Genomic DNA, 57,671 nt, shown 5'->3' with positions numbered 1-57,671 from the left:
CGGGGCCGCGCTGGCGGCGGTACCGCCACCCAGCGCCATCGTCATCATGACGAGCACGCCGCCGAACGCGATTGGGATCCGGAATCTCACGGTGACTTCCTCCTGCTGAAAAGTGTGGATGATTGCTGCTGTTGCCGTGAACGAACTCTGACAGCGGCCGCTGTTGCGCGGCTGACGTGGCGCTGGAATGCCGGTACCGTCCGGTGTCCGACTGAGCCGTCCCGGGCGCTTGTTCCGTCGATAGCCTGAGTCGAATCCTGTGGTTGAGGCGGGGGCGGACCAATGCGAGTCAGGCTTCTCGGACCGGTCGACGTGACCGCGGGCACCACGGCCGGTACGGTTTCCGGAATCCGGCGCAAAGGCGTACTCGCGGTGCTCGCCCTGCACCCGGGCGTGATCGTCAGCACCGACCGCCTGATCGACGTGATCTGGGGAGACCAGGCTCCCGCGACCGCGCCGAACAGCCTGCAGAGCCACGTTTCCTACCTGCGGCGCATCATCGGCGCCCGGAGCGCGATCGTGGGTCGCTCTCCGGGGTACGTGCTGGATCTGCCGGGTGAGGCCACCGACGTCGAGGTGGCCGAGCGGCTCATCCGTGAAGGCACCCGGTCGACCGACCACGGGCACGCCCGCACGGTGCTGGCCAGCGCCCTTGAGCTGTGGCGGGGTCGATCGTTGGTCGACGTCGCCAGCCTCGGCTGGCTGCACGAGCAGGCCGAACGCCTGGAACACCTGCGGCTGGTCGCGGTCCGGGCACTGGTCGACAGCCGCCTGGCGCTCGGCGAGCACGCGCAGCTCGTACCGGAGCTGGAGCTGCTGACCCAGGAACATCCCCTCGACGAGCACATCCACGAGCAACTCATGGTGGCGCTCTACCGGGCCGGCCGGCAGTCCGACGCACTCGCGACGTACCGGCGGTTGCGCCGCACGCTCCGCGACGACCTGGGCATCGAGCCGAGCCCGGCGTTGCGCAACCGGGAGAGCGCCATCCTGTCGCAGGACCCGGCGCTCGCCTGGTCCGCGCCGGCCGGCGCGGTGGTCGCGGTCGCGGCCCGGGCGTCCGCGCCGGCCCAACTACCCCCGGCGGTACGCGCCTTCGCCGGTCGTGGCGACGAACTGCGCTGGCTCGACGAACGACTCGGCCGGCCGGGTGAGCCCGATCCGCCGGCGGTGGTCATCTCGGCGCTCTCCGGCACGCCGGGAGTGGGCAAGACCACGCTGGCCGTGCACTGGGCTCACCAGGTCGCCGACCGCTTTCCGGACGGCCAGCTCTATGTCAACCTGCGCGGCTTCGACGCCGGTGGGGTGCTGGAACCCGCCGACGCGATCCGCGGATTCCTGGACGCCTTCGGCGTACCGGTGGAGCGCATTCCGGCTGGCCTGTCCGCCCAGTCCGCGCTGTACCGCAGCTTGCTGACCGGCCGGCGGGTTCTCGTCCTGATCGACAATGCCCGCGACGCTGCGCAGGTCCGCCCACTGCTACCCGGTGCGGCCGGCTGCCTTGTCGTGGTGACCAGCCGCAACCAGCTCACCTCCCTGGTCGCCGGCGAGGGCGCCCAGCCGCTCGCTCTCGACCTGCTGCCCGAGGCCGAGGCCCGGGACCTGCTGGCCCGCCGGCTGGGCAGTGACCGGGTGGCCGGCGAGCCGGCCGCCGTCGACCAGATCATCGCGAGCTGCGCCCGGCTGCCCCTCGCGTTGGCCGTCGCCACCTCGCGTGCCGCCATCCGCCCCGGTTTCTCGCTGGCGGCACTGGCCAGCGAGCTACGCGACGCGGCCGACGCGTTGGACGCCTTCGACGGCGGCGACCCGGCCACCGACGTACGCGCCGTCTTCTCCTGGTCCTACCAGGCACTGAGCCCGGCGGCCGGTAGGTTGTTCCGGCTGCTGGGGTTGCACCCCGGGCCGGACATCGCGGTACCTGCGGCGGCCAGCCTGGCCGGCGTTGCGCTGCGCCAGGCCCGGATGCTGCTGGCCGAGTTGGCCCGCGCTCACCTGCTCGTCGAGCACGCGCCCGGCCGGTACGGGATCCACGACCTGTTACGCGTCTACGCGAACGAGCTGACCCACGACCTCGACAGCGACAGCGAGCGTCAGGTTGCCGTGCGCCGGGTGCTCGACTCCTACCTGCACGTCGCGTATGCCGGTGCCCGGCTACTCCAACCGTTCCGCGACCCGATCGACCTGGAGCCCGCCCGCCGTGGCGTGGCAGTGGTGGCGCCGGTCGATGCCGAGCAGGCGATGGCCTGGTTCATCGCGGAGCATCCGGTGCTGCTCAACGCCGTCACCCGGGCGGCCGACGACGGGCTGTACGCGCACGCCTGGCGGCTGGCCTGGACCATGGCCGACTTCTTCGACCGCAAGGGTCACTGGCAGGACTGGGCGGCGACTCACGAGACCGCGCTGACCGCCGCCGACCTGCTGGCCGACCGTCGGGCCGCCGCGAGCGTACGCCTTGGCCTCGGCCGTGCCCGCGCCCAACTGGGCGAGTTCGCCGAGGCGTACGCCCAGCTCCGGCAGGCGGCCCACCTGTACGCCCTGCTGGGCGACGTGACCGGCCAGACGCGCGCCGCCCGGAGCCTCGCCTGGGTCTGTTCCCGGCAGGGACGTCACCGGCAAGGGCTGGCCCACGCGAGGCGCGCACTGGAGCTGATCGAAGCCGTCGGCGACCGCGCCCTGCAGGCCCGCGCCCTCAACTCGGTCGGCTGGCAGTACGCCCAGCTCAGCGACCACGGTGCGGCCCTGCACTACTGTCGGCGGGCGCTGCAGTTGGTGCGCGAGGTGGGCGACCGGTTCGGCGAGGCCAACACCTGGGACAGCCTCGGCTACGCCCACCACCACCTCGGCGACTACCAGCAGGCCACCTCCTGTTACCAGCGGGCGGTGGAGCTGTTCCGTGACCTCGGTGACCGCTACTACGAGGCCGACACGCTCACCCACGTCGGGGAGAGCCACCAGGCGGCGGGCGACCCGGAGGCCGCCCGGTTCGCCTGGCTGCGGGCGTTGGACATCCTCGGTGCGTTGGGCCATCCCGACGCCGACCGGCTCCGCGCCATCCTCCGTCGCCGCCCCACCCACCCCCTCGGACGCCCCACAACCCCGTCACCCTGCGCCTGACCCGCCGATTGCGCAGACGAAAGACCCCGCGTCTATGGTGGACCGATGGCGTCGGTCAAGCAGATTCAAGTCACCTTCGACTGCGCAGAACCTGAGCGTGTCGCTCGTTTCTGGTGCGAGGTGTTGGGTTACGTCGTACCGCCGCCACCGGAGGGGTTTGCTTCTTGGGGCGATTTCGATCGCGCGTTGCCGCCTGAGCGGCAGGGTGCGGCGTTCGCATGCAACGATCCATCAGGCGCGGGCCCGCGACTGTTCTTCCAGCGCGTTCCCGAAGGCAAGGTCGTCAAGAATCGGCTGCATCTTGACGTGCGGGTCGGCACCGGGCTCGTGGGTGAAGAGCGCCTGGCCGCACTTGAGGCCGAATGCGCACGACTGGTCGCGCTCGGCGCGGTACGCGTGCGACTACTGCGTGCCGATGGATACAACGAGTCGTGCCTCGTGATGCAGGACATCGAGGGCAACGAGTTCTGTCTCGACTGAGCGAACCCTTCCGGGCAAGTGTTCGTGACCCTGCGTAGCCCAGGTCGGCCAGGGTGGGCAGCTCGGCGACCACGCCGGCGAGGGTGACCGGCATGTCGTGGCGGCGGCTCGGCGGCGAACGCCACGGTGTCGCGGCGGCACGGGAGTACCGCCATGGCATGTCACACTGTTGTCCACGTGAGACCGCAGGAGGAGGAAGGTGAGCCCGATGTCAAGCTCGATGGTGAACTTCATCGCGTTCATCGTCCGTCGCTCCGGTGCGTTGAGTGTGAAGCCATGCTGATCATTTCGATGAGCGTCTCGGTGGACGGCTTTATCGCCGACCGCGAGGGCGGTTTCGGGTGGACGGCCCCCAGCGAGGAGCTGTTTCGTTTCCACCTCGCGCAGATACGCGAGCTCGGCGGCTATCTGTTGGGCCGCAGGCTTTACGAGGCCATGCTGGTGTGGGAGACGGATCCGTCGCTGCGCGACGACGAGCTCGGGGCCGCGTTCGCCGACGTCTGGTGCGCTCTGCCGAAGGTCGTCTTCAGCCGCACGCTCGACAGCGTTCAGGGCAACGCCCGGCTCGCCGCGGCGTCGGTGGCCGAGGAGGTCGCTGCGACGCTCGACGCGACTGACAGGGACGTCTCGATCGGCGGCGCCGGCCTGGCCGCGGCAGCGATCGAGCTCGGCCTCGTCGACGAGCTGCGCATGTTCCGCTATCCGATCGTTGTCGGTGGCGGCACGCCCTTTCTGCCGCCGGTCACCGAAGACGTTCGGCTGGACCTGGTCGAGACCAGGACGTTCGGCTCGCGCGTGATCTACGAGCGCTACGGCCGCGCCCGCGATGGGTCGGACTGACACCGCCGTCCGAGTCATCACGCCTCGCCGGACCGGGTATTCGCCGCGCTGACCGGCGGCCGAGGCCGCAGCGGCGTGGGCCCGGAGCGCGGGTGGCGCGCCGGACCCCGGCCGGGCGGTGTTGAGATTGCCTGACTAAAGTCAGGCATGTGGACGTGGACTCTGTTGCCGCGGTGCGGCGGTTCAACCGGACGGTGACCCAGCGGGTGGGGGCGCTCGACGACCGGTACATGGCGCGCGGGCGGCCCCTCGCGCAGGCACGCCTGCTGTGGGAGATCGGCCCCGGCGGGGCGGAGGTGGCGGAGTTGCGGGCCCGACTCGGGCTGGACTCGGGGTACCTCAGCCGGCTCCTGCGCACGCTGGAGGGCGACGGGTTGGTCACCGTGGGGCCGGCTGGTCGGGCCGGCGGCGACGGGCGGGTGCGGGTCGCCGCGCTCACCGACGCCGGCCGGGCCGAGTGGGCCGAACTCGACGGGCGCTCCGACGACTTCGCCCGGTCGCTCCTCGCCCCGCTTCCCGGGCGGCGACAGGAACGGCTGGTCGCGGCGATGGCCGAGGTCGAGCGGCTGCTCGTCGCGTCGCTGGTGGTCATCGAGCCGTGTCCTCCGGGCGACCCGCGGGCCCGGGTCTGCGTGCGGTCCTACGCCCGGGACGTGAGCCGGCGGTTCGACGGGGGCTTCGACCCGGCGCTGAGCAGGCCCGTCCACGACGAGGAACTGGTTCCGCCCGCCGGGGTGTTCCTGCTGGCGTCCCTCAACGGCGAGCCCGTCGGCTGCGGCGCGGTCAAGCTGCACCCCGACGCCCCCGCCGAGATCAAGCGTGTCTGGGTCTCCGACACCGTGCGCGGCCTCGGGGTCGGGCGGCGGGTGCTGGACGAGCTGGAGAAGTACGCTGCCGAGCGCGGCTGGACCGCCGTCCGGCTGGACACCAACCGCGCGCTCACCGAGGCCATCGCGATGTACCGCTCGGCCGGCTACCGCGAGATCGAGCCCTTCAACACCGAGCCCTACGCCCACCACTGGTTCGAGAAGCGCCTCGCCCAGTGACCGGCGCGGCGGGGCGCCGGCCGGGAGGGCCGTCGCCGCCGCCGCGCCGGGCGCCGGAGCCGTGGCGTGGGGCCCACGGCCCCACGCCACGCGCCGATCAGTGGATCAACACCGGGGCGCGGTCGCCGCCCTGCTCGTCGTCGAGCAGGTGGGACTCCTGCCGCCTGCGGGGCAGGAAGTAGGCCGGGACGAACGTCAGCAGCATCAGCGCGAAGCCGACCCAGAACGTGATGCTGAACGAGTCGGCCACGAACTCCAGGCCCCGCTGGAGGATTCCGGGTTCGACCGGGAACTGCTGGGCCAGGTCCGGGTTCTGCTTGACGGCGATCGCGAGGCCGGCCTCGGTGATCGGTGCGCCGGTGTTCGGGTCGACCGCCCCCGGGATGGCCGGCGAGCTGTTCAGCTCCTTGGTCAGGATCACCGACATCACCGCCGATCCGACCGAGCCGGCGATCTGCTGGAGGATGTTCAGCAGCGTCGAGCCACGGGCCACCTCGTGGTTCGTCAGCGTCTTCAACGCGGACGTCATGATGGGCATCATCGTTCCGCCCATGCCCAGACCCATGACGAAGAGCGAACCGCACAGCAGCCAGTACGAGGTGTCGGTGCCGACCTGCGTGAACGCGAAGAAGCCGCCCGCGATCAGCACCAGCGCGAACGGCACCGTCCGGCCGACCGGGAACTTGTCGGCCAGCATGCCGGCGATCGGCATGGTGATCATCGCCCCGATGCCCTGCGGCGCCATCAGCAGGCCGGCGTCGAGCGTCGACTCGCCGCGTACCTGCAGGAAGTAGCTCGGGAACAGCAGGCCGGCCCCCATGAACGCGACCGTGAACACGGCCAGCGTCACGGTCGCGACCGTGAGGTTGCGGTCGCGCAGCAGGCGCAGGTCGAGCAGCGGGTGCTTCGGCTTGAACGAGTAGAGGATGAAGCTGATGACCAGCAGGCCGCCCACCAGCATCGGCAGCCACACCTTGCTGTCGGCGAACGTGCCGGTCTCGGGCAGCGACGACACCCCGTACAGGAAGAGGGCCAGACCCGGCGAGAGCATCAGCATGCCGACGATGTCGAACGACTCGGACGGCTCGGGGTTGTCCTTCGGCAGCGCCCACTGCGCGTAGGCCAGGGCGATGGCGCCGATCGGCAGGTTGATCAGGAAGATCCAGTGCCAGCTGGCCACGTCGATCAGCCAGCCACCCAGGATCGGCCCGCCGATCGGTCCGAGCAGCATCGGGATGCCCAGCACGGCCATCAGCCGGCCGATCCGCTCCGGGCCGGCCGCCCGCGTCATGATCGTCATGCCGAGCGGCATCAGCATGCCGCCGCCGAGACCCTGCAGCACCCGGTAGCCGATGAGCTGGCCGATCGAGTCGGCGGTGGCGCACAGGCCGGAGCCGAGCGTGAACAGCAGGAGCGCGGCCATGTAGAGCCGCTTCGTGCCGAACCGGTCGGCGGCCCAGCCGGTCAACGGGATCACCGTGGCCAGCGCCAGCGTGTAGCCGGTCATCGTCCAGGCGACCCGGGCGTACGACGCGTCGAATTCGGTCTGGAAGGTGGGCAGCGCGACGCTGACCACCGTCACGTCGAGGATCGACATGATCGCACCGAGGACCACGACCCCGGCGATCTTCAAAACGGCGGCGTCGAGCTTGGCCGGCGCCGCGGACTGACTACTCAAAGCGAATCTCCTGGTGACACTTGCGAATGACGCCGGTCGGCCGCGCGCCACGCCGCGCGCGGCCCCACGTCTGAGTCAGAGGTCAGGCGGGGAGGTCGCAGGCGACCACCCCTGCGCCCCGGGCCCGCACGCCGTCTCCCCCCTCGCGTGCCTGGTCCGCCTGCGGACGCACGTCGCGACGGTAACAAGGCAGACGCCCACCTCACCGCCCTTTATCGGTTCATCCGGCTGTGGTCACGGTCACTGGTGCCGGCGGTCGCGGGCCGCCGCCGGTGCGCGGGCGCCCGCCGGCCGGACCCGCGCCGTCACAGGTTGCGGCGGCGCCACTCCGACTGGTCGTGTTCGGCGGCTAGTTGCTCCTCCAGAGCCGTCTGGCGCACCTGGCGGCGAAGCGGATCACCGCTGCGTATTCCATCGAGCACCAGCGCGACGCAGATCAGCGCCAGGAGCGCCAAGCCGATGTTCGCGGGCCACCCGCTCACGGCCGGCACCGCGACAACGAGCGCCACGAGCGTGACGACCGGAGCCGGCCGCACCCGCCGGACGGCACGCCACTCCAGGGCGAGCAGCGCCGTGAGGTAGATGATCACCCCGCCGAAGAGGGCCACGTCGTCCAGCCCGGCCGGCCGGGCGAGCCAGGCGTCGCCCCGTGTTTCGGCGATGGTGGTCAGGTACCGCTTGAGGCCCAGCGCGAACAGGATGACCCCCGCGACCAGGGGAAGGTGCAGGTAGGTGTAGGCGGTCCGGGCCAGGACGGCCCGCTGCGCGGCGTCCCGGGTGCGGTGCATCGTCTGCTCCAGAGCCGGGGCCAGGACATCGAAGTACATCCACCACAGCGCGGCGATGACGGCGACGCCGAGGACCGCCGCCACCACCACCGGCCAGGTCAACGGCAGGCCGACGGTCAACTGCGCCCCCGTGCCCAGCGCGATGATGGACTCGCCGAGCGCGATGAGCAGGATGAGCGCGTACCGCTCCGCCCAGTGACCGGCGGAGACCACCGTGAGGCCCGAGCCGCGTGCCCTCGGCCCCAGGATGAACTCGACCCCCACCGCGGCCAGCCACAGCGCGAGCCGCAGCCAGCCCACCCACGACCAGCTTTCCGCCCTGGGCGGCAGCAGCGCGGCGGCGAGGATCAGGGCCATGCTGACGATCACCGGCAGGCTCAGCCGCCACAGCGCGCCGCGCCGCTCCCGGCTGCGCGTCACCAGAACGAACACCTGCAGCCCCCGGATGACCAGATAGCAGCCGGCGAAGACCAACGGCCCCGGTGGCCCGCCCGGCCGGTCGTCGAACGCCTCGGGGAGCGACAGCACCAGCACCAGCAGCGCGGCCACCGTCACCGCGCCGATCAGCGGGACCACTCCCTGGTCGGCCCGCAGGTAGTTGCCCATCGCGGCGAAGCTGACCCAGCACCACCACAGCAGCGCCAACACCACCGCCCCGCCGAGCAGCGTGACCGGCTTCAGGTTCTCCGACAGCAGGGTGGTGACGTTGAGGAACGCGAACACGAACACCAGGTCGTAGAACAGTTCCAGGCGGGTGACCCGCGACCCGGGCGCGGCAGGCAGGAACCGGCCGGGCTGGCGGACGGCGCTCATCCTGCCGAGTGTGGCAGCCGCCCCGATGGCCACGGGGAGGAACGAGGAATCCTGCCCCGGCCCCCTCACTACTACCGACTGCGGGGCACCGGCCGCACCGCGAGCGCCTCGTCGTGGCGGCCGTGGTCGAGTAGCAGAAGGGCCTTCTGCAACGCCGACCCCCGCTGCTCACCGGCCGGGTGGGTTGCAACGGTGCGCGCCCATTTCGGAGCTGCCCGCTGACCTGCCCGCTTTTGCCCCGGGATCAGGCAACGCAATCAACTGTCCGATAGCCGACATCACCGCGACCGCTGCGGGCGTTTCGGCCGGTAGGCGGCGCGGGCGCCGTGGGCGATCTCAGTGGGCGGCCCTCCGTCCACCTGGCGATCTATGCCCGTTGATGGAAACCGCCTACGTTGCCTCCCAGAACGTACCGTCCTGGGAGGCAGCATGTCGGGACCGCTCGGCCCCCGCACCATCCGATCGAGGGTCTGGGCCGGTGCCCGACTGCGGTTCGGCGCGGCCCTCGCCGCACTCGTCCTGCTGCCGGCGCTCGCCGTCCGGGCGGACCTGCCGGACATGGTCCCGGCCTCGGTCTCCTGCGACTCGGTCGGCTACGCGTACGACGCCGCCGGGCAGCTGGCCGGCGTGCAGGACCAGGCCGGCCGGACGGCCCGGTACCGGTACGACCCGGCGGGCAACATCACCTCCGTCACCGGAGAGGGCAGCACCGCGCTCGCCCTGCTGTCGGTGGTGCCGGCCCGGGCGGCCGTCGGCGCCGAGGTCACCCTGGAGGGCGGCTGCTTCTCCACCGTGCCGGCCGAGAACACCGTCACCTTCAACGGCGTACCGGCCACGGTCACCTCGGCCGCCGGCCGGCGGCTGGTCGCCCGGGTTCCCGCCGGGGCGACCACCGGCCTGGTCACCGTCACCGTCGGCGGGGCCACCGCGAGCAGCCCGCAGTCCTTCGTGGTCGTCGGGCCGGACGAGTCCGCGCCGACCGTCACCGGCGTCTCCCCGACCGTCGTCGCCCCCGGCGGCACGGTCACCGTCACCGGCACCGGCTTCGCCGCCGAGGCGGCCGACAACGCCGTCACCCTCAACCGCACCCGGGCCTTCCCCTCGGCGGTCGCCGCCGGCAGCCTGACCGTCCAGGTGCCCACCGGCGCCGGCTCCGGCCGGATCGGGGTCCGCACCCGGCACGGCAGCGGCGACGCCGCCGCCGACGTCTTCGTCGCCCCCGCCCCGTACACCGTCGCCGACGTGGTGCACACCTCCCGGGTCGCGCTCGGCGGCACCGGGTCCGTGTCGATCCCGAGCGCGGGGGACGTCGCGCTGGTCGTGTTCGACCTGACCGAGGGGCAGCGGGCGAGCGTGCAGTTCGCCGACGGCACCTTCGGCTCCTGCGGCATCTCCACCGCGAAGGTCCTCGACCCGTTCGGGCGCACCGCGGCGTCGTCCGGGTGCGTGGGCGCCACCGGCTTCATCGACACGGTGACAGCCCGCACGGCGGGCACGTACACGCTGCTGCTGGCCGCGTCGAGCACTGCCACCGGCTCGGTCTCCGCGACCGTGCGGGAGGTGCCCGCCGACGCGGCGGCGGCCGCCACGCCGGGCGGGGACCCGGTCACCGTCACCACCACCGTGCCCGGCCAGAACGCCGCCGTCACCTTCGCCGGCAGCACCGGCCAGCGGGTCTCGGTCAAGCTCAGCGGCGGCACGTACGGCACCTACAACGCCGCTGTCACACTGCGCAAGCCGGGCGGCGGCACCGTCACCTCCAACGGATCCTGCGGCACCGCCTGCTTCCTCGACACCGCCGTGCTGCCCACCGACGGCACGTACACCGTCGCGGTGGACCCGCAGTCCACCACCACCGGGGCGATCACCGTCCAGGTGTACGACGTGCCGGCCGACGCCGCCGTGGCGACCACTCCCGGCGGCCCCCAGGTCACCGCCACCACGACAGTGCCCGGCCAGAACAGCGTCGTCTCGTTCCCCGGCACGGCGGGCCAGCGGGTCCTGGTCCACCTCACCGGCGGCACGTACGGGATGTACAACGCCTCGGGGGTGGTGCGCAAGCCGGACGGGTCGAGCCTGACCGGCAGCGCGTACTGCGGCAGCTCGTGCCTGTTCGACACCGTGGTGCTGCCGGTCGACGGGACGTACACCATCCTGATCAACCCCGACACCAGCTACGTCGGCGCGGTCACCGCGCAGGTCCACGACGTGCCGGCGGACGCGACGGCGAGCACCACACCCGGCTCCGCCCCGGTCACCGTGGCCACGGTCGTCGGGCAGAACGCGGTGGTCTCCTTCCCCGGCACCGCCGGGCAGCGGGTGTCGGTGCAGCTCAGCGGCGGCACGTACGGGACGTACAACGCCTCGGGGGTGGTGCGCAAGCCGGACGGGTCGAGCCTGACGGGCAGCGCGTACTGCGGTGCGTCGTGCTTCTTCGACACGGTGGTGCTGCCCGTCGACGGCACGTACACGCTGCTGCTGAACCCCGACGGCGCCTACGTCGGTCAGGTCGCGGCGCAGGTCCACCTGGTGCCGTCGGACGCCACGGCCAGCGCGACCCCGGGCGGTGCCGCGGTCACCGTGACCACCACGACGCCGGGGCAGAACGCGGTGGTCTCGTTCGCCGGCACGGCCGGGCAGCGGGTGTCGGTGCAGCTCAGCGGCGGCACGTACGGGACGTACAACGCCTCGGGGGTGGTGCGCAAGCCGGACGGGTCGAGCCTGACGGGCAGCGCGTACTGCGGTGCGTCGTGCTTCTTCGACACGGTCGTGCTGCCCGTCGACGGCACGTACACGCTGCTGCTGAACCCCGACACCACCTACATCGGGCAGGTCACCGCGCAGGTCAACGCCGTGCCCGCGGACGCCTCGGCGACCACCACGCCCGGCGGGGCCGCGGTCACCGTGACCACCACCGTGCCCGGCCAGAACGCCGTCGTCTCCTTCCCCGGCACCGCCGGGCAGGTCGTCTCGGTGACCCTGGCCAACGGCACCTTCGGCACCTACAACGCCGCCGTGACGGTGCGCGCCCCCGACGGCTCCACCGTGGTCAGCGAGAGCTACTGCGGCACGAGCTGCGCGTTCAACGCGGTCACCCTCCCGGCCACCGGCACGTACACGGTGTTCGTCAACCCGACCGGGACCACCCTCGGCGCCGTCACCGCCCGGGTCTACGACCTGCCCAACGACGCGGTCGCCAACACCACCCCGGGCGGCGCTGCGGTGTCGGTGACCACCACCGTGCCCGGCCAGAACGCGGTGGTCTCCTTCCCCGCCACGGCCGGCCAGCGGGTCGCGGTGCAGCTCAGCGGCGGCACGTTCGGCGCCGCCGAGGCGACGGTGACGCTGCGCCGCCCCGACGGCACCACGATCGTGTCCAACACGACCTGCGGCACCTCCTGCCTCCTCGACACCCAGGCGCTGACCGTGGCCGGCACGTACACCGTCCTCGTCGACCCGAAGGGCACGGTCGTCGGCAGCATCACCGCGAAGGTGCACGACGTGCCCGCCGACGCGGTCGCCAACACCACCCCGGGCGGCGCGGCGGTGTCGGTGACCACCACCGTGCCCGGCCAGAACGCGGTGGTCTCCTTCCCCGGCACCACCGGGCAGCGGGTCGCGGTGCAGCTCAGCGGCGGCACGTTCGGCGCCGCCGAGGCGACGGTGACGCTGCGCCGCCCCGACGGCACCACGGTCACGTCAAACACGGCCTGCGGGGCCTCGTGCTTCCTGGACAGCACGCTCCTGCCGGCGGACGGCACGTACACCCTGCTGGTCGACCCGAAGACCACCGCCGTCGGCGCGCTCACCGTGAAGGTGCACGACGTGCCCGCCGACGCCACGGCGGCCACCACCCCGGGCGGCGCTGCGGTGTCGGTGACCACCACCGTGCCCGGCCAGAACGCGGTGGTGTCGTTCCCCGGCACCGCCGGGCAGGTCGTCACCGTCAGCCTCTCCGCCGGCGCGTTCGGCGGCGGCAACGTGACCGCGACGCTGCGCGCGCCCAACGGCAGCGCCGTCACCAGCAACTCGTCCTGCGCGACGAGCTGCTCGTTCAGCTCGGTGTCGCTGGCCACGGCCGGCACCTACACCCTGCTGGTCGACCCGGCCGGGGTGGCCGTCGGCAGCCTGACCGCGCAGGTGTTCGACGTGCCCGTCGACGCCACCGTCAGCACCACCCCGGGCGGCGCGCCGGTCACCGTCACCACCAGCGTCCCCGGGCAGAACGGCGTGGTGACGTTCCCCGGAACGGCCGGGCAGCGGATCCTGGTCCAGGGCACCGGCGGCACGTACGGCACGTACAACGCGACGGCGATCGTGCGCAAGCCGGACGGCACGAACCTGACCAGCAGCGCGTACTGCGGGGCGTCCTGCCTGTTCGACGCGATGGTGCTGCCGGTCGCCGGCACGTACAGCCTCCTGCTCGACCCGGCGTCCACCTACACCGGCGCGCTCACCGTCCGGGTGTACGACGTGCCGGCCGACGCCACCGCCAGCACCACCCCGGGCGGGTCCGCCGCCACCCTCACCACCACGGTCCCCGGCCAGAACGCGGTGCTGTCGTTCACCGGCGCCGCCGGTCAGCGGATCGTGGTGCAGGGGACCGGCGGCACGTACGGGACGTACAACGCGACGGCGATCGTGCGTAAGCCGGACGGGACGAACCTCGGCAGCAGCGCGTACTGCGGTGCGACGTGCTTCTTCGACGTCACGACGTTGCCGGTGGCCGGGACGTACACGATCCTGCTGAACCCCGACGCGGCCTACACCGGCGCGGTGACCCTGCGGGTGTACGACGTGCCGGCGGACGCGGCGGTCAGCGCCACCGTCGGCGGCCCGGCCGTGTCGGTGGCCACCACCGCCCCGGGCCAGAACGCGGTGCTGTCGTTCAGCGGGACGGCGGGTCAGCGGATCTCGGTGCTGGGCAGCGCCGGCACGTACGGGACGTACAACGCGACGGCGATCATCCGTAAGCCGGACGGGACGAACCTCGGCAGCAGCGCGTACTGCGGTGCGACGTGCTTCTTCGACGTCACGACGTTGCCGGTGGCCGGGACGTACACCATCCTGCTGAACCCCGACGGCATGTACACCGGCTCGGTCTCCCTGCGCCTGTACGACGTGCCGGCCGACGCCACCGCCGGCACGACGCCGGGCGGCAGCGCGGTCGCCCTGACCACCACGGTCCCCGGCCAGAACGCGGTGCTGTCGTTCCCCGGCGCCGCCGGGCAGCGGATCTCGGTGCTGGGCAGCGCCGGCACGTACGGCACCTACAACGCGACGGCGATCATCCGTAAGCCGGACGGGACGAACCTCGGCAGCAGCGCGTACTGCGGTGCGACGTGCTTCTTCGACGTCACGACGTTGCCGGTGGCCGGGACGTACACCATCCTGCTGAACCCCGACGCGGCCTACACCGGCTCGGTCACCCTGCGCGTGCACGAGGTGCCGGCCGACGCGACCGCGGCCATCACCCCGGGCGGCCCGGGGGCCACCCTGACCACCACCGTGCCCGGCCAGAACGCCACGCTCACCTTCCCCGGCACCGCCGGCCAGGTGGTCACCGTGGCGGTCACCGCCGGCACCTACGGCACATACAACGCGACGGCGATCATCCGCAAGCCGGATGGGACGAACCTCGGCAGCAGTGTCTACTGCGGAGGCAGCTGCACCTTCACCTCGGTCACCCTGCCGGCGGCCGGCACCTACACCGTCCTCGTCGACCCGTCGTCGAGCACCGTCGGCGGGCTGACCGGCGAGGTGCGGCTGCCCGCCGCAGCCGCCGCCAGGAAGACGCCGGCGAAGATCCCGGCCCGGCCGGCCGGCGACGTGACCGAGACCTGGACGCCGGACCGGTTCAACCTGGCCGGCGAGGACTGGGAGAGCCACCGCACCGGCGCGTACGGCAACCTCCAGCCGGCCCTGCGCGCCGAGCGGGGGGCGACCGCGCTCGCCGGGCAGGCCCTGCTGCTCAACGGCCGTCCGCTCGCCGACGTCACCCTCAAGGTGGGCCGGCGCAGCACCCGCACCGACGCCACCGGCCGGTTCCTGCTCACCGGGCTCACCGCCGGCCACCACGTCCTGGTCATCGACGGCGCGACGGCCGGCAGCCCCGGCCGCGCCTTCGGCCGCTTCGAGACCGGGGTGGACCTGCGGGCGGGGGAGACCGTCGAGCTGTCGTACCCGATCTGGATGACCCGGCTCGACACCGCGAACAGCACCCGGTTCCCGTCGCCCACCAAAAAGCAGACGGTCATCACCACCCCGGCGATCCCCGGCTTCGAAGTGCGGCTGCCCAAGGGCAGCGTGATCCGCGACCGGGCCGGCAAGCGGGTCACCGAACTGTCCATCACCGCGCTGCCGGTGGACCAGCCGCCGTTCCCGCTCCCGGCCGGGGTGCGCACCCCGGTCTACTTCACCGTGCAGCCCGGCGGGTCGGTGATCCTGCCGAAGGGCGCACAGATCATCTACCCGAACACCCAGGGCCTCGCGCCGGGCAGCCGCCTGGACTTCTGGGACTACGACCCGGAGCGGGCGCCCTGCACCAGGGCGCCGGTGAAGTCGTACCCGAAGAAGCCCACCAAGGCGGCGAAGACCCCTGCCGTGTGCGCGGTGACCGGCGCGGAGGCCGGCTGGTACATCTACGGCCGCGGCACCGTCACCCCCGACGGCCGGCAGATCGTGCCCGACCCCGACGTGCGGGTCTGGGAGTTCACCGGCGCGATGTTCAACGGCAGTGGCAAGCGCCCCGCCGGCACCGGGCCCGGTGAGGACGGCGACTCCGGCGGCGACCCCGTCGACCTGGCCAGCGGCCTCTTCGTCGACGAGCACACCGACCTGACCGTGAACGACGTGCTGCCGATCTCGATCACCCGCACCTACCGGCAGAACGACACCCAGAACCGGGAATTCGGCATCGGGGCGAACTTCACCTACGGCATCTTCGTCTTCTCGAAGCAGGAGTACACCGAGGCCGACCTGATCTTCCCGGACAGCGGCAAGGTGCACATGGTGCGGACCAGCCCCGGGACCGGCTGGACCGACGCGGTGTTCACGGCCGTCGACACCACCGGCCCGTTCCGGGACGCCGTGATGACCTGGAACGGCGACGGCTGGGACCTGGTCCGCACCGACGGCATGGTCTACGTCTTCGGCGAGAACACCCCGTTGCAGTCCATCCGGGACCGGCACGGCAACCAGATCACCCTGACCCGGTCCACCGGCGGGCAGTCCGGCGACATCACCCAGGTCACCTCGCCCAACGGCCGCTGGATCAAGCTCACCTACAGCGGCGGCCGGGTCACCCGGGCGCAGGACAACGCGGGCCGGGCCGTGCAGTACGGCTACGACAGTCTCGGCCGGCTGACCACGGTCACCTCGCCCGGCGGCCGGACCACCACATACACCTACGACACCGCGCACCGGATGACCACGGTCACCGACGCCCGGGGCGTCACCTACCTGACCAACACCTACGACACGGACGGGCGGGTGGCCGCCCAGAGCATGCCCGACGGCGTCACCTACGGCTTCGAGTACACCACCGACACCGCCGGCAAGGTCGTGAAGACGGCCGTCACCGAGCCGGACGGCACCGTCCGGGAGACCAGCTTCGACGCCGAGCACCGGGTGGTCGCCGAGACCACCGCCGCCGGCACCGCCCAGGCGCGCACCTCCACCACCGCCCGGGACCCGGCGACCCACCTGCCGACCGCGCTGGTCGACCCGTACGGGCGGCGGACCACCCTCGGCTACGGCGCGAACGGGCAGCTCACCTCGCTCACCGCGCTCGCCGGCACCGCCGCCGCGCAGTCCGCCACGGTCACCTCCGGCGGCCCGTACCGGCAGCTCACCTCGGTCACCGACGACCAGGGCCGGACCACCCAGATGGGGTACGACGACACCGGCAACCTCACGGCGGCGACCGACGCCGCCGGCCGCACCCGCCGCTACGCCTACAACACCGCCGGCCAGGTCACCTCGTTCACCGACCCGCTCGGCAACACCACCCGCTACACCTACGAGCAGGGCGACCTCGTCGCGGTGACCGACCCGGTGGGCCGCACCACCCGCAGCTTCGTCGACGCCGTCGGCCGCCCCGTGGCGGTCACCGACCCGAGGGGCGTGCTGGAACACGTCCGCTACGACCCGGACAACCAGGTCCTCACCAGCACCGACGGCCTCGGCCGGGCCACCGCCTTCGAGTACGACGGCAACGGCAACCTGACGAAGGTCACCGACGCCCGGGGCAACAGCACCACCGTCGCCTACGACAGCTCCGACCGCCCGATCACCGTCACCGACCCGCTCGGCAAGCAGGCCCAGCAGGCGTACGACGTGCTCGGCCGGGTCATCTCCGCCACCGACCGGCGCGGCAAGACCACCGTCACCGGCTACGACGTGCTCGGCCGCACCACCTTCATCGGGTACGGCAAGACCGCCGGACCGAGCTACGAGAGCACCAAGCAGTTCGGCTACGACACCCTGGACCGGCTCACCACCATCAACGACTCGGCCGGCGGGCTGCTCACCCTCGGCTGGAACGACCTCGACCAGGTGGTCAGCGTGGCCGGCCCCACCGGCACCGTCGGCTACACCTACGACGCCGCCGGCCGGCGCTCCGCAATGACCGTGCCCGGCCAGCAAGCGGTCTCCTACGGCTACGACCAGACCGGCCTGATCGCGCAGATCACCCAGGGCGCCACCACCGCCACCTGGCACCGGGACGCCGCCGGCCGCACCGACCGGGTCGAGCAGGCCGGCGTCACCACGAAGTACACCTACGACGCCGCGTCCCAGCTCACCGGGATGTTCTACGAGACCGCCGGAGGGGTGCCGATCGGCCACCTCGGCTACGCCTACGACGGCGCCGGCCGGGTGCGGGACCTGACCGGCAGCCTCGCCTCCGTCACCGTCCCGAGCACCGGCCCCTCGACCAGCTACGACGCCGCCAACCGGCTGACCAGCCGCGGCGACCGGACGTTCAGCTACGACGACGAGGGCAACCTGACCGGCGACGGCGTGCTCGGCTACACCTGGAACGCCCGGGGCGAGCTGACCGGGGTCACCGGGCCGGGCCTGACCACCGCGTACGGCTACGACGCCGCCGGGCGGCTCGGCAGCCGCGCGGCCGGCGGGGCCACCACCGGCTTCCTCTACGACGGCCCGAACCTGGTCCGCGAGCAGACCGGCGCGACGGCCAGCGACCGGCTCACCGCCGGACTCGACCAGACGCTGGTCCGCACCGACGCCGCCGGCCCCCGGGTGCCGATCACCGACGCGCTCGGCAGCGTGCTCGGCCTGGCCGACTCCGCGGGCACCCTGACCACCCGGTACGCCTACGACCCGTTCGGCGCGGTCACCGCCAGCGGCGCCGCCAGCGGCAACACCCAGCAGTTCACCGGCCGGGAACGCGACGCCGCCACCGGGCTGAACTACCACCGGGCCCGCTGGTACAGCCCCGAGACGGGTCGGTTCCTCAGCCAGGACCCGGCCGGCTTCGGCGGCGGCAGCGCCAACCTGTACACGTACGCCCTCAACGACCCGGTCAACCTGTCCGACCCCAACGGCGACTGCCCGATCTGCGTGCCGATCCTGATCGGGGCGCTGATCGGCGGCGCCTCCTCGGTCGGCATCGGGGCGGGCCTGGCCGCGCTGACCGGCCGCAAGTACAGCATGGGCGACGCGTTGAAGGACTTCGCCATCGGCGGCGCGCTGGGGGCGCTCACCGGCGGCCTCGGTGCGTACCTGAAGGCCGGCAGCTCGGTCTGGAAGCTCAACCAGTTCGAGCGCGGCCTGGCCATCGAGGCGAAGCTCGGCGGCAACCTGCCGCGCAGCTTCCCGACCATCGACCGGTTCGCCAACGGCACCGCCACCAGCATCAAGAGCGTCGACCTGACCGCGAAGTCGTACCAGAGCGCCGGCCAGCTCACCAGCCGGTTGCAGGGCTACGTCGACAAGGCGGCCGGCTTCGCCAAGAGCAACCCGGTCAAGTGGGACGGCGTCACCATCAGACCCGGCCAGGTCGGCGCCCGGGAGCTGGAGATCGCCGTCCAGCGCGGGGCGGCGACCAGCGCCCAGCAGAACGCCCTCAATCAGATAGTCCAGTACGGTGCCCAGAAGGGGGTGACCGTTCGGATCATCCCGATGAGATAGACCGCCGGGGACGCCCCACGGGTACCCTGGGGCGTCCCCCTCCCCACCGAGGACATCGATGACCAGACTCGCCGCACTCGACCTGCGCAGAGGTCGGTACGTCGCGCACTCCTCCTCGCTCACCACCGATGGCCTGTGGATCGCCAACGGGGTCTTCGACGTCCTCGACGGGCCGGCCGACGACCGGGCGCTGGGCGCGGCCGTGCACCGGATGCTCGACGCCTCCCGCACCGGCGTTCCCACCCCTGACCTGCGGGGCGGGCCGTCGCCGTTCGCGCCGGTCCTCGACGCGCTCGGCCTGCGGTCCTACGCCACCTACGCGAAGGGAACCCGGCAGGTCGACGTGGAGCGGGACGCCGACGCGGTGCTGGTCAGCCCGACCCGCAACGGCGGTGCCCGGGAGGGCTTCGTCGGGCTCACCGAGCATGCGGTGCGGCTGACCGATCCGGGCGACGAGGAACTTGGCGCGGCCCTGCGCGCCGCGCTCGACCGGTCCCACTGAGACATGGACGGACAACCCGGGCTCAGCCGCCGAACGATGCTGGCCGGCGGCGCCCTGGCCATGGCCGCGTCCGCGTTGGCGGCCTGCTCGGCCGACGCCCGCACCCCGGACCGCCCGGCCGCGCCCGATCCGGCGCAGGGGCTGCCCGACATCCAGTTCGACGTCGCCCGGTACAGCGCGCCGGAGCAGACCTCGCCCACCGGCGGGCCGTTCGTCATGCCGCCGGTGCACACCGTCTACCTGACCGCCGCGCTGACGCGCGTCCCGGGCCGCGACGACCAGCGGGAACTGGCCCGGGTGCTCGCCGCCCTGGAATCCGGGTACCCGTTCGGCGCGGCCGGCCTGATGACCTTCGTCTCCTACGGCCTGCCCTACTTCCGGCGGCTGCCGGGCGGCCTGGCCGGCGACCTGGTCGGCGCGCACCTGCCCCGGCTGCTGGCCGACCCGTCCCGGTCGGTGCTGGAGGAGGCGGAGCCGGGGCCGACCGACATCCACCCGGACAACCCGGGGGTCACCAAGCGGCGGTTCACCGTGCCGGTCCGCGTCGAGCAGAACGACCTGCTGTTCACCTTCCGCAGCGACCGGGCCACGGTCATCCAGGACGTGCTGGCCTGGTTCGACGGCAGCGGCACGCTGGCTGGCCGGCCGACGCCCCCGCCGGCCTTCGCCGGGCTGCTCACCGTCACCTCGAGCCGGCACATGTTCACCCAGGCGGGCCTGCCCCGCTCGGTGGCCGAGCAGAACCGGCTGTCGTACGCCCGGTTCATCCAGCCCGACTCGCCGATGTGGATGGGCTTCTCCGACCAGCAGGTCAACGCCTCCGGCCCGCCGGCGATCTGCACCTTCGCCGGCCACCCCTCGGCCCGGCTGACCACCGCCCGCCCCGGCGACTACCTGGACACCGGCGGCATCCAGCACCTGTCGCACATCATTCTCGACATGCTCCAGTTCTACGACATGGCCTCGCCGGACACCCCGCCCAGCGACAACGGAAACTTCACCAAGCGGGTGCAGTACATGTTCCACGCCCCGCCGGTGCACCCCGGCAACGCCGACCAGCTCACCGACGGCGGCGGGCCGTCCTTCCTGCCCGCCGACAACCGGGGCCCGGACTACGCCGAGCGCACCGCCCGGGGCGTCGGCCTGCCCCGGGGCGAACGCCGGATGGGGCACCTGTCCACGCTCCAACGCAGCTCCCGGGCGCCCGACGGCACCCCGATGCACCTGCGGGTCGACGGCCCCGGCTTCGACGCCCTGGACGTGCCCGACGGCAGCAGCCAGCCGAAGCTGCACTTCAGCGTGTTCGTGCCGACCGCCGACTTCTTCGCCCGGATGCGGCGCAGCCAGGCGTCGGTGGACCTGGCGCGCAAGCACCGGGTGACCGAGCAGGACAACGGCCTGGAACGCTTCCTGACCTGCACCCGCCGGCAGAACTTCCTGGTCCCGCCCCGCCGGCACCGGGCGTTCCCGCTCGCCGAGCTGGCCGGCTGAGCCGGGGGCCGTCCGGCGACCCTCCGGCCCCGGCTCCTCAGGTCCGCGCTGACCGAGTGGCGGCCTCCGGTCCGCGCTGACCGGGTGGCGGCCTCCGGTCCGCGCTGACCGGGTGGCGGCCTCAGGAGAACGCCGTCCCCGTCCGGTCCAGCCGCCGGCCGTCCACGACGAGGTCGACGTGCTCGTTGTAGAAGGCGATCAGCCCGGCGACGGGACCCAGCGCCGGTCGGGAACCCGTAGGACCAGGCCAGGTCCGGGTAGCACGGCCGCGTCGGTCCGCACCGACCAGTAGTCGGTGGTGCGTCCCTTGTACGGGCAGGCGGTCCACCCCGATGCGCCGATCTTGCACTTGCGGCCCCCGACAAGGGCGTTTCACCCTCTTTGCCCGGGCCGCAACTGCAAGATCGCGCAGAAATGGGGCGGGGCGGGGCGGGGCGGGGCGGGGCGGGGCGGAAACGCCGACGCTGACGTCGTCGCCGACCGGCGGGCAACACCGCTAGCGCCCCCTTTGCTCTGCTGCCCCCGGTGCAACGCCCGCGGAGCGTGACGGTTCTGCCGACCCTTCGTGCCGGCACCCGACGCGAATCGGCTGCGCGATGCTGTGCTTCACGGCGGCGGTGCTGGTGTTGCGGTGGCGGCAGCAGAGCAAAGGGGTGGGGAGGGGGTATTACCTGCCTGGCGTCCCGGCGGGGTGTCCGACGGGACCAGGCGGGTGAGGTCCACGTTCGGGGGACTGCCCATCGTCCGGTTCGGGTGCGTTCACCGGTCTTCGAGGGTCGGCCGTATTGACGTACGTGAAATTTCGGCGTAACACTTGGAGAGCGCTCTCCGAGTGCGCGGCCCGGCGACGATCCTGATCCCGGGCCAGGTGCGGCACGAGCGGGCCACCGGCCGGCGAGACAGCCGGAGCGCAGTCGTCCTACCCCTGGAAGGCGTCATCATGAAAACCGACAGACCACGGCTCAGGAGAACAATCGCGCCGGTCGCCGCCCTGGCGCTGACGGCATCGCTGCTGGTGGCGGGCGTCCCGACGGCGCAGGCCGCGGAGACCCTGCTGTCCCAGGGCCGGCCGGCGCTGGCGTCGTCGGTGGAGAACGGCGAGGCCCCCGCCGCGGCCGCCGTGGACGGGCGGCCCGACACCCGCTGGGGCAGCCAGTGGGCCGACCCGCAGTGGCTCCGCGTCGACCTGGGCACCACCGTCACCGTCAGCCGGGTGGTGCTGGAGTGGGAGTACGCCTACGCCAGGGCGTACCAGATCCAGACCTCCACCGACGGCGCCACCTGGACCACCGTCCACAGCAGCACCACCGGCGCCGGCGGAACCGAGAGCGTCGCCGTCACGGGCAGCGGCCGGTACATCCGGCTGTACGGCACCCAGCGCGGCACCGGCTACGGCTACTCGCTGTACGAGTTCAAGGTCTACGGCTCCGCCGGGACCACCCCGCCGCCCACCGGCGGACCCGGCTACGTGCCGGCCGACCCGCCGGTCACCGGCGTGGTCCCGTCCACGGCGACCCCGCCGCCCACCAACCCGCCGACCACCCACCACGAGTTCCAGGCGAACTGCTCGGTGAGCCGCTCGAACCTGCCCGACGACCCGATCGTCTTCCCGAACCTGCCGGGCGCCTCGCACTCGCACACGTTCATGGGAAACACCACCACGAACGCCAACACCACGCTGGCCTCCCTCCGGGCCGGCGGCACCTCCTGCATCACGCCCGGGGACAAGACGGGCTACTGGATGCCGACCCTGTACCGGGGCGACACCGCCATTGCGCCGGTGGGCCGGCAGGTCATCTACTACAAGAGCGGCGTCATCGACCACCGCAGCGTCCGCCCCTCGCCGCCCGGCCTGCGGTACGTCGTCGGCAGCCCCGCCACCACGCTGGAGGAGTTCCGCAACGCCCCGGGCGCGGTCGAGGGCTGGGAGTGCGGCGACAGCGTCCGCAACTGGGACTTCCCGGCGTCCTGCCCGGCCGGCAGCCAGCTCAACATCCGCTACCAGGCGCCGAGCTGCTGGGACGGCCGGTACCTGGACACGCCCGACCACAAGAGCCACATGGCGTACCCGACCGTCGGCGTCTGCCCGGCCAGCCACCCGGTGGCCGTGCCGATGGTCGAGTTCAAGATGGCCTTCCCGGTCAGCGGGGACATGTCCGGGGTCCGGCTGGCCAGCGGCCGGGGCTACTCCTTCCACTACGACTTCTACAACGCCTGGGACGCCCCGACGCTCAACGCGCTGGTGACCCACTGCGTCAACGGCGGGCTCCAGTGCGACCCGCGTGGCTTCGACCAGTACAAGCCCGAGCGCGGCGCGGCGCTCAACGCCAACTACGAGCTGCCCTGACCGGCACCGTGCGGTGACCGGGGGCCCGACCCGCCCCCGGTCACCGGCCCGGACGCCACGCCACACCCGCCGGGCGCCACCAACACCGCCACCGCTAACACCGCCAACGCCGCCATCCGCCGCCGTACCCGCGTCGGCGTCCCCTCTCCGACAGGCAGGCCCATGACCGTTCACCCTCCCGTCCCCCGCCGCCGACCATCGTCGCGGCACCGGCCCGCACTGCTCGTCGTCGCCCTGGTGGCGGCGTACCTCGTCGTCGCCCAACCCGTCGCGCACGCGGCCGACACCCTGCTGTCGCAGGGCCGGCCGGCCACCGCGTCCTCCCAGGAGGGGGCCGACGTCGGCGCGGCCAACGCGGTCGACGGCAACGCCGGCACCCGCTGGTCCAGCCAGTTCAGCGACCCCCAGTGGCTGCGCGTCGACCTCGGCGGCACCGCCACCATCAGCCAGGTCGTCCTCCAGTGGGAGGGCGCGTACGCGCGGGCGTACCAGATCCAGACCTCGGCCGACGGCGCCACCTGGACCACCGTGCACGGCACGACCACCGGGGCCGGGGGCACCGAGACGATCCCCGTCGCCGGCAGCGGGCGGTACGTGCGGATGTACGGCACCGTGCGGGCCAGCGGCTACGGCTACTCCCTGTACGAGTTCAAGGTCTACGGCTCGCTCGGCGGCCCGACCACACCCCCGCCCACCAGCCCGACGCCGACCCCCGGTAACTGGCAGACCGTCTGGACGGACGACTTCACCGGTCCCGCCGGCACCTCGCCGTCGGCGGCGAACTGGCTGCTGCGCACCGGCACCTCCTACCCCGGCGGCGCGGCGAACTGGGGCACCGGCGAGGTGGAGACGGCGACCGCGTCGACCGCGAACGTCCAGCTCGACGGTGCCGGCCGGCTGAGCATCCGGGCGATCCGGGACGCGGCCGGCGCCTGGACCTCGGGTCGGCTGGAGACCCAGCGGGCAGACTTCGAGCCGCGCGCCGGCGAGCAGTTGAGGTTCACCGCCGTGCTCCGGCAGCCCGACGTGGCCGACGGCCTCGGGTACTGGCCCGGGTTCCGCGCCACCGGCGCCGCCTTCCGGGGCAACTTCACCAACTGGCCCGGCGTCGGCGAGACCGACATCATGACCGACGTCAACGGCCGCGGTCAGCTCGCCCAGACGCTGCACTGCGGCACCGCGCCCGACGGCGTGTGCGCCGAGTACACCGGCCGCTCCAGCGGGCTGGCCACCTGCGCCGGCTGCCGGACCGGCTACCACGAGTACACCCAGGTCATCGACCGGACGAGGACCGACGAGGAGATCCGCTTCTACCTCGACGGGCGGCAGACCTGGGTGGTGCGCGAGTCGCAGGTCGGCGTCGCCGCCTGGAACGCCGCCGTGCACCACGGCTTCTTCCTCCGGCTGGACCTGGCCGTCGGCGGCTCGCTGCCCAACGCGATCGCCGGCCGGAGCACCCCCACCCCGGGGACCACCTCGGGCGGGGTGCTCAGCGTCGACTCGGTGACCGTGTCCCGGGCCGCCGGCACGGTTCCCGCCGCGATGACCGACCCGCCCACCCCGGCCGGGCCGAGCACGGTGCGGGTGACCGGCACCCAGGGCAACTGGCAGCTCCAGGTCAACGGCGCCCCGTACGAGGTGCGGGGGATGACCTACGGGCCGCCGCAGGCCGCCGCCGACGGGTACCTGCGGGACCTGCGGAACATGGGCGTCAACACGATCCGGATCTGGGGCGTGGACGACACCCACACCCCGGCCCTGCTCGACCGGGCGGCCCAGCAGGGCATCAAGGTGGTCGTCGGGCACTGGCTCAACCAGGGTGCCGACTATGTCAACGACACCGCCTACAAGAATACCGTCAAGGCCGAGATCGTGGCCCGGGTCAACGCGCTGAAGAACCGGCAGGGCGTGCTGATGTGGGACGTCGGCAACGAGGTCATCCTGACCATGCAGGACCACGGCCTCCCGGCCGACGTGGTCGAGGCCCGGCGGGTGGCGTACGCGCAGTTCGTCAACGAGGTGGCCCAGGCGGTCCACGCCGCCGACCCGTTCCACCCGGTCACCTCCACGGACGCCTACACCCACGCGTGGACGTACTACCAGCGGTACTCGCCCGCGCTGGACCTGCTGGCGGTCAACTCCTACGGCGCGATCGGCACGGTGAAGTCGGACTGGATCGCGGGCGGCCACACCAAGCCGTACCTGCTCACCGAGGGCGGCCCGAACGGCGAGTGGGAGGTGCCCGACGACGTCAACGGGGTGCCCGACGAGCCGACCGACCTGGCGAAGCGGGCCGGCTACACGGCGAGTTGGAACGCCATCAAGGGTCACCCCGGCGTGGCGCTCGGGGCCACCGAGTTCCACTACGGCCTGGAGAACGACTTCGGCGGGGTGTGGCTCAACGCCACCACCGGCGGATGGCGGCGGCTCGGCTACCACGCGCTGCGCCAGGCGTACACCGGGCAGGCGGCGGCGAACACCCCGCCGGAGATCACCGCCATGTCGGTCAGCCCGCAGACCGCCGTGCCGGCCGGCGGCACCTTCACCGTCGACGTGACCGCCGGGGACCCGCAGGGCGACCTGGTCCGCTACAACCTGATGGCCGGCGACAAGCACATCACCGGCAACCGGGGGCTGACCAACCTGACGTTCACCCAGACCGGGAACGGGCGGTTCACGGTGCGGGCCCCCGAGCGGCTCGGGGTGTGGAAGGTCTACGTGTACGCCTTCGACGGGCACGGCAACGTCGGCATCGAGCAGCGCTCCTTCAAGGTCGTGCCGCCGACCGTCCCGGGCACCAACCTGGCCCGGGGCAGGGCGGTCACCGCGTCCTCGTACCAGCCCACCGGCGCCAACGGCCCGCAGTTGCCCGGGTACGCGGTCGACGGCGACCACGGCACCCGGTGGGCCAGCGAGTGGGTCGGCACCGCCTGGCTCCGGGTCGACCTGGGTTCGGTGCAGTCCTTCGACCACGTCCAGCTCGCCTGGGAGGCGGCGTACGCCACCGCCTACTCGGTCGAGGTCTCGAACGACGGGAACACCTGGACGACGATCTACTCGACCACGAGCGGCGACGGGGGCTTCGACGGCCTGGACCTCTCCGGCACCGGCCGATATGTGCGGGTCAGCGGCACCAGGAAGGCCACCGACTACGGCTACTCCCTCTGGGAGTTCGGCGTCTACCGCAGGTGACCTCGCCGTGGGTCACGGCCGCCCCCGTGGCGTCCGTGACCCACCGGCGCGGTACCGCCGCGCCTGCGGTGGCGACGGCGCGGCCCCGGAAACCCCGGGGCCGCGCCGGCTACGTGTCGCGCCCGGCCGGGCGCGCGGGCGGTGGCCCTCAGCGGGGGCGGTCGACGCCGTTCGCGGCGATCGTCCGGCCGTACCAGTGGGCGCTGTCCTTGACCGTCCGACGCTGGGTGGCGTAGTCGACGTGGATCAGGCCGAACCGCTTGTCGTAGCCGAGGGCCCACTCGAAGTTGTCGAGCAGCGACCAGACGAAGAAGCCCCGCAGGTCCGCGCCGGCGGTCAGCGCCTCGTGCGCGGCGGCCAGGTGCCGGTGCAGGTAGTCGGTGCGTTCCGGGTCGCGTACCCGGCCGTCGGCGTCGACCTCGTCCGGGTAGGCGGCGCCGTTCTCGGTGACGTACAGCGGCGGCGCGCCGTAGTCCCGGGTGACCCGCAGCAGCATGTCGCGCAGCCCGCCGGGGTCGACGGACCAGCCCATCGCCGTGACCGGCCCGGGCACCGGATGGAACGCGACGCCCTCGGCGCCCGGGTACGGGGTGTCGGCGTCGTGGTGGCCGTCCGGGCCGGCGCCGACCAGGTCGGGCTGGTAGTAGTTGACGCACAGCGCGTCCAGCGGCGCGGCGATCAGGTCGAGGTCGCCTTCGCGCACGAACGACCAGTCGCTCAGGGCCGCGGTGTCGGCGAGCACGTCCGCCGGGTAGGCCCCGCGCAGCAGCGGGTCGAGGAAGATCCGGTTGAGCAGCCCGTCGATGCGTCGCGCGGCGTCACGGTCGGCGGGCGCGTCGCTGACGGGCCGCACCGTGCCGACGTTGAGCGCCACCGAGACCTGGCCGGTGACGCCGGCGGCGCGCAGCGCGGCGACCCCGTGCCCGTGGGCCAGCAGCAGGTGGTGCGCGGCGCGCAGCGCGGCGCGCGGGTCGCGCCGCCCCGGGGCGTGCACCCCGCTGCCGTACCCGAGGAAGGCCGAGCACCACGGCTCGTTGAGGGTGTTCCACAGCCGGACCCGGTCGCCCAGGCGCGCGGCGACGGCGGCGACGTACTGCCCGTACCGGGCGGCGGTGTCGCGCGCCGCCCAGCCGCCGGCGTCCTCCAACTCCTGCGGCAGGTCCCAGTGGTACAGGGTGGCCGCCGGGCTGATGCCGGCGGCCAGCAGGTCGTCCACGAGCCGGTCGTAGAAGGCCAGGCCGGCGGCGTTGACCCCACCGCCGGCGGCGCGCACCCGGGGCCAGGCCACCGAGAAGCGGTACGCCGACAGGCCCAGCTCGGCCATCAGCGCCACGTCCTCGCGGTGCCGGCGGAAGTGGTCGCTGGCGTGCTCACCGGTGTGGCCGCCGGCGATCCGGCCCGGGGTGGCGGCGAAGGTGTCCCAGATCGAGGGGAGCCGTCCGTTGGCGCGCACGGCCCCCTCGATCTGGTACGCCGCGGTGGCCGCGCCCCACTGGAAGCCGGCGGGGAACCGTAGGTCGACGGGGGGCTGTCCGGCGGAGGTCCGCGCGGCCGCGAGCGTTCGCATCCGATCACCACTTCCCGGAGTTCCGAGCCTGGGAGAGCGCTCTCCCAGGGCTTGCCAGTCTTTCCCCGACGGTCACCTACTGTCAAGTGGCGGGCGGCCTGACCGCGGCGGGCTGCCCGGGGGAGCGTGCCCGGGCCACGTCGTCCGTGGCGCGGGGAGCTGGGCCCGCGCCGCAGCTCAGAGAGCGCTTTCCGGCGCGCATGCTATAACTTCCGGATGGCGGAGTCGCCCCAGACGGGCAACCTGTCCCGCCCGGGGGAGCGCGTCCCGGGGTCGGCGGGGGAGCGTGGCGCGGCCCGGAGCAGGCTGCCCACCCTGGAGGACGTCGCCCGGGTGGCCGGGGTGTCCCGGGCCACCGTGTCGCGCGTCGTCAACGGGGTGCGCAACGTCGACCCCGACCTGCACACCACGGTCTGGGCGGCGGTGGACGCGACCGGGTACGTGCCGAACCGCGCCGCGCGTTCCCTGGTCACCCGGCGGGCCGGGACGGTCGCGCTGGTCGTGTCCGACAGCGAGGAGCACGACGACGACCCGTTCCTGGGCAGGCTCTTCACCGACCCGTTCTTCGGCCGGGTCGTCGGCGGCGTGCTGAGCGTCCTGCGCCCGGTGGGCGTGCAACTCGGCCTGCACCTGGTGGGCAGCCCGCCGGCGCGCGTCCGGCTGGTCGGGGACCTGCGCCAGGGGCAGGCCGACGGCGTGGTGCTGCTGTCGCTGCACCCCGACGACGCGCTGCCCGGCCTGCTGGTCGAGGCGGGGATCGCCGCGGTGATGGTGGGCCGCCCCGCCCGCCCCGCCCCGATCAGCTACGTCGACCTGGCCAACGAGGCGGGCGCGGCGCTGGCCGTCGAGCGCCTGCTCGCCCGGGGTTGTCAGCGCGTCGGGCTGATCGCCGGTCCCGAGCACGTGCCGGCCAGTCAGGACCGGGTGGCCGGTTTCCGGCAGGCGATGGCCCGCCGTGGGTACGCGTGGTCGCCGTCCGAGGCGGGCAACTTCACCCGGGAGAGCGGCGAGGCCGCCATGCGTCGCCTGCTGGCCGCCCACCCCGACCTCGACGGCGTCTTCGTCGCCAACGACCTGATGGCGCAGGGCGCCCTGGTCGCCCTGCACGAGGCGGGCCGTCGGGTGCCCGACGACGTCGCGGTGGTGGGCTTCGACGACAGCAGCGCCGCGCAGGCCGCCCAGCCGCCGCTGACCACCGTCCGGCACCCGCTGGAGGTCATGGCAGCCGAGGCGACCCGGCTGCTGCTGGCCCGCATCGAGGATCCGCAGCTGCGCGTCGCGTCGGTCATCCACGACCCCGTCCTGGTGGTGCGCCGCAGCGCCTGAGCGGGCCGGCGGGCGGTGGCGTCAACGCCTCCCGGCGACGCGTCGGCCTTCGCCGGCAATTCGTCAACTCTTAATTAATGCCGTCATTAAAGGCTCAACCGGCAGATTCGTCAAGAGCGAGGTGCCCCGAGAGGGCGGAAGTCGCATCGATCGGCAGTGTTGGTGATCGATGTCTTGACGGGGATGCGGTCTCGCCGTAACACTCTCTGAGAGCGCTCTCCGATCGCGGTGCCGCCCTCGGCGGCACCCTCCACGGCGCCACGGCCCTCTCGTCGTCCCCGTCGCGCCCGGCGTCCGCAGCCCTCTATCGACAGGCGGAGTCATGACATCTCGCGTCCCATCCGTACGTCCGACACCGGGCCTTCGGCCCGCCCGGCGGCGTACCCTCGTCGGGCTGGTGCTCGCGCTCGTCGCGGCGCTGGCACCGACCGGCGGGTCGCCGGCCCAGGCGGCGCCGGTGCTGCTCTCGCAGGGCCGGCCGGCGACCGCGTCGTCCACCGAGAACGCCGGCACGCCCGCGTCGGCGGCCGTCGACGGCAACACCGGCACCCGCTGGGCGAGCGCGTTCAGCGATCCCCAGTGGCTCCAGGTCGACCTGGGCGCCCGCGCCACCATCAGCCAGGTGACCCTGGTCTGGGAGGGCGCCTACGCCCGGGCGTTCCAGATCCAGACCTCCGACGACGGCAGCGCGTGGACCACCGTCGCAAGCACCACCACCGGCACCGGCGGCACCCAGAACCTGACCGTCACCGGGGCCGGCCGGTACGTGCGGATGCACGGCACCGCACGGGCCACCGGCTACGGCTACTCACTCTGGGAGTTCCAGGTGTACGGCGAGACCGGTGGCCCGACGCCCACCTGCGGCAGCGCCAACGCCGCCCAGGGCCGCCCGGCCACCGCCTCGTCCGTCGAGGGCGCCGGCACGCCCGCGTCGGCGGCCGTCGACGGCAACACCGGCACCCGGTGGGCCAGCCTCGCCGCGGATCCCCAGTGGCTCCAGGTCGACCTCGGGTCCAGCCGGGCGATCTGCCGGGTCGTCCTGCGCTGGGAGGCCGCCCACGCCCGGGCGTTCCAGGTCCAGACCTCGGCCGACGGCAGCGCGTGGAGCACCGCCTGGAGCACCACCACCGGCTCCGGCGGCGTCCAGTCCCTCGACCTCACCGCGACCGGCCGCTACCTTCGGGTGTACGGCACCGCGCGGGCCACCGGTTACGGCTACTCACTCTGGGAGCTGGAGGTGAACGTGACCGGGACCGACACCCCGCCGGTCGAACCGACCGACCCGCGCAACCCGAACCTCGGCCCGAACACCTTCGTGTTCGACCCGAGCACGCCGACCGCCACCATCCAGGGCCGGCTGAACACCCTGTTCACCCAGCAGGAGACCAACCAGTTCGGCCCCCAGCGGTACGCGGTGCTGTTCAAGCCGGGCACCTACACCGCCGACGTCAACCTCGGCTTCTTCACCCAGGTCGCCGGCCTCGGCATGAGCCCCGACGACGTCAACCTCAACGGACACGTCCGGGCCGAGGCGTTCTGGATGGGCGGCAACGCCACCCAGAACTTCTGGCGCGCCGCCGAGAACCTGTCGGTGACCCTGCCGGCCGGCACCAGCGTGGAACGCTGGGCGGTGTCGCAGGCGGCCCCCTACCGCCGGATGCACCTGCGCGGCGCGCAGAACCAGATCCAGCTCTGGAACGGCGGTGACGGCTGGTCCAGCGGCGGGCTGATGGCCGACACGAAGATCGACGGCACGGTCGTCTCCGGCTCGCAGCAGCAGTGGTACTCGCGCAACAGCGAGTTCGGCGCCTGGACCGGCTCGGTGTGGAACATGGTGTTCCAGGGCGTCACCGGAGCCCCGCCGCCGAACTTCCCCAACCCGTCGCACACCGTCATCGCGCAGACCCCCCAGGTGCGGGAAAAGCCCTTCCTGTACGTCGACGGCACCGGCGAGTACCGGGTCTTCGTGCCGGCCCTGCGCGCCAACTCGGCGGGCACCAGCTGGTACGGCAGGACCCCCGCAGGCTCGTCGCTGTCGCTCAGCGAGTTCTACGTCGTCCGCCCGGGCACCAGCGCGGCCACCATCAACGCGGCGCTCGCCCAGGGTCGGCACCTGCTGTTCACCCCCGGTGTGCACCACGTCAGCGAGCCGATCCAGATCAACCGCGCCAACACCGTGGTCCTCGGCCTCGGCCTGGCCACCATCCAGCCCGACAACGGCACGGCCGCCATGCGGGTCGCCGACGTGGACGGGGTGAAGGTGGCCGGCGTGATGTTCGAGGCGGGCACGGTGAACTCGCCGGTGCTGATGGAGGTCGGCCCGGCCGGCTCGGCGGCCGGCCACGCCGCCAACCCGACCTCGCTGCACGACGTCTTCTTCCGCATCGGCGGGCCGGGCGTCGGCCGGGCCACCACCACGCTGACCGTCAACAGCGACAACGTCATCGGCGACCACATGTGGCTGTGGCGGGCCGACCACGGCGACGGGGTGGGCTGGGCGGCGAACACCGCCGACACCGGCCTGACCGTCAACGGTGACGACGTCACCATGTACGGGCTGTTCGTCGAGCACTACCAGAAGTACCAGACCGTCTGGAACGGCAACGGCGGGCGCACCTACTTCTACCAGAACGAGATGCCCTACGACCCGCCGAACCAGGGCGCCTGGATGAACGGCGCGTCCCGCGGGTACGCCGCGTACAAGGTGGCCAACGGGGTCACCAGCCACCAGGCGTGGGGGCTGGGCAGCTACTGCTACTTCAACGTCGACCCCTCGGTCGTCGCCGACCGGGCCATCGAGGCCCCCACCAACCCGAACGTCCGGTTCACCAACATGGTCACCGTGTCGCTCGGTGGGGTCGGCACCATCAACCGGGTGATCAACAATGCCGGCGGCACGGCCAACGCCGGCAACCAGGTGGTCTACCTGACCACGAACCCGTAACCCGGCCGACGGCCACGGGCCCGGCCGGCGTCGTCGGCCGGGCCCGCACCTCGGCGCCGCCGGTGCCCCTCACCCCTGCCCGGCGCCACCCCACGCCGCCTCGACCAGGGCGGGGAGGACCAGGGCGGCCGGCCCGCGCAGGTTCACGGCGCAGACCGGATCCAGCGGCGTCCGGTGCGGGTTGACCTGGATCACCGGGGTGCCGAGGCGGGCCGCGACCTGGGGGATCTCGGCGGCGGGGTAGACCAGGCCGGAGGTGCCCACCGTCACCAGCAGGTCGCAGGAGGACGCGGCGTCGACCGCGGCGGCCAGCGCCGCCTCCGGCAACGCCTCGCCGAACCACACCACGCCCGGCCGGACCGGCGCCCCGCAGCGCGGGCACCCGGGCGGTGGCACCCGCCGGCCGTGCGCCGGCTCGTCCGACGCCGCGTCCGGCAGCGGCGCCGGCCGGGCGCAGGCCGAGCAGCGCGGCGCGAACAGGCTGCCGTGCAGGTGCAGCGGTGCGGCCGAACCCGCGCGTTCATGCAGGTCGTCGACGTTCTGGGTGATCAGGACGGTGTCCGGGACGCGGGCCTCGATCGCGGCCACCGCCAGGTGCCCCGCGTTCGGCCGGGCCGCCCGGACGCTGTCGCGTCGCCACTCGTACCAGCCCCACACCAGCGCGGGGTCGGCGCGGAACGCCTCTGCCGTGGCAAGCTCCTGCGCGTCGAACCGTTCCCACAGCCCGGTGAGGGCGTCGCGGAAGGTCGGCACACCGCTCTCGGCCGAGATGCCCGCGCCGGTGAACACCACCACCCGGTGCGCCCGGCCCAGCAGCGCCGCGGCCTGCCGTACGTCGTGCCCCATGCCGTCTCCCTCCCGCGCGCGGGCCGACCGCGCGCCCGAACGAGTCTCACAGCCTCGCACGGGGCACCCCACGGCCGCCGGCGCGGCCGTCAGGCCCGGCTGCGGACGAAGGTCTGCTCGCCCCACGACCCGTCGTCGTTGTCCTGGCGGATCACGAGCCGGTCGTCGGCGCACCGGTACGAGCCGTTCGTGTCCTCGGCGGTGGGCGTCACGTTCACCTCGCGGTCGTCGACGCGCAGCACCACGTCGCTGGTGTCGACGGAGTCGCGCTGGGTGTAGCGCCCGGCGTCGGCCGCCCAGCGGTAGGTCACCACTCCCCGGTGGACGCTGCGCACCGCGTGCCCGTTCAGCGTGCCCTCGGCGACGAAGAGGTCGTACAGGTCGGTCGCGCCGCCGTCGGCCCGGTACGCGGTGGCGAAGCCGGTGTCCGGCCCGCTGGCCAGGTCGATGCCGGCGTCGCCGGTGAGGCCGGCCAGCGTGCCGAGCGGCGAGTCGGCCTCGACGGTGAAGTGGTAGCGGCCGGCGGCGAGCCGCCAGACCCCGACCAGGCAGGGGTCGCGGGCGGCGGGCGCCGCCGGGGCCGGCCGACCACGGGCCACCGCGACCGTGCCGGCGGACGCGAGCAGCACGGCGACCCCGGCCACCACCCACCGCCGGTGCCGCCCGGCGGCGGCCAGCCCCGCCGCCACGGCCGCCCCGAGCGCGGCGGCGAGCACCGCCGCCACCGGGGCGACGACGAGGGCGTGGGTGAGCGCGCGGACGGCGTCGACTCCGTCCACGGCGGGAGCGCAGCGGTCCGTGGCGCCGGCCACGCAGGACAGCACCGTGCCGGCGGCCAGGATGGCCGGAACCATCAACAGCCCCGCCGTGAGGGCGGCCAGCAGGGCGTGCGGCAGCGCCAGGCGCCGGGTGGCCACCGCCGCGACGGCGACGGTCAGCTCGACGAACGTGACCGGCAGCAGGGTGTGGCTGTTGACCAGGACCGCGGCGGTGGCCGTGGCGAGGCCGGGGTCGCGTGCGGCGACGCCGGCGCCGAGGGGCACCAGCGGCAGCACCAGGGCGCCGACGGCCCCGCCGACGAGGCCCAGGCGCACCGCCCGCCGGGTGGCGTGGCGGGTGGCCAGCACCGGGAACAGCGCCGCGACCAGCGGCAGGACGAGCAGGTACGGCGCCTGGGTGGCGACGATGCGGAAGTAGAAGCCGAGCAGGTCGAGCAGGACCAGCGGGGTGAGGGTGTCCGGGTGGCCCTCGCGCGCGGCGACGAGGCGCCACATGCTGAACTCGCCGTCGGTGGACCAGGCGTCCAGCACGAGCAGGGCCGTCACGTAGCCGGCACTGACCGCCGTGGTGGCCAGCGCGGCGCCGGCCCAGGCCAGCCGGGTGCGGGACGCGTCCGACGGCGCGATGCGTCGCAGGTGCGCCCGCGCGCCGTCGGCCACCCACCGGCCGAGCAGTGCACCACCGGCGATCCACAGCAGACCCAGGATCACCTCGACCCACCAGGCCCGCCGGTCGCTGGTGTACGCCGCGGACCAGGCCAGCCGCCGACCGACGAGCAGGCCGCAGGCCAGCGCCGCGCCGAACAGCCCGCCCGAGGCCGCCGGCGCGGCGGTGCGCCGCGCCCACCAGGCGGACCGCCACAGCGCGCCGGTGGTGACCAGCGCGAGCGGCACGCCGAGCAGCACGCCGGCGGCGAAGGCGCCGCCCGTCGGGTCCGAGCCGGGCAGCGTGCGCGGCAGGTTGGACATCAGGCCCATCAGCGGCGGCGCGGCGATGCCGGCGGCCAGGCCGGCGCCGAGCGCCTCCACCGGGCGGGCGGCGTACCGGTGCCCGGGACGATCCAGGGCGTCCGCGCGGGCCCGGGCCAGCGGGTGGAACCGGAAGACCGCGCCCAACCGGGCCCACCGGCCGGCCCGCCTGCGGTCGGTGGCCAGCAGCGCCCGGACGGCCGCGCTGTCGTCGCCGGTGAGCCGGGCGTCGGCGGCGAACTCCCGGGCGCGCAGCACCGACCACGCCGACACCTGCACGATCAGCGCGAACGCGGCCAGCCGCCAGGCGGCGGTGAACAGGCCCCGGGCGGGAACCGATCCGACGTAGTTGACCGCGACCGGGACGAGCACGGCGAGCGGGAACGCCCACGCCTGGGCGATGGTCAGCCGGGTGAGGTGGACGTCGGCGTTGCGCACGTGGGCCAGCTCGTGCAGGACGACGGCCCGGAACAGGTGCGGCGCCGTGCGGTGGGCGTGCACCAGCCCCAGGTCCAGCCGGACGTACCGGATGGGTCCCGCGCCGAAGGTGTTGCCGCTGATCCGCGCCGACCGGGACACCACGAACGTCGGCGGCCGGCGCAGCTCCGCCTCCCGGACCAGAGCGGCCAGGTCGGACCGCAGCGCCTCGGTGCCGGGGGTCCGGTCGAGGCGGCGCAGGCCGCGCAGCCGGCACTCGCACCAGGGCGCGGCGAGGTAGACGACGGCGGCCACCGCCGCGAGCACGGCCAGCCCGATGAGCATCTGCCGGAGCAGGTCCGCGTCCAGGGTGCCCAGGCAGCGCTGCACCGCCGCCACGGACTCCTCGTCCACCGTCCCGGCGCGCATGTCGATCGGCGGCCCGACCCCGCTCAGGCACTCCGCGCGGGCGCGGGTGGCGTCGGCGTCGACGAGGACGGTCTGCCAGCCGAACATGCTCGTGCCCACGACCGCCGTCACCGCGGCGACGAACCGGCCGAGGGTGGTGGAGGGCAGCGGCGGCGTTCCCTCGCCCGCCCCGCCGCCCTCAGCTGCCGTCGACATCCGGGGCGGAGTCGCCGAAGCGTTGGGCGAACGCGTCCCGCACCGCGTCGCGCAGCACCGCGACCTGGTCCTCGGTCAGCTCCCAGCGCGGGTCCCGGGCGGCGGCGGTGACCGCCTCCTCGATGCGCAGCAGCTGGCCGGGCCCCAGCCGCACGGTGCCGGCCGGCGGGAGGCCGGCGGGGGACCGGCGGGCCCGCCAGCGCCGGCCGAGGCCGCGCAGGCCGCCGCGGACCGCCTCCGTGGCCTGCTCCCGCAGCCCGTCGCGCAGCGCCTCCACCCCGATGCCGGTCAACACCAGCAGGTACGGCAGGAGCGGCTCGATGGTCCACTCGAAGCCCCCGCCGCCGGCCTCGCCGCCGCCCACCCGCACGAGCCGGGCCGGGTCGCGGCGCCAGTGCCCGGGGCGCCGCCGGTAGGTGGGCGCGAGGAACACCAGCAGCGGCTCCTCGGCGGGGGCCACGGCCCGGACTGCCAGCCGGACCAGATCGTCCTCGACCTCGGCCGTCGGGGTGTGCGTGGACGTGGTCCGGGCCATCGTGCTCCTGCTCTCCCGCAAGTCTTCGCGGTCACCGTACGGGGGACGGCGGCAACTGGCGGTCGGCAACCGGACAGTCGCGCCCGGCCGGGCGGTCTCGGGACCGGCCGTCGACCGGTCCCCGCCCGAGCCTCCCTCACCGGGCCGCCACCGAGCCGGGACACCCCGCCCCGGACATCGACTAGAGTCGCGGCCGAACAGGGCACCGGGGCGGGGCCGGCGGATCGTCCCCGGCCCACGGGACGCGGTCGCACCCTGCACGGTGGACGGACACACGGGCGGACGGTTGATGGACATTCGGCTGCGCGGGCCGGTCGGGTGGCGGCGGGCGACGGCGGGAGTCGCCCTGGCCGCCGTGGCCATCGTCGGCCTGACCACAGTCGGCGTGGCCCCGGTGGCGGCGGCGGGCCCGCCCACCGTGCTGTCGACGACCGCCGGCACGCCGGTGTGTCAGGTCCGCGACGGCCGGCTGAACGAGATCTCCGGGATGGCCGCCGTCGGCGACGGGTTCGTGGTGGTCAACGACGGCGCCGACGAGGAGGCCCGGCGTCGGATCTTCTTCCTCGACGCCGACTGCGCGGTGGTGCGGACGGTGCGCTACCCGTCGCGTCCCCGCGACACCGAGGACCTGGGCGTCGGCGCGGACGGCACGGTCTGGGTGGCCGACGTCGGCGACAACGACCGCTCCCGCCGGACGGTCGCCCTGTGGCGGCTTCGGCCCGGCGGGAAACGCCCGGTGCTGTACCGCCTGGCGTACCCGGACGGTCCGCACGACGCGGAGGCCCTCCTGGTCGCCGGTGACGGGCGTCCGGTGATCGTGACCAAGCAGGGCGGCGGCGCCGGCCTGTACCGCCCGGCCGCGGCGCTGCGGCCGGGCGCGACGGTGCCGCTGACCCGGGTGGGGCAGGTGCGGCTGCCGTCCACCAGGACAAGCAACCCGTTCTCCTTCGTCGGTCGGGCGGTGGTCACCGGCGGCGCGACCGCGCCGGACGGGCGTCGGGTGGTCCTGCGCACCTATGCCGACGCGTTCGAGTTCGACGTCTCCGGCGGCGACGTGGTCGCCGCCCTGACCACCGGCACGCCGCGGGTCGTCCCGCTGCCCGACGAGCCGCAGGGGGAGTCGGTCACCTACAGCCGTGACGGCCGGTCCCTGCTCACCGTCTCCGAGACCGCGGGCCAGCCGCCCGGCACGCGGCCCACGATCCTGCGCTACGCGCTGACCCCGACGCCGGCCGCCACCCGGCCCCGGACCGACCCGACGCCGGCCGCGCCCCGGGGCGCAGACGCCCCCGACCGTGCCGACCGTGCCGACCACGGCGGTGCCAGGTCTGCGGCCGCGGGTGCGGCGGTCGCGGCGCTGGCCCTGCTCGTCCTGGGGATGGCCAGGGCGAGGGGCGCGGGCCGCCAGGACAAGGGAAAGTGAGGCGCTCCCGGCCCACAGTGGACCTTCGACGCGCGAGCCGCGCCCGGCGGTGCACGACCGGGGCCCGCAGCCGTCCGGTCAGGACATGCTGGCCCTCGGGGCGCCCGGGCCGGGGTTGATCCTGGTCGGGCCGCCGGCGGACGGGCGTACGTCGAAGTTGAAGATCTCGGTGGGCAGGTAGACCGTCGCGCAGGAGTTGGGGATGTCCACCACCCCGGAGAACCGGCCCTCGATCGGCGCCGCGCCGAGCAGGAGGTACGCCTGCTCGGGCTGGTAACCGAAGCGGGTCAGGTAGTCGATGGCGTGCAGGCACGCGCGCTGGTAGGCCAACTGCGAGTCGAGGTACCGCTGCTGGCCGTCGAGGGTGACGGACAGTCCGGAGAAGGCCAGCCACTGGCTGAACTGCGGTGGCGTGTTCCCCGGCAGGAAGATGGCGTTCTCGGCGACGCCGTACGTCTGCATGCCGTTCTTGATCAGGTCGACGTGCAGGTCGATGTAGCCGCCCATCTCGATGGCGCCGCAGAAGGTGATCTCGCCGTCGCCCTGGGAGAAGTGCAGGTCGCCCACGGACAGGTTCGCGCCGGGCACGTAGACCGGGTAGAAGACCCGGGTGCCCGCGGTGAAGTTCTTGATGTCCTGGTTCCCGCCGTTCTCCCGGGGCGGGGCGGTACGCGCCGCCTCCGCCGCCACCCGGTCGAACTCCGCACCGGTGAGCGTGCCGAGGATCGCGTCTTGGGGCTCGGGCGGCAGGGACAGGGGCGGTACCCGATCCGGGTCGGTGGCCCGCAGCGCGCCCTCGCGCCGGTTCCAGGTGGCCAGCATCCCGGCGGACGGGGCGGTGCCCATCAGCCCGGGATGCGTGATCCCGGTGAACTCGACCCCGGGGATGTGGCGGGAGGTGGCCTGCCGTCCGGTGAAGTCCCAGATGGCCTTGTAGGCGTCGGGGAACTGCTCGGTGAGGAATCCGCCGCCGTTGCCGGTGGGGAACACTCCGGTGTATCCCCAGCCCTGGCCGGCCAGCGGGCCGGAGTCCTCCTGGGGGATGGGCCCGAGGTCGAGGATGTCGACGACGAGCAGGTCGCCGGGTTCGGCGCCCTGCACGGCGAAGGGGCCGCTGAGGGCGTGGACCCTGGTCAGCGGGGCGTCCCGGACGTCCTCGGCCGAGTCGTCGTTGTGGATCGCCCCGTCGAACCACTCCCGGCAGTGGACGCGGAACGACTGGCCGGGCCGGACGGTGGCCACGGGTGGGATGTCGGGGTGCCACCTGTTGTGGCCGATTATCTCCTGGTCGGTGAACCGTCTGGCGGAGTCGAGCGGGAACAGTAGTTCGGGCATGTCGTTCTGCCTTTCGATCGGGCTGGTGGAACGGGCCGGCGTGGGCCGGTCACCAGCGGGGCAGGCGGGCGTGGGCCGGGTTCGTCGACCGCCGGACCGGTTGCCGGCCCGGGACGCGCGTCACGACGTCCGGCGTCTCCGCGCTACGCTCCGCCCGGTCGATCGCTCGACGCAGGGGCGCCGGTGTGCGGGTGAGCCGAGGCGCTGAGAAGACCCGGGCGGCCGGGCACCCGCACCGTGGGCAGCGCGCGGCGGTGCCGGCGGTGCCGATCGGCAGCGTGGTGTCGAAGTTGCCGTCCTGTGGGCACCGGTACTCGTACGTGGCCATCTCCACCCGCCCTTCGCAGCGTCTCGCGGACGGCGGTCGGCCTGCGGCTGGATCGCCCGCATGCCCATCCTCCGCCGATTTCGCCCTCAAATGGCATGAAGTCACCAACGGGGGACTCTCGCGGGCGGACGGCAGAAGGCGAGGCCGGGCTGAACGGGGCGGCGGTGACCCCGCCGCCCCGCCCACTGCCCGGGCCCGATCGCCGGGCGACATCCGGTGGCGAAACGCTACGGCGCGTCGACGACCTCGCGCCCGAGGGGCCAGAACGCGGCGGGTACGAGCTTGAAGTTCGCGATGCCGAACGGGATTCCGACGATCGTGACGCAGAGCGCGACGCCGGCGAGGACGTGGGACAGCGCCAGCCACCAGCCGGCCAGCACCACCCAGAGGAGGTTGGCCAGGCCGGAGGGGGCGCCGGCGCCGGGCTTGGGCACGAGGGTGCGGCCGAAGGGCCACAGCGAGTAGCTGGCCAGGCGCAGTGAGGCGACCCCGAACGGGATCGTGACGACCAGGGCGAAGCAGATCAGCGCGGCGATGCCGTATCCGACGGCGAGGACGAGACCGCCGCCGAAGACCAGCCACAACACGTTGAGCAGAAAGCGGATCACCCCTCCAGCATGACTCCCTGCCGCCACCGGCCCGCAGGGGCCCGAGCCGCGCCCCCGCCGGCCCGCGAAGCGTCCCACCGGGCGCCCTGTCGGCTAGCTGACCCGTGGCTGGTCGGTCGAGCGGGGCGGCATCGACAATCGTGGTGCACCATGCGGGCCCGGTGGGAACCGACTATCGCGGGAGCACGATGATGTCTGGCAGGACGGCCGTCCGGCGGGCGGTGGCGGTGACCGGGTTGCTGTCGCTGCTCATGGCGGCCGGCGCGGTGGTGGCGGCGCCGGCCACAGCAGCGGTCCCGACCGGCACGATGAGCGGCAGCACCGTCGCCGACGGGCGGAGCCTGCTCTACGTGAACAACCCGGAGCCGCTGCGCAACGCCGACCTCGCCGAGGCGGGCAGGCCGATCTCCGTGCACGGACTGACCACCGGCGGCGCCTACCGCGCCTACTTCGAGCACGTGAACCGGACCAGCCCGGCGGTGTCGCTGCACTACGGCATCCGGCTGACGAACGGTCGCAGCACCGCGACCACGGTCACCCGGACCCGCAGCGTCTGGCGGACCGGGGCGGCGAGCATCGGCGGCCCGGCGCTGGCCGACTTCTTCAACGGCAGCGAGAGCACCACGATCACCGTGCCGGGCAACGGTGGCCGGGCCTGGCTGTACCGCAGCGACCAACTCGGGAGCAGCCTGCCCGCCACGGTCAACCAGTACCTCGTCGGGGCGGCCGACTTCACCAGCACCGGTGTGCTCACCGCCGAGGTGCTGGCCTGGTCCAGCACCGTGCCCACCGGCAACTACTTCTACCCCGGCTACACCACCGAACTGCGCGACGGGTTTCCCCAGCACCGCGTCGACAAGGGCCTCAGCCCGATCAGCGCCGCCGCCCTCACCATCACCTCGACCCTGACCAGCGGCAAGGTCGAGGACCAGCTGCTCAGCGCCACGGCGGGCGCCAACAAGGCCTGCCCGACGAACAGCTACGCGAACACGGGCTGGGCGACGAACCTCAACCACCTGCAGAACGTGGGCGCCCTCGGTGGCGACATGGTCTCGCTCACCACCCCGGAGGGCCAGCTCGTCACGTCCTGCGTGAACTCGCCCTTCGGTGGCGGCACGCCGAGCCTGCGAAACTGGGGTGTCCTCTACACGGTCCAGTTGACGGTGGACAACCAGTCGTACGCGCCCCGGGCCCTGGCGTTGACCGTGACCGGGGTCGGCGGCGGCGTCAATGTCGCCTACCGTCCACCGGGCGGCACCGCCTGGCAGTCCGCGCTGGTCGGCGACCTTTCCGCCGTCACCTGGGCGACCGTCACCGCGCCGCCCGGCCGGTCCACCTTCACCGCCGCCTTCGCGGTGAGCGGACCGGGCCGGTTCGGGCTCCTGCACAGGCTGCGGACCACCGGCTGAGCGTGCCGACGAACTCGCCGGGGGTCGTGTTCGGCTGACCCACTCCGAGGCCACCGGCGCGATTGCGCTACCCCGTGGCCGGGGTGTCCGTGAGCCAGCCGAGTTCGGTGGCGCGGGTCCGGCCCATGCGCTCCGCGAGCCCCCGGGTCTGCGCGTCGGAGCCGTTGGTCCGCTCGGCATCGGCGAGCCGTGCGCCCTGCTCCACGTGTTCGCGCAGGGTCTGCCCGATGGCGCTGTCGAACGCCGGGCCGCGCAGGGAGCGCAGCGCGACGAGATCGGCGGGAACCACCATCCCGGGCAGGTCGTGCCCCTCGTGCTCGTTGACCGCCGGAAGCCCGGCCCGGCCGCGCAGCCGCCGCAGGTCGTCCAGCTCCGCGCGCCGGCTTGCCGCGATCCGCCCGGCCAGCTCGCGGACCCCCTCGTCGGTGCTGCGCCCCGGCACCAGGTCGAGCGCCGCGAGCGCCTGTTCGTTCATCGGGATCATCAGCTGGATCCACGCCGCGTCGGTGCCACCGAACGTCGCGGTGGCGGCGGTCGGCACGCCGGGGGCCGGTGCGCCGGTGGCCGGCTCGGTGGGCGGCTCGGCGACGCAACCGGTCGCCGACGGCCCGGCGACGAGCAGGAGCCCGAGGAGGAGGACGGGGGCCCTCGCCGGCCCGCTGCGGGGCCGGCGAAGGGGAATGACCGTCATGGGGTGCCGTTGACGCCGCACTTGACGACCGGACGGATGCAGTCACGTACCCGGCGCTCCATCTCCGCCACGGGCCAGGCGTTGAAGAAGTCGCCGTGCATCGTGAAGCCGGCGCCGGAGGCGAGCCGGAAGCGGGCCGGGTCACCGTTCGCCGGGTACCGGATCACCTGGCGTAGCTTCGGCACGGGCACCGGGTGGGTGGACGGGCAGTCGTTGTTGACCGGGTACGCCAGGTGGCTCTGGTGGTTCGTCGAGTCGAGGTTCACGCCGTCCCAGCACTGTGGGAAGTCCAGGTACGACTCGAGCATGCTGCCGGCCGGGCAGGCGACGAAGTTCTTCGACGGGTTCACCTCGCCGTGGTGCAGGCAGGACCAGCGGGCGATGCTCTGCTCCGGCGCGGTCGCCTTGGCGTTGCCGGCGACGATGCGCAGGCCCAGCGGCAGCGGCTGGATCCGTGCGGTCACGTCGGGGCGGACGCCCTCGCCGAGGTAGTAGAAGGTGGCGATCGACGGTTCGACGGGCTGGTTGTCGACGTAGAGCGTCGGGATCCAGTAGGACGAGGTGTCCACCGAGGGGCTGCAGTTGCTCCTGGCGTTGATCAGGTCGTTCACGGTGGTGTGCGCGTTCGTCACCTCGCTGCCGAAGAAGCTGTGCATGTGCGAGGCTCCGGGCAGGCCCGGGAAGACGATCGGGTCGTCCGGAAGCCGGTGGCTGAACGGGCAGTCGGCGAGGAACTCGGAGACCCGCACGATCGGGCCGCCGGGCGGGGTCGTCGGCGTTGAGCCGCCGACGCCGTGGACCTGGAACTCCCAGAGCGACACGCCGTACTGGGTGGCCCGCTGGGTCGCGTTGACCCGGACGTACCGGCCGCTGCCGGAGACGGCGAGATCCTGGGTGCCGCCCGGTCCTGTGGTGGTGCTGTAGACGGTCGTCCAGGCGTTGCCGTCGGCGGAGGTCTGCACCGTGAAGGCGCGTGCGTACGCGGCCTCCCAGCGCAGCACCACCCGGCTGACGGTCGCGGTGGCGCCGAGGTCGATCCGCAACCACTGGGGATCGCTGAAGGCGCTGCCCCAGCGGGTGCCGTTGTTGCCGTCGACGGCGTTGGCGGCGGGTGTGCCGCCGTTCTCGGTGGAGGACGCCGTGGCCGGTCGCCCCTGCGAGAGCAGGGGGTCGGCCGCGTCGGCCCGGACGGCGGTGGCGACCAGATAGCCGCCGAGCAGCGCGACGAGCGCCACGGCGAGCGCGGCGGTCCGCAGCGGCCCGCGAGTCGGAGTCAGGGACATGGGACTTCCTTTCGGGCCTGGGCCTACTGGGTGAGCGGCGGGGCAGAAGTCCGAAGCATCGGTACTCCTTGGGAGGTGGTGGTGGGACCGACGGATCAGCGATCGGGCCCCAAGCGGGAGAGCGCTCTCCCATGCCACCTACTCTCGGCTCTGCCGACCAGGGCTGTCAATGACCTGCGGATTGATCCTTGCCGATTGTGCTGTTTCGAGCCGGCCGCCGGCATCCGGGTCGGCGCCGGGGGATCGGCGACCGGCGGGATCCGTCCGCCGACCCGGTGGGGCCGGACGCGGCTACGGGGTGACGGCGATGTTGGTCAGGCCGTTGACCGCGTTCGTGACCGTGTTCGAGGCGTGCACGACGTTGGGGTTCGCCGGGCACTTCGACGTCGAGGAGACGTAGACGGCGTACCGGCCGACGCCGCCGAGGTCGGAGGTGTTGCCGCGCCAGACGTTGCCGCAGCCGTACCCGGTGAGGAGGTTGTGGGTTTCGTAGCCGTTGGCGAACGTGCCCGGCGCGCGGAACGTGCCGGTGTTGCCCTCGACGAGGTAGCCGTTGCCCTTGGCGTCGATCCACGAGTCGCCGGAGTTGGCGCCGGAGATGCCCTGGCCGTCGAAGGTGTTGCCACGGATCACGCCGCCCTCGGTGCCCTCCTTGATGTCCACGTGCTCGGCCGTCACGCGGGGACCGATCCGGTTGTTCAGCACCTGCACCCGGTCGGAGCGGTCCATCCCGCCGGAGTTGCCGTGGCAGCCGAAGTTGGACTGGGCCGAGCCGAGGTAGACCCCCTCGCCGTAGCCGGGCTGCGTCAGGCCCGTGTCGGTGATCACCGAGTTGCGGATGATCCCGTCCGCGGAGGAGCGGCGGAAGTGCACCGCCTCGTCCTCGGTGTGGTGCACGTACACCCCGTCGATGGCCACGTGGTGGGAGTTGTCCAGCACGATGCCCTTCTTCGACTCGGCAACGGTGAAGCCGGTCAGGTTCCAGTACGGGGCGTCGAACAGCCAGAGCCCGTACCCGGAGTCCCACCCGGCGGTCGGCGCCGGGCAGCTCGGCCCCGTGCCGGCGGGCCCGTCGTTGACCAGCACCGCCCCGCGCGGGCCGGTGAGGGTGATCCGGGACGCGGAGGTCCCGGCCCTCGTGGTCACGAAGGAGCCCCGGTACGTGCCTGCGGCGAGCTGGATCGTCTGCCCCGGCGCCGCCGCGGCGAGGGCGGCCTGGAGCTGGGCGGCGGTGGAGACGTTCACCGTCGTGCCGGGCGGCGCGGTCGTGGGCGGCGGTGTGGTGGGTGCCGGCGTGGTCGGCGGCGGTGTGGTGGGTGCCGGCGTCGTGGTCGGCGCGGGGCCGCCACCGACGCACGGGTCGCCGTTGACCGTGCAGTTGGTGGGGTTGCCCGCGCCGCTGACGTTGAAGCCGAAGCTCTCGCTGCCGCCGGGGGCGACGGTGCCGTTGTAGCCGGCGTTGGTGAACCGGTAGTGCTGGCCGTTCTGGGTGCGCACGGAACTCCAGGAGTTGCTGACGCTGGTCCCGGTGGGCAGGTCGAACTCGACGGCCCAGGTGGTCACGGCGGTGGCGCCGCCATTGGTGAGGACGTAGTCGGCGCCGTAGCCGCCGGGCCAGGTCGAGGTCTTGACGAGGCTGGCCGTCAGGCCCCCGGCGGCCAGGGCGAGCGGGGCGGTGCTGACCGCGAGGCCGACGGCGAGGCCGATGGCGCCGGCGGCCAACCATCGATGAGAGGTCTTCACTGGCATGGCCCTTCGTTGATGCGTGCGGCTGGCGGGCTGCCCGGATGCTGACGCCGAGTCAACCCATAACATCGATACACGTAGTTATACGCGACCCCGCGCGCCGACGGCCGGTACCTGCTCCACTGCACCGCCCGCAGCCGGGCCGCCGGCCGCCAGTGCATCCGCGTGCCCCTGGCCAACTCGCTCGTACGTGTCCGGGCCGCGCCGGTGACGGCGGTCACCGGCGGGGCCGGTCCGCGTGAAAACGGCGTCAAGAAACGGCCCGTCGCCGTCATGGTCGCGTGAAGGACCCTGTCCGCACGACGCCGGAGGCGTTGTGATTGCCCGGCGCGACCGGAAGTCGGTCGCGGCAACCGAGTCGGGTAAGAGGAGTCAGCCGTGTCTGACGTGGTGTTCGTGCTGGTGACGGTGGCGCTGTTCGTGGCGCTCACCCTCGTGGTGAGGGGCGTGGAGAAGCTGTGAGCGCCGTCAACGCCGTCGGCCTGGTGCTGGCGATCGGCCTGGGTGTGTTCCTGGTGGTCGCCCTGCTGTTCCCGGAGCGCTTCTGATGACCACGACAACAGCCGGTGTGCTGTTCATCCTCTCGCTCGTGGTGGCGCTGGTCGCCGTCCACAAGCCGTTCGGCGACCACCTGTACCGGGTGGTCGCGGGCACCCGGCAGTCCCGCGTCGAGCGGGGCGTCTACCGACTGGTCGGGGTCGACCCGTCCGCCGGGCAGACCTGGGGCGTGTACGCCCGCGCCGTGCTGGCCTTCTCCGCCGTGTCGATCCTGTTCCTGTACGCGTTCCAGCGCCTGCAGCACCACCTGTGGCTGTCCCTCGGCTTCGACCCGGTCGTGCCGCACGGGGCGTGGAACACGGCGGTGTCGTTCGTGACCAACACCAACTGGCAGTGGTACTCCGGCGAGTCGACCATGGGCCACCTGGTGCAGATGGCCGGGCTGGCGGTGCAGAACTTCGTCTCCGCCGCCGTCGGGATCGCCGTCGCGGTCGCCCTGGTCCGCGGGTTCGCCCGCAGCCGTACGGGCGAACTGGGCAACTTCTGGGTCGACCTGACCCGGATCACGCTGCGGGTCCTGCTGCCCGTATCGGTGCTCGGGGCGCTCGCCCTGATGCTCGGGGGAGTGGTGCAGAACCTGTCCGCCGGGACCGACGTGACCACCCTCACCGGTGGGGCCCAGACGATCACGGGAGGGCCGGTCGCCGGCCAGGAGGTGATCAAGGAACTGGGCACCAACGGCGGGGGCTTCTACAACGCCAACAGCGCCCACCCGTTCGAGAACCCGACGGCCTGGACGAACTGGCTGGAGATCTTCCTGATCCTGCTGATCCCGTTCAGCCTGCCCCGGGTCTTCGGCCGGATGGTCGGCCAGAACCGGCAGGGGTACGCCGTGGCCGCCGTGATGGCGGTCCTGGCGGTGGCGAGCGTCGCCCTGACCAACGTCTTCGAGCTGGCCGGGAACGGCACGGTGCCGCAGGCGGTCGGCGCGGCGCTGGAGGGCAAGGAGGTGCGGTTCGACGTGTCGAACTCGGCGACCTTCGCCGCCGCGACGACGCTCACCTCCACCGGGGCGGTGAACTCGTTCCACGACTCGTACACCGCGTTCGGCGGGATGATGCCGCTGGTCAACATGATGCTCGGCGAGGTCGCGCCCGGCGGTGTCGGCGCGGGCCTGTACGGCCTGCTGATCCTCGCGGTGATCACGGTCTTCGTGGCCGGCCTGATGGTCGGCCGGACCCCGGAGTACGTGGGTAAGAAGATCGGCGCACGGGAGATCAAGTTCGCCTCGCTGTACTTCCTGGTCACCCCGGCGCTGGTGCTGACCGGCACGGCGGCGGCCTTCGCCACCGGCAACGCCGCGACCGCGCTGAACACCGGCCCGCACGGCCTGTCCGAGGTGATCTACGCGTTCACCTCGGCGAGCAACAACAACGGCTCCGCGTTCGCCGGCATCACGGTGAACACCCCGTGGTGGAACACCGCCCTGGGACTGTGCATGCTGCTCGGCCGGTTCCTGCCGATCATCTTCGTCCTCGCCCTGGCTGGCTCCCTGGCCCGCCAGGCGCCCACCCCGGCCTCCGAGGGCACCCTGCCGACCCACCGACCCCTGTTCGTCGGGATGGTCGTGGGCGTCACGGTGATCCTCGTGGCCCTGACCTACCTGCCCGCGCTCGCGCTCGGCCCCCTGGCCGAAGGGCTGTGACCACCATGAGGAACGACGACATGACCCTTACCCCGCAGGCGCCGCACGGTGGGGCCGACCCCGCTACCCCCGGCACGCCCGCCACCCGGGGCGACCGGGTCGGCGGCGGCCTGCTCGACCCGAGGCAGTTGCTGACCTCCCTGCCGGACGCGCTGCGCAAGCTCGACCCGCGCACCCTGTGGCGCAACCCGGTGATGCTGATCGTCGAGATCGGCGCGGCCTTCACCACCGTCCTCGCGGCGACCGACCCGTCGGTCTTCGCCTGGGCCATCACCGGCTGGCTCTGGCTGACCGTGCTGTTCGCCAACCTCGCCGAGGCGGTCGCCGAGGGCCGGGGCAAGGCCCAGGCCGCCACCCTGCGCCGGGCCAAGCAGGACACCGTCGCCACCCGACTGGTCGACTGGACCCCGGGCGCCCGCGCCAACGCCTACCGCGACGAGGCGGTGCCCGCACCCGAGCTGCGCCGGGGCGACGTCGTGCTGGTCCACGCCGGCGGGATCATCCCCGGCGACGGCGACGTCGTCGAGGGCATCGCCAGCGTCGACGAGTCGGCCATCACCGGCGAGTCCGCCCCCGTCATCCGGGAGTCCGGCGGCGACCGCAGCGCGGTCACCGGCGGCACCCGGGTGCTGTCCGACCGGATCGTCGTGCGGATCACCCAGAAGCCGGGGGAGAGCTTCATCGACCGGATGATCGCCCTGGTCGAGGGGGCGAACCGGCAGAAGACGCCGAACGAGATCGCGCTCAACATCCTGCTCGCCGCGCTCACCGTCATCTTCCTGCTCGCCGTGGTGACGTTGCAGCCCCTCGCCGTCTTCTCCAAGCAGTACCAGGCCGCCGCCCCGGACACCGGCGCGATCACCGACGCGGGGGTCAGCGGCGTGGTGCTGGTGTCCCTGCTGGTCTGCCTCATCCCCACCACCATCGGCGCGCTGCTGTCGGCCATCGGCATCGCCGGCATGGACCGCCTCGTCCAGCGCAACGTCCTGGCGATGAGCGGCCGGGCGGTCGAGGCCGCCGGCGACGTCAACACCCTGCTGCTGGACAAGACCGGCACCATCACCCTCGGCAACCGGCAGGCCGCCGAGTTCCTGCCGGTCGAGGGGGTCACCGCCGCCGAACTGGCCGACGCGGCGCAGTTGGCCAGCCTCGCCGACGAGACCCCCGAGGGCCGGTCCGTGGTGGTCCTGGCCAAGAACGAGTTCGGGCTGCGGGAACGGGAGCCGGGCCTCGTGCCACACGCCACGTTCGTGCCGTTCACCGCCCAGACCCGGATGAGCGGCGTCGACCTCACGCCGGACGCGACGGTCGACGGCGGTGCCACCGGGCCCGCGCGGCGGATCCGCAAGGGCGCGGCGGCGGCCGTGATGAAGTGGGTCCGCGAGCACGGCGGCCACCCCACCGAGCAGGTGGGCCAGGTCGTCGACGGGATCAGCGGTATCGGCGGGACGCCGCTGGTGGTGGCCGAGCACATCGACGGTGAGCCGGCGCGGGCCCTCGGCGTGATCCACCTCAAGGACGTCGTGAAGGCCGGCATGCGGGAACGGTTCGACGAGATGCGCCGGATGGGCATCCGCACCGTGATGATCACCGGCGACAACCCGCGGACCGCGAAGGCGATCGCCGACGAGGCCGGGGTGGACGACTTCCTCGCCGAGGCCACCCCGGAGGACAAGCTCGCCCTGATCAGGCGCGAGCAGGAGGGCGGCCGGCTGGTCGCGATGACCGGGGACGGCACCAACGACGCCCCGGCGCTCGCCCAGGCCGACGTCGGGGTGGCCATGAACACCGGCACCTCGGCGGCGAAGGAGGCCGGCAACATGGTCGACCTCGACTCCGACCCGACCAAGCTCATCGAGATCGTCGAGATCGGCAAGCAACTGCTCATCACCCGGGGCGCCCTGACGACCTTCTCGATCGCCAACGACATCGCGAAGTACTTCGCCATCATCCCGGCCATGTTCGCCGGCATCTACCCCAGCCTGGACACGCTGAACGTCATGCGGCTGGCCAGCCCGGAGTCGGCGATCCTCGCGGCGGTCATCTTCAACGCCCTGGTGATCATCGCGCTGATCCCGCTGGCCCTGCGCGGCGTCCGGTACCGACCGGCGGCGGCGGCCCAGCTGCTCAGCCGCAACCTGCTGGTCTACGGCCTCGGCGGCATCATCGTGCCGTTCGTCGGCATCAAGCTCATCGACCTGCTCATCCAGTTCATCCCAGGGATCTCGTGATGCGCCTACCCACCTGGCTCGCCCAACACCTCGCCGCCCTACGCGCACTGCTCGTGTTCACCGTCCTGCTCGGCCTGGCGTACCCGCTGGCCCTGGTCGCCGCCGGCCGCCTGCCCGGCCTGGCCGCCAAGGCGGACGGCTCGCTCGTCGCCGCCGACGGCCGGACCGTCGGCAGCGCGCTGATCGGCCAGTCCTTCACCGACGCCGACGGCAACCCCGTCCCGCGCTACTTCCAGTCCCGCCCCTCGGCGGCCGGCGACGGCTACGACCCCACCTCCACCGCCGCCTCCAACCTCGGCCCGGAGAGCGTCGTCGACACCCTCGCCGCCGACCCGGCCGAGTCGACCGAGAGCCTGCTCACCCAGGTCTGCGCCCGCAGCCTGGCGATCGGCCGGCTCGACGGCGTGGACGGGCGGCGGCCGTACTGCACCGCCGACGGCGTCGGCGCGGTCCTGGGCGTGTTCCACCGCGACGGGCTGACCGGACCGGTCACCCGGGTGGTGAGCGTCAACCAGGCCGCCCCCGCCATCCCGTTCGTGACCACGTGGCAGGGCGTCCCGGTGGAGCCGGCGCGACCGGGCGTGGACCACGTCGCCGCCGGGGCGGTGATCGTCCCGGTCCGCGGCGACGCCCCCGCCGAGCCGGCCGTGCCGGCGGACGCGGTCACCGCGAGCGGCAGCGGCCTCGACCCGCACATCAGTCCCGCGTACGCCGAGATCCAGGTCGCCCGGGTGGCCCGGGAACGCGGCGCGGACCCGGCCGCGGTCCGGCGGCTGGTGGCGGAGCACACCGACGGCCGGGCGCTCGGCTTCCTGGGCGCCCCCGGCGTTAACGTGCTGGAACTGAACCTCGCCCTCGACCAGCGGTTCGCCGCTCGTTGAACCCCTCGCCGGGCGGGCCACGACAGGCCCGTCCGGCGGTCACCGCCACGTTCACGCCGCGCCGCCGGACGGCCCGCCCACCGGAAGGACCCTGCCCGTGCCCAGAGGGGAACTGCGCATCTACCTCGGGGCCGCGCCCGGCGTCGGCAAGACGTACGCGATGCTCCAGGAGGCCCGGCGGCGGACCGAACGCGGCACCGACGTGGTGATCGGGCTGGTCGAGACCCACGGCCGCCCGCACACCGCCGCCATGGTCGGCGACCTGGAACAGGTGCCCAGGCGCACCCTCGCACACCGGGGCGTCGAGTTCACCGAGCTGGACCTCGACGCGCTCCTGGCCCGCCGGCCCGAGATCGCGGTCGTCGACGAGCTGGCCCACACCAACGTGCCCGGCTCCCGCAACGACAAGCGCTGGCAGGACGTGCAGGAGCTGCTGGACGCCGGCATCTCCGTGCTGTCCACGGTCAACGTCCAGCACCTCGAATCGGTCAACGACGTCGTCGCCCGGATCACCGGCACGACCCAGCGCGAGACCGTCCCCGACGCCGTCGTCCGCGCCGCCGAGCAGGTCGAACTGGTCGACATGACCCCGGAGGCGCTGCGCCGCCGGATGGCCCACGGCAACATCTACCGCCCCGACAGGATCGACGCCGCGCTCGGCAACTACTTCCGGATCGGCAACCTCACCGCCCTGCGCGAGCTGGCCCTGCTCTGGCTGGCCGACAAGGTCGACGACCAGCTCGGCGCATACCGCGCCCAGCAGGGCATCTCCGACACCTGGGAGGCCCGGGAACGCGTCGTCGTCGCGCTGACCGGCGGGCCGGAGGGCGACACACTGATCCGCCGGGCGGCCCGGGTGGCCGCCCGGGGCCGGAGCGCAGACCTGCTCGCCGTGCACGTCACCCGCAGCGACGGCCTGGCCGGCGTCGACCCCGCCCGGCTGGCCCGCCAGCGGGTGCTGGTGGAGAGCCTGGGCGGCACGTACCACCAGGTGCTCGGCGCGGACGTGCCGGCCGCGCTGCTCGACTTCGCCCGCGGCGTCAACGCCACCCAGCTCGTCCTCGGCGCCAGCCGGCGGGGCCGGTTCGCCCAGCTGTTCAGCCCGGGCGTCGGGGTCACCACCACGGCCCTGTCCGGGCCGATCGACGTGCACCTGGTCACCCACCCGCAGGCGGGGCGGGGCAGGCGGACCGGCGGGTTGCCGGCCGCGCTGTCCCGGCGGCGCAGGCTGCTCGGCTTCGCCCTCGCCGGGCTCGGCATGCCGGCGCTCACCGTGGCCCTGCGCACGCTGCCCGACCTCACCCTGACCAACGACATCCTGCTGTTCCTCGCCGGGGTCGTCGGGGTGGCGCTGGTCGGCGGCCTGTGGCCGGCGCTGGTCGCCGCCCTCGGCGGATCGCTGCTGCTGAACTGGTTCTTCACCCCGCCGTTCCGCACGCTGACCATCGCCGAGGCGGACAACCTGCTCGCGCTGGGCGTCTTCGTCGGCGTCGCCCTCGCGGTGAGCTGGGTCGTCGACGTGGCCGCCCGGCGTACCCGGGAGGCGGCGCGGGCCTCCGCCGACGCGCAGACCCTCGCCACCGTCGCGGGTGGCGTGCTGCGCGGCGAGCGACCACTGCCGGCGCTGCTGGACCGGCTGCGGGAGACGTTCGCGCTGCGCGCCGTCAGCGTCCTGGAGCTGACCCCGGACGCGCGGGGACGCCCCGGCCGGGCCCACGAGCAGGACGCCTGGCGGCTGGTGGCCGCCGTCGGGGAGTCGCCGGCGACCAGCCCCGACGCCGGCGAGACGGCGGTACCGGTCGACGACCGGCTCACCGTCGTGCTGTCCGGCCGCCGGCTGGAGGCCGCCGACCGGCGGGTCGTCGAGGCGTTCGCCGCCCAGGCAGCAGTGGCGCTGCGCCAGGAACGCCTCGCCGAGGAGGCGGCGACCGCCCGGCCACTGGCCGAGGCCGACCGGATGCGCACCGCGCTGCTCGCCGCCGTCAGCCACGACCTACGTACGCCGCTCGCCTCGGCGAAGGCGGCGGTGAGCAGCCTGCGCAGCCACGACGTCGAGTTCGACGCCGACGACCGGGACGAGCTGCTGGCCACCGCCGACGAGTCCCTGGACCGGCTGGGCCGCCTGGTGGCGAACCTGCTGGACATGAGCCGGTTGCAGGCCGGCGCGCTCGGGGTGGCCGCCGTCGCGATCGGGTTGGAGGACGTGGTGCCGAGGGCCCTGGACGAGCTGGGTCCGGACGCCGCCGACGTCGCCACCGACATCCCCGCCGACCTGCCCGCCGCGCTGACGGATCCAGGCCTGCTGGAACGCGTGCTGGTCAACATCGTCGCCAACGCCCTGCGGCACAGCCCGCCCGGCCGGCCACCCACCGTCACCGCCAGCGCCCACGCCGGGCAGGTGGAGCTGCGGGTCATCGACACCGGCCCCGGCATCCCCGAGGACCAGTGGGAACACGTCTTCCTGCCCTTCCAGCGCCTCGGCGACCGGGACAACCAGACCGGGGTGGGGCTCGGCCTCGCCCTGTCCCGCGGCCTCGCCGAGGCGATGGGTGGCACCATCACCCCCGAGACCACCCCCGGCGGGGGGCTGACCATGGTGCTTCGCCTGCCCGCCGCCGCCCCGACCGGCACCGGAGGGCCGCAGGAATGAGCCGCATCCTCGTCGTCGACGACGAACCGCAGATCCTGCGTGCCCTGCGCATCAACCTGCGCGCCCGCGGCTACGACGTGCAGGTCGCCGACACCGGCACGGGCGCGCTGCGGGCCGCCGCCGCCCACCCGCCGGACCTGGTGGTCCTCGACCTGGGCCTGCCCGACCTCGACGGTGTCGAGGTGATCCGGGGCCTGCGCGGCTGGACGACGGTGCCGATCATCGTGCTGTCCGGCCGGGCGGGCAGCGAGGACAAGGTCGCCGCCCTCGACGCCGGCGCGGACGACTACGTCACCAAGCCGTTCGGCATCGACGAGCTGCTCGCCCGCATCCGCGCGGTCACCCGACGCCTCGCCGCCCCGGCGGCCGACGGGGCGACGGCGGCCCCCCGGGTGGGCCGGCACACCGTCGACCTCGTCGACCGCACGGTGACCCGCGACGACGGCGCGGAGGTCCGGCTCACCCCCACGCAGTGGGCCGTGCTCGACAGGCTGCTGCGCCACCCCGGCAAGCTCGTCAGCCAGCGCCAGCTGCTGCACGAGGTGTGGGGGCCGGAGTACCAGAACGAGACCAACTACCTGCGCCAGTACATGGCCCAACTGCGGCGCAAGTTGGAGGACGACCCGGCCCGCCCGCGACACCTCATCACCGAGCCAGGGATGGGCTACCGCTACCGCCCCTGACCGGGTTCGTCCGGTGTCGCCGCCGCGAACTCAGCCGCCGCAGTAGAGCAGCCGGTTGGGCGAGCCGGCCCCCGGAGCGCCGACGACGCCGGTGGTGGCGGTGCCGGTGAGGTGGGCGGCCACCTGGGCGGGGGTCCAGGTGGGGTGGTCCTGGAGGACCATGGCCGCGCACCCGGCGGTGTGCGCGGCGGCCATCGGCCCGCCGCTGATCGTGTTGGTGGCGGTATTGCTGGTGTGCCAGGTCGAGGTGATGCCCTGCCCTGGGGCGAACAGGTCCAGGCAGGAGCCGTAGTTGGCGGAGCTCATTCGGGCGTCGGTCGGGGTGGTGCCGGCGACGGTGAGCGCCGCCGGCACCCGCGACGGAGAGTAGTTGCAGGCGTTGGTGGCGGAGCTGCCCGAGGTGACGGTGTAGGTGACGCCGGAGTTGACGGAGGCGGTGACCGCGCTGTCGAGCGCGGTGCTGGCGTTGCCGCCCAGGCCCATGGTGGCCACGGCGGGTTTCACGGCGTTCGCGGTGACCCAGTCGACCCCCGCGATGACCTGCGCGTAGGTGCCGCTGCCGGCGCAGTTGAGCACCCGCACCGGGACCAGGTGGACGTCCTTGGCGACCCCGTGCTGCTGGCCCCCGATCGTGCCGGCGAGGTGGGTGCCGTGACCGTTGCAGTCGTCGGCGGGCAGGGCTCCGTCGACGGCGTCGTACCCGCCGACGACGGAGCCGGTGAAGTCGACGTGGGTGGCGCGGATGCCGGTGTCGACGACGTACGCGTGCACGCCTGGCGCGGTGTTCGGGTAGGCGTAGCGCTGGTTCAGCGGCAGCAGGTGCTGGTCGATGCGGTCGAGTCCCCACGACGGCGGGTTGAGCTGGACGCCGGCGGCCACCGACACCACGTGGTTCTGCTCGACGTACGCCACGGCCGGGTCGGCGGCCAACCGCCGGGCGGCCCGCTCCGACAGCCGGGCCTCGAACCCGCGCAGCGCGACGCCGTAGACCTGGCCGATGGAACCGCCGTACCGGTCGGCGAGCCTCGTAGCCGTATCGGCGGCCCGGCCGCCGGCGTCGGCGAGCACCACCACGTAGCTGCCCTCGACGGCGGTGACGCCGCCCGCGCGCAGGATGTCACCGGTGGCCGGGGCCGCGTTCGCCGGAGCGCCGGCCATGGCGGCGGCCAGCACCGGGGCGAACAGGACGGCCGCAGCGGCCGACCGGCGGCGGTGGGGTGACGGCGTCATCTTCCAGCCTCCCGTGATCTGGCCGGTCCCGGGGGCCAGGTGCTGCCGGGGAGACGGCGCGAACGGACTGGCCCGAGCCTACTAGCCATTCAGGGCAGTGAATATATGTCGGATGCCTCATACCGTGGCCCTATGCCTCATCGGGCCGTCGAGAGCTGAGACCACGCCCGCGCATCGCCCCGGGCTGCGCTGCGGGATAGTTTAGGGGTCAGGGCCCGGGAGGTCGCATGACCCTGTTCACGTGTGCGGGTTGCGGCGCCCCGCTGACCGTGCCGGTGTCGCGGGTGCCGCTTCCTGCCCACGCCGGCCAGCGGTACGGCTACGGGTTGCTCGGCGTGCTGATGGAGCCCGGGACGTATGCGGTGCGCCCCGTTCCTTTCGGGCCGCCGTGGCGACCCTGGGCCGAGGTCGGTGCGGCTGAGGCGGAAGCCCGTGGTGTGTACGCGCCGGAGCACGCGCTGTCGTGGGGGCCGCGAGGAGCTGTCGTGGTAGCACCGGGCGACATGTGCGGGACCGGCTTCATCCCGGGGCGGTCCGGTGGCTCGTGCTGCGGCTTTGGCGAGGGAGACGGCCCTAATCTCGCGTGTGTCCGGTGCGGGCGACCGGTAGCGACCCGCGTTGACGACTGCGGATGCTGGCAGGCGGTGTGGCTGGACCCGGAGGCGGTCCGCCGCGTCACCGGCGATGCCCCACCACCTCAGGCGCTCGGGTGGGAGGCCCTGCGAGAGGGGCGGCCCGGCATGCCGCCGGTCGAGCCGCCTGGGCAGTGGAGTCCGCTGTGGGAGGCCGCTGTCGCGGTGGCGCTGGCCCGCCTGCTGGCCGTGTCGTCCGGTACCCGGGTGACTGTCCCTGACGGCCCTGTCGCCGGCACCTTCCGCCGAGCACTCGACGCGCTGCTCCCGCCGGGGCCACCGGCCAGGTCCCTGGCCCTGGTCGGACCGGCCCTGCCTGCCATCACCCCGGACATTGCCCTCGTCCCGCAACACCCGCAGACCGGCGAGCGCTGGGCGCTGACCGGGGCGGCAGCCGTGGTGCCGCTGCCCTGGGACATCTGGGCTTATCTGGCCTTCCACCACGATCGGCGGCCCGTTCCGGGAGCCGGCACGACGCCCGCCGACGCCCGCCGCGACGACCCGCTGCCATTGATGCCGTGCGGGCCGTTCCGGCCCGATGGGGACGTGTTCCTCTCCACCTTGGCGCGGCTGCCCGAGGTCCGCCAGCCGTGGCTGCGCGAGATCTACGACCAGGTGAGAAGGCGTCCGTACGCTGATCCGTTCTAGCGCCGCTTTTCATGATCGTCTGCTGATTATGGAGAACTCGCCTGGCGTGTCGTCTCACAAATCAGCAGACGGTCATGCCGGTCCTGTGTCGAAGTCGGCCGTGGACGGCGCGGTGGCCCGACCATGGCGCCGGGGGCGGTCCACCGCGCGCTGTCTCCCCGCCCCTTCCGCCGTCTCGCCGTCCCTGAGGCGGGACCCGGCCCGGTGTCGACCGGTCCGACGTGACGCGGTCCGGCGGAACTGTCGGAGCGATCTTGTACCGTCCCGACCCGTGAGTACCCAACAGACGTACCGGTACCTGGGATCCTCGACGCTGCGCCGTGACGGTCTCGCGTTGCAGACCAGCGGCGGCCCGGCGCCGAACCCCCGGTTCTTCACCGGGTTCCTCACCACCCCCCAGCAGGCCGCCGTCGGGCTGCTCGCCGTCGCCGAGGTGGCCCGCACCCGCTACTACCGGCCGGTCAGCCCGGCGAGCCTGGACCCGGTCGTCACCGGCAGCCGGGACCGGCTCCGGTTCGAGTCGTTCTCCGGCTGCTGCGGGGTCTACGCCCGCCTCGACGCCCTGCCGGCCGGGCTCGACGGCGACGTGGTCGAGCATGGCACCACCAACGTCGACGTCAACAATCCGCTGCGCGAGGCGCTCGCCCGGGTCGGCGGCCTCGACCCGCTGCACCTGTCGGTCGGCCCCGACGACCTGACCGTGTCCACCATGGACGGCGCCGTCGTCGAGAAGAAGGTGCCGCTGCCGGTGCGTTGGCTGCGCGGCTTCGCCGAGGTGCAGGTGCTGGCCGCGGCGTTCGAGCCGCGGGCGGAGATCCCGGCGGCCGAGGCCGCCGTCTTCCTGCGCCGGCTGCCGACGTCGAATGACCGGTCGGTGCTCTGGGCGGTGCCCGCGGGAAGGTCGCTGCGGCTGACGTCCCGGCCCGTCCCCGGCGCGGTGTGCCTCGCCGGCGCGGGTCGGCTGGCCGCCCTGCGCGGGATGCTGCGCTTCGCCCGGACCCTGCGCGTCTACGGGCCGACCGTCGCGCCTGGCTCGGCGGCGCTGCCCAGCACCTGGGAGCTCGACACCGGGGCCCTGCGACTGTCGCTGACCCTCTCACCCGAGCCCTACCGTGGGTTCTCCGGCGAGGGCGCCGCGCTGACCGCCCTGGCCGGCGACGACGTCGTCGACGACGCCGAGCTGGTCTCGGCCCTGCTGTCCTGGGACCCGACCGTCGACGTCGACGCCCTGGCCACC

At 73.4% G+C, this 57,671-nt stretch carries 34 protein-coding genes (2 of these 34 only partly in view); 21 read left to right on the top strand and 13 right to left on the bottom strand.

The annotated features are described in order from the left end of the window. Positions 1-90, bottom strand: the start of a protein-coding gene (locus OG559_RS28750; RefSeq protein ID WP_405109517.1) for a PLAT/LH2 domain-containing protein. Its footprint begins 381 nt before the window's first position; 90 of the gene's 471 nt are visible here — the first part of the coding sequence; its start codon is at positions 88-90; its stop codon lies off the left edge, out of view. A gap of 192 nt (positions 91-282) precedes the next feature. Here OG559_RS28750 and OG559_RS28745 point away from each other — a divergent pair, with 192 nt between their 5' ends. From OG559_RS28745 to OG559_RS28730, 4 genes are all read left to right on the top strand, one after another. Further along, on the top strand, positions 283-3,114 hold the full coding sequence (locus tag OG559_RS28745; protein WP_405109514.1) for a BTAD domain-containing putative transcriptional regulator: 2,832 nt from the start codon (positions 283-285) through the stop codon (positions 3,112-3,114). Between the two features lie 45 nt (positions 3,115-3,159). Next, positions 3,160-3,594 carry a VOC family protein gene (locus OG559_RS28740; RefSeq protein WP_405109511.1) on the top strand — a complete coding sequence of 145 codons (435 nt, stop codon included), beginning with the start codon at positions 3,160-3,162 and terminating at the stop codon, positions 3,592-3,594. A gap of 276 nt (positions 3,595-3,870) precedes the next feature. Further along, positions 3,871-4,434 (top strand): dihydrofolate reductase family protein, encoded by a 564-nt coding sequence (locus tag OG559_RS28735; RefSeq protein WP_405109508.1) that lies wholly within the window; start codon positions 3,871-3,873, stop codon positions 4,432-4,434. A 155-nt stretch (positions 4,435-4,589) separates the two neighbouring features. Further along, the gene (locus OG559_RS28730; RefSeq protein ID WP_405109505.1) at positions 4,590-5,480 is read left to right on the top strand and encodes a GNAT family N-acetyltransferase; all 891 of its coding nucleotides are present in this window, start codon (positions 4,590-4,592) and stop codon (positions 5,478-5,480) included. A gap of 97 nt (positions 5,481-5,577) precedes the next feature. Here OG559_RS28730 and OG559_RS28725 read toward each other — a convergent pair whose 3' ends face one another. Beyond that, on the bottom strand, positions 5,578-7,158 hold the full coding sequence (locus OG559_RS28725; RefSeq protein WP_405109502.1) for a DHA2 family efflux MFS transporter permease subunit: 1,581 nt from the start codon (positions 7,156-7,158) through the stop codon (positions 5,578-5,580). Positions 7,159-7,463: 305 nt separating this feature from the next. Next, positions 7,464-8,759, bottom strand: coding sequence for a low temperature requirement protein A (locus OG559_RS28720; protein ID WP_405109499.1), 1,296 nt, complete (start codon positions 8,757-8,759; stop codon positions 7,464-7,466). 429 nt (positions 8,760-9,188) lie between these two features. On the opposite strand from OG559_RS28720, the gene OG559_RS28715 reads away from it, so the two are divergent. The 5 genes from OG559_RS28715 (at position 9,189) to OG559_RS28695 (ending at position 26,446) form a co-directional block, all read left to right on the top strand. Further along, a complete protein-coding gene (locus OG559_RS28715) occupies positions 9,189-18,914 on the top strand; it encodes an RHS repeat-associated core domain-containing protein (RefSeq protein ID WP_405109497.1) in 9,726 nt (3,241 codons plus the stop codon). A 58-nt stretch (positions 18,915-18,972) separates the two neighbouring features. Then, a complete protein-coding gene (locus OG559_RS28710; protein ID WP_405109494.1) occupies positions 18,973-19,416 on the top strand; it encodes a hypothetical protein in 444 nt (147 codons plus the stop codon). A 3-nt stretch (positions 19,417-19,419) separates the two neighbouring features. Beyond that, positions 19,420-20,907 carry a hypothetical protein gene (locus tag OG559_RS28705; RefSeq protein ID WP_405109491.1) on the top strand — a complete coding sequence of 496 codons (1,488 nt, stop codon included), beginning with the start codon at positions 19,420-19,422 and terminating at the stop codon, positions 20,905-20,907. 940 nt (positions 20,908-21,847) lie between these two features. Then, a complete protein-coding gene (locus OG559_RS28700; protein WP_405109489.1) occupies positions 21,848-23,254 on the top strand; it encodes a DUF1996 domain-containing protein in 1,407 nt (468 codons plus the stop codon). A gap of 162 nt (positions 23,255-23,416) precedes the next feature. Beyond that, a complete protein-coding gene (locus tag OG559_RS28695; RefSeq protein ID WP_405109486.1) occupies positions 23,417-26,446 on the top strand; it encodes a discoidin domain-containing protein in 3,030 nt (1,009 codons plus the stop codon). 148 nt (positions 26,447-26,594) lie between these two features. Here the strand turns inward: OG559_RS28695 and OG559_RS28690 are convergent, their stop codons facing one another. Next, positions 26,595-28,013, bottom strand: coding sequence for a GH1 family beta-glucosidase (locus OG559_RS28690; RefSeq protein ID WP_405109482.1), 1,419 nt, complete (start codon positions 28,011-28,013; stop codon positions 26,595-26,597). Between the two features lie 216 nt (positions 28,014-28,229). Here OG559_RS28690 and OG559_RS28685 point away from each other — a divergent pair, with 216 nt between their 5' ends. Together OG559_RS28685 and OG559_RS28680 are read left to right on the top strand one after the other, a co-directional pair. Further along, entirely contained in the window at positions 28,230-29,339 is a 1,110-nt protein-coding gene (locus tag OG559_RS28685; RefSeq protein WP_405109479.1) for a LacI family DNA-binding transcriptional regulator, read from the top strand. A gap of 322 nt (positions 29,340-29,661) precedes the next feature. After that, entirely contained in the window at positions 29,662-32,283 is a 2,622-nt protein-coding gene (locus tag OG559_RS28680; protein ID WP_405109476.1) for a discoidin domain-containing protein, read from the top strand. A 69-nt stretch (positions 32,284-32,352) separates the two neighbouring features. On the opposite strand, the gene OG559_RS28675 is transcribed toward OG559_RS28680, so the two are convergent. From OG559_RS28675 to OG559_RS28665, 3 genes are all read right to left on the bottom strand, one after another. Then, positions 32,353-33,129, bottom strand: coding sequence for an SIR2 family NAD-dependent protein deacylase (locus OG559_RS28675; RefSeq protein ID WP_405109473.1), 777 nt, complete (start codon positions 33,127-33,129; stop codon positions 32,353-32,355). Positions 33,130-33,218: 89 nt separating this feature from the next. Beyond that, positions 33,219-35,918: a M48 family metalloprotease gene (locus tag OG559_RS28670; protein WP_405109470.1), complete on the bottom strand. Its 2,700-nt coding sequence runs from the start codon at positions 35,916-35,918 to the stop codon at positions 33,219-33,221. After that, the gene (locus tag OG559_RS28665) at positions 35,902-36,453 is read right to left on the bottom strand and encodes a hypothetical protein (protein ID WP_405109467.1); all 552 of its coding nucleotides are present in this window, start codon (positions 36,451-36,453) and stop codon (positions 35,902-35,904) included. Before OG559_RS28665 ends, OG559_RS28670 begins: the two co-directional genes overlap by 17 nt. Positions 36,454-36,715: 262 nt before the next feature. Here OG559_RS28665 and OG559_RS28660 point away from each other — a divergent pair, with 262 nt between their 5' ends. After that, positions 36,716-37,876 (top strand): hypothetical protein, encoded by a 1,161-nt coding sequence (locus OG559_RS28660; protein WP_405109464.1) that lies wholly within the window; start codon positions 36,716-36,718, stop codon positions 37,874-37,876. Positions 37,877-37,954: 78 nt separating this feature from the next. Here OG559_RS28660 and fmdA read toward each other — a convergent pair whose 3' ends face one another. After that, on the bottom strand, positions 37,955-39,211 hold the full coding sequence (gene fmdA, locus OG559_RS28655) for a formamidase (protein WP_405109461.1): 1,257 nt from the start codon (positions 39,209-39,211) through the stop codon (positions 37,955-37,957). A gap of 555 nt (positions 39,212-39,766) precedes the next feature. After that, on the bottom strand, positions 39,767-40,147 hold the full coding sequence (locus OG559_RS28650) for a YccF domain-containing protein (protein WP_405109459.1): 381 nt from the start codon (positions 40,145-40,147) through the stop codon (positions 39,767-39,769). 191 nt (positions 40,148-40,338) lie between these two features. Here OG559_RS28650 and OG559_RS28645 point away from each other — a divergent pair, with 191 nt between their 5' ends. After that, complete coding sequence (locus tag OG559_RS28645) at positions 40,339-41,556, top strand: hypothetical protein (protein WP_405109456.1); 1,218 nt, start codon at positions 40,339-40,341, stop codon at positions 41,554-41,556. 67 nt (positions 41,557-41,623) lie between these two features. On the opposite strand, the gene OG559_RS28640 is transcribed toward OG559_RS28645, so the two are convergent. The 3 genes from OG559_RS28640 to OG559_RS28630 all read right to left on the bottom strand — a co-directional run bounded on the left by OG559_RS28640 (position 41,624) and on the right by OG559_RS28630 (position 45,252). Further along, entirely contained in the window at positions 41,624-42,247 is a 624-nt protein-coding gene (locus OG559_RS28640) for a DUF305 domain-containing protein (protein WP_405109453.1), read from the bottom strand. Further along, positions 42,244-43,530, bottom strand: a complete 1,287-nt coding sequence (locus tag OG559_RS28635; protein WP_405109450.1) for a DUF1996 domain-containing protein — start codon at positions 43,528-43,530, stop codon at positions 42,244-42,246. Before OG559_RS28635 ends, OG559_RS28640 begins: the two co-directional genes overlap by 4 nt. A gap of 291 nt (positions 43,531-43,821) precedes the next feature. After that, on the bottom strand, positions 43,822-45,252 hold the full coding sequence (locus OG559_RS28630; RefSeq protein WP_405109448.1) for a cellulose binding domain-containing protein: 1,431 nt from the start codon (positions 45,250-45,252) through the stop codon (positions 43,822-43,824). 482 nt (positions 45,253-45,734) lie between these two features. On the opposite strand from OG559_RS28630, the gene kdpF reads away from it, so the two are divergent. The 6 genes from kdpF (at position 45,735) to OG559_RS28600 (ending at position 53,924) form a co-directional block, all read left to right on the top strand. Next, positions 45,735-45,824: a K(+)-transporting ATPase subunit F gene (gene kdpF / locus OG559_RS28625; RefSeq protein ID WP_036343797.1), complete on the top strand. Its 90-nt coding sequence runs from the start codon at positions 45,735-45,737 to the stop codon at positions 45,822-45,824. Further along, positions 45,824-47,479 (top strand): potassium-transporting ATPase subunit KdpA, encoded by a 1,656-nt coding sequence (gene kdpA, locus OG559_RS28620; RefSeq protein ID WP_405109445.1) that lies wholly within the window; start codon positions 45,824-45,826, stop codon positions 47,477-47,479. Before kdpF ends, kdpA begins: the two co-directional genes overlap by 1 nt. Before the next feature lie 20 nt (positions 47,480-47,499). Beyond that, complete coding sequence (kdpB, locus tag OG559_RS28615) at positions 47,500-49,710, top strand: potassium-transporting ATPase subunit KdpB (protein WP_405109442.1); 2,211 nt, start codon at positions 47,500-47,502, stop codon at positions 49,708-49,710. Beyond that, positions 49,710-50,591 (top strand): potassium-transporting ATPase subunit C, encoded by an 882-nt coding sequence (locus OG559_RS28610; protein ID WP_405109441.1) that lies wholly within the window; start codon positions 49,710-49,712, stop codon positions 50,589-50,591. The genes kdpB and OG559_RS28610 overlap by 1 nt, the downstream gene beginning before the upstream one ends. Positions 50,592-50,688: 97 nt before the next feature. Beyond that, positions 50,689-53,241, top strand: a complete 2,553-nt coding sequence (locus OG559_RS28605; RefSeq protein WP_405109438.1) for a DUF4118 domain-containing protein — start codon at positions 50,689-50,691, stop codon at positions 53,239-53,241. Beyond that, on the top strand, positions 53,238-53,924 hold the full coding sequence (locus tag OG559_RS28600) for a response regulator (RefSeq protein WP_405109435.1): 687 nt from the start codon (positions 53,238-53,240) through the stop codon (positions 53,922-53,924). Before OG559_RS28605 ends, OG559_RS28600 begins: the two co-directional genes overlap by 4 nt. A gap of 30 nt (positions 53,925-53,954) precedes the next feature. On the opposite strand, the gene OG559_RS28595 is transcribed toward OG559_RS28600, so the two are convergent. Next, positions 53,955-55,154 (bottom strand): S8 family peptidase, encoded by a 1,200-nt coding sequence (locus OG559_RS28595; protein WP_405109432.1) that lies wholly within the window; start codon positions 55,152-55,154, stop codon positions 53,955-53,957. 644 nt (positions 55,155-55,798) lie between these two features. Between OG559_RS28595 and OG559_RS28590 the strand changes: the two genes are divergently transcribed. Next, a complete protein-coding gene (locus tag OG559_RS28590) occupies positions 55,799-56,434 on the top strand; it encodes a hypothetical protein (RefSeq protein WP_405109429.1) in 636 nt (211 codons plus the stop codon). A 271-nt stretch (positions 56,435-56,705) separates the two neighbouring features. Further along, positions 56,706-57,671: the 5' portion of an SWIM zinc finger family protein gene (locus OG559_RS28585; RefSeq protein WP_405109427.1), read on the top strand. 369 nt of this gene lie beyond the right edge of the window; only the first 966 of its 1,335 coding nucleotides appear in the window; its start codon is at positions 56,706-56,708; its stop codon lies beyond the right edge, outside the window.

It is taken from the genome of Micromonospora sp. NBC_01405 (genome assembly GCF_045040155.1).
Lineage (GTDB): Bacteria > Actinomycetota > Actinomycetes > Mycobacteriales > Micromonosporaceae > Micromonospora.
The sequence above is the reverse complement of the archived record's forward strand: the minus strand, read 5'-3'. Positions and strand labels throughout refer to the sequence as shown.

What these genes read in the sequence shown, in the direction of transcription:
- OG559_RS28685 (WP_405109479.1), top strand. Translation starts at nt 28,230, where the DNA reads ATGGCGGAGTCGCCCCAGACGGGCAACCTGTCCCGCCCGGGGGAGCGC.
- OG559_RS28640 (WP_405109453.1), bottom strand. Translation starts at nt 42,247, where the DNA reads ATGACGGTCATTCCCCTTCGCCGGCCCCGCAGCGGGCCGGCGAGGGCC.
- OG559_RS28600 (WP_405109435.1), top strand. Translation starts at nt 53,238, where the DNA reads ATGAGCCGCATCCTCGTCGTCGACGACGAACCGCAGATCCTGCGTGCC.
- OG559_RS28610 (WP_405109441.1), top strand. Translation starts at nt 49,710, where the DNA reads ATGCGCCTACCCACCTGGCTCGCCCAACACCTCGCCGCCCTACGCGCA.
- OG559_RS28700 (WP_405109489.1), top strand. Translation starts at nt 21,848, where the DNA reads ATGAAAACCGACAGACCACGGCTCAGGAGAACAATCGCGCCGGTCGCC.
- OG559_RS28705 (WP_405109491.1), top strand. Translation starts at nt 19,420, where the DNA reads ATGGACGGACAACCCGGGCTCAGCCGCCGAACGATGCTGGCCGGCGGC.
- fmdA (WP_405109461.1), bottom strand. Translation starts at nt 39,211, where the DNA reads ATGCCCGAACTACTGTTCCCGCTCGACTCCGCCAGACGGTTCACCGAC.
- OG559_RS28740 (WP_405109511.1), top strand. Translation starts at nt 3,160, where the DNA reads ATGGCGTCGGTCAAGCAGATTCAAGTCACCTTCGACTGCGCAGAACCT.
- OG559_RS28695 (WP_405109486.1), top strand. Translation starts at nt 23,417, where the DNA reads ATGACCGTTCACCCTCCCGTCCCCCGCCGCCGACCATCGTCGCGGCAC.
- OG559_RS28680 (WP_405109476.1), top strand. Translation starts at nt 29,662, where the DNA reads ATGACATCTCGCGTCCCATCCGTACGTCCGACACCGGGCCTTCGGCCC.
- OG559_RS28735 (WP_405109508.1), top strand. Translation starts at nt 3,871, where the DNA reads ATGCTGATCATTTCGATGAGCGTCTCGGTGGACGGCTTTATCGCCGAC.
- OG559_RS28595 (WP_405109432.1), bottom strand. Translation starts at nt 55,154, where the DNA reads ATGACGCCGTCACCCCACCGCCGCCGGTCGGCCGCTGCGGCCGTCCTG.
- OG559_RS28635 (WP_405109450.1), bottom strand. Translation starts at nt 43,530, where the DNA reads ATGTCCCTGACTCCGACTCGCGGGCCGCTGCGGACCGCCGCGCTCGCC.
- OG559_RS28645 (WP_405109456.1), top strand. Translation starts at nt 40,339, where the DNA reads ATGTCTGGCAGGACGGCCGTCCGGCGGGCGGTGGCGGTGACCGGGTTG.
- kdpB (WP_405109442.1), top strand. Translation starts at nt 47,500, where the DNA reads ATGACCCTTACCCCGCAGGCGCCGCACGGTGGGGCCGACCCCGCTACC.
- OG559_RS28665 (WP_405109467.1), bottom strand. Translation starts at nt 36,453, where the DNA reads ATGGCCCGGACCACGTCCACGCACACCCCGACGGCCGAGGTCGAGGAC.
- OG559_RS28675 (WP_405109473.1), bottom strand. Translation starts at nt 33,129, where the DNA reads ATGGGGCACGACGTACGGCAGGCCGCGGCGCTGCTGGGCCGGGCGCAC.
- OG559_RS28745 (WP_405109514.1), top strand. Translation starts at nt 283, where the DNA reads ATGCGAGTCAGGCTTCTCGGACCGGTCGACGTGACCGCGGGCACCACG.
- OG559_RS28670 (WP_405109470.1), bottom strand. Translation starts at nt 35,918, where the DNA reads ATGTCGACGGCAGCTGAGGGCGGCGGGGCGGGCGAGGGAACGCCGCCG.
- kdpA (WP_405109445.1), top strand. Translation starts at nt 45,824, where the DNA reads ATGACCACGACAACAGCCGGTGTGCTGTTCATCCTCTCGCTCGTGGTG.
- OG559_RS28710 (WP_405109494.1), top strand. Translation starts at nt 18,973, where the DNA reads ATGACCAGACTCGCCGCACTCGACCTGCGCAGAGGTCGGTACGTCGCG.
- OG559_RS28720 (WP_405109499.1), bottom strand. Translation starts at nt 8,759, where the DNA reads ATGAGCGCCGTCCGCCAGCCCGGCCGGTTCCTGCCTGCCGCGCCCGGG.
- OG559_RS28690 (WP_405109482.1), bottom strand. Translation starts at nt 28,013, where the DNA reads ATGCGAACGCTCGCGGCCGCGCGGACCTCCGCCGGACAGCCCCCCGTC.
- OG559_RS28715 (WP_405109497.1), top strand. Translation starts at nt 9,189, where the DNA reads ATGTCGGGACCGCTCGGCCCCCGCACCATCCGATCGAGGGTCTGGGCC.